This window comes from Sphingobacterium arenae (assembly GCF_014692505.1).
In the GTDB taxonomy this organism is placed as follows: domain Bacteria; phylum Bacteroidota; class Bacteroidia; order Sphingobacteriales; family Sphingobacteriaceae; genus Sphingobacterium; species Sphingobacterium arenae.
In genome coordinates this window covers 1-57,671 of sequence record NZ_JACNYK010000010.1, presented here as the reverse complement: position 1 = coordinate 57,671, position 57,671 = coordinate 1, and the positions used below count along the sequence as shown (strand labels likewise).

At 41.2% G+C, this 57,671-nt stretch carries 61 protein-coding genes and 1 pseudogene (1 of these 62 running past the window's edge); 32 read left to right on the top strand and 30 right to left on the bottom strand.

Annotation, left to right across the window (positions count from 1 at the left end; translation table 11 throughout):
* Positions 1-1,315, top strand: the 3' portion of a protein-coding gene (locus H8B17_RS20430; RefSeq protein WP_223816712.1) for an MBL fold metallo-hydrolase. The gene continues 164 nt to the left of window position 1, outside the view; only the last 1,315 of its 1,479 coding nucleotides appear in the window; its start codon lies beyond the left edge, outside the window; the stop codon is at positions 1,313-1,315.
* Positions 1,316-1,585: 270 nt separating this feature from the next.
* Here H8B17_RS20430 and H8B17_RS20425 read toward each other — a convergent pair whose 3' ends face one another.
* A complete protein-coding gene (locus H8B17_RS20425; RefSeq protein ID WP_190311093.1) occupies positions 1,586-2,107 on the bottom strand; it encodes a GNAT family N-acetyltransferase in 522 nt (173 codons plus the stop codon).
* Positions 2,108-2,622: 515 nt separating this feature from the next.
* Between H8B17_RS20425 and H8B17_RS20420 the strand changes: the two genes are divergently transcribed.
* A complete protein-coding gene (locus H8B17_RS20420) occupies positions 2,623-3,939 on the top strand; it encodes a rhamnogalacturonan acetylesterase (RefSeq protein WP_190311092.1) in 1,317 nt (438 codons plus the stop codon).
* A 52-nt stretch (positions 3,940-3,991) separates the two neighbouring features.
* Here the strand turns inward: H8B17_RS20420 and H8B17_RS20415 are convergent, their stop codons facing one another.
* Positions 3,992-4,852 (bottom strand): helix-turn-helix domain-containing protein, encoded by an 861-nt coding sequence (locus tag H8B17_RS20415; protein ID WP_223816711.1) that lies wholly within the window; start codon positions 4,850-4,852, stop codon positions 3,992-3,994.
* 296 nt (positions 4,853-5,148) lie between these two features.
* Here H8B17_RS20415 and H8B17_RS20410 point away from each other — a divergent pair, with 296 nt between their 5' ends.
* From H8B17_RS20410 to H8B17_RS20365, 10 genes are all read left to right on the top strand, one after another.
* Positions 5,149-5,568: an L-rhamnose mutarotase gene (locus tag H8B17_RS20410; protein ID WP_190311090.1), complete on the top strand. Its 420-nt coding sequence runs from the start codon at positions 5,149-5,151 to the stop codon at positions 5,566-5,568.
* A 190-nt stretch (positions 5,569-5,758) separates the two neighbouring features.
* Positions 5,759-7,393, top strand: coding sequence for an alpha-L-fucosidase (locus H8B17_RS20405; protein ID WP_190311089.1), 1,635 nt, complete (start codon positions 5,759-5,761; stop codon positions 7,391-7,393).
* 159 nt (positions 7,394-7,552) lie between these two features.
* Entirely contained in the window at positions 7,553-10,615 is a 3,063-nt protein-coding gene (locus H8B17_RS20400; protein WP_190311088.1) for a SusC/RagA family TonB-linked outer membrane protein, read from the top strand.
* Between the two features lie 19 nt (positions 10,616-10,634).
* On the top strand, positions 10,635-12,254 hold the full coding sequence (locus H8B17_RS20395; protein ID WP_190311087.1) for a RagB/SusD family nutrient uptake outer membrane protein: 1,620 nt from the start codon (positions 10,635-10,637) through the stop codon (positions 12,252-12,254).
* Between the two features lie 343 nt (positions 12,255-12,597).
* Positions 12,598-13,902, top strand: coding sequence for a spondin domain-containing protein (locus H8B17_RS20390; RefSeq protein WP_190311086.1), 1,305 nt, complete (start codon positions 12,598-12,600; stop codon positions 13,900-13,902).
* A 65-nt stretch (positions 13,903-13,967) separates the two neighbouring features.
* Positions 13,968-14,537: a carboxymuconolactone decarboxylase family protein gene (locus H8B17_RS20385; RefSeq protein WP_190311085.1), complete on the top strand. Its 570-nt coding sequence runs from the start codon at positions 13,968-13,970 to the stop codon at positions 14,535-14,537.
* 76 nt (positions 14,538-14,613) lie between these two features.
* On the top strand, positions 14,614-15,321 hold the full coding sequence (locus tag H8B17_RS20380; RefSeq protein ID WP_223816710.1) for a peroxiredoxin family protein: 708 nt from the start codon (positions 14,614-14,616) through the stop codon (positions 15,319-15,321).
* Between the two features lie 10 nt (positions 15,322-15,331).
* Entirely contained in the window at positions 15,332-15,787 is a 456-nt protein-coding gene (locus tag H8B17_RS20375; protein WP_190311083.1) for a thioredoxin family protein, read from the top strand.
* Positions 15,788-15,879: 92 nt separating this feature from the next.
* Positions 15,880-16,737, top strand: a complete 858-nt coding sequence (locus H8B17_RS20370) for a helix-turn-helix domain-containing protein (protein ID WP_190311082.1) — start codon at positions 15,880-15,882, stop codon at positions 16,735-16,737.
* Between the two features lie 11 nt (positions 16,738-16,748).
* On the top strand, positions 16,749-17,285 hold the full coding sequence (locus H8B17_RS20365; RefSeq protein WP_190311081.1) for a carboxymuconolactone decarboxylase family protein: 537 nt from the start codon (positions 16,749-16,751) through the stop codon (positions 17,283-17,285).
* 36 nt (positions 17,286-17,321) lie between these two features.
* Here H8B17_RS20365 and H8B17_RS20360 read toward each other — a convergent pair whose 3' ends face one another.
* From H8B17_RS20360 to H8B17_RS20330, 7 genes are all read right to left on the bottom strand, one after another.
* Positions 17,322-17,705 carry a hypothetical protein gene (locus H8B17_RS20360; protein WP_190311080.1) on the bottom strand — a complete coding sequence of 128 codons (384 nt, stop codon included), beginning with the start codon at positions 17,703-17,705 and terminating at the stop codon, positions 17,322-17,324.
* A gap of 151 nt (positions 17,706-17,856) precedes the next feature.
* Complete coding sequence (locus H8B17_RS20355) at positions 17,857-18,579, bottom strand: hypothetical protein (protein ID WP_190311079.1); 723 nt, start codon at positions 18,577-18,579, stop codon at positions 17,857-17,859.
* 128 nt (positions 18,580-18,707) lie between these two features.
* Positions 18,708-19,400, bottom strand: a complete 693-nt coding sequence (locus tag H8B17_RS20350; protein ID WP_190311078.1) for a hypothetical protein — start codon at positions 19,398-19,400, stop codon at positions 18,708-18,710.
* A gap of 362 nt (positions 19,401-19,762) precedes the next feature.
* Positions 19,763-20,809: an ACR3 family arsenite efflux transporter gene (arsB, locus tag H8B17_RS20345; protein ID WP_190311077.1), complete on the bottom strand. Its 1,047-nt coding sequence runs from the start codon at positions 20,807-20,809 to the stop codon at positions 19,763-19,765.
* Between the two features lie 3 nt (positions 20,810-20,812).
* Positions 20,813-21,427, bottom strand: a complete 615-nt coding sequence (locus tag H8B17_RS20340; RefSeq protein ID WP_190311076.1) for an arsenate-mycothiol transferase ArsC — start codon at positions 21,425-21,427, stop codon at positions 20,813-20,815.
* 19 nt (positions 21,428-21,446) lie between these two features.
* A complete protein-coding gene (locus H8B17_RS20335; protein WP_190311075.1) occupies positions 21,447-21,911 on the bottom strand; it encodes a DUF6428 family protein in 465 nt (154 codons plus the stop codon).
* Positions 21,912-21,984: 73 nt separating this feature from the next.
* Positions 21,985-22,317: an ArsR/SmtB family transcription factor gene (locus H8B17_RS20330; RefSeq protein ID WP_190311074.1), complete on the bottom strand. Its 333-nt coding sequence runs from the start codon at positions 22,315-22,317 to the stop codon at positions 21,985-21,987.
* A 238-nt stretch (positions 22,318-22,555) separates the two neighbouring features.
* Between H8B17_RS20330 and H8B17_RS20325 the strand changes: the two genes are divergently transcribed.
* The gene (locus H8B17_RS20325; RefSeq protein WP_190311073.1) at positions 22,556-25,000 is read left to right on the top strand and encodes a TonB-dependent receptor; all 2,445 of its coding nucleotides are present in this window, start codon (positions 22,556-22,558) and stop codon (positions 24,998-25,000) included.
* On the opposite strand, the gene H8B17_RS20320 is transcribed toward H8B17_RS20325, so the two are convergent.
* The 8 genes from H8B17_RS20320 to H8B17_RS20285 form a co-directional block, all read right to left on the bottom strand.
* Positions 24,997-25,809 carry an AraC family transcriptional regulator gene (locus tag H8B17_RS20320; RefSeq protein WP_190311072.1) on the bottom strand — a complete coding sequence of 271 codons (813 nt, stop codon included), beginning with the start codon at positions 25,807-25,809 and terminating at the stop codon, positions 24,997-24,999. The two genes, H8B17_RS20325 and H8B17_RS20320, sit on opposite strands and share 4 nt — an antisense overlap.
* A 486-nt stretch (positions 25,810-26,295) precedes the next feature.
* Positions 26,296-26,922: a response regulator transcription factor gene (locus H8B17_RS20315; RefSeq protein ID WP_190311071.1), complete on the bottom strand. Its 627-nt coding sequence runs from the start codon at positions 26,920-26,922 to the stop codon at positions 26,296-26,298.
* On the bottom strand, positions 26,912-28,957 hold the full coding sequence (locus H8B17_RS20310; protein ID WP_190311070.1) for a sensor histidine kinase: 2,046 nt from the start codon (positions 28,955-28,957) through the stop codon (positions 26,912-26,914). Before H8B17_RS20310 ends, H8B17_RS20315 begins: the two co-directional genes overlap by 11 nt.
* Before the next feature lie 83 nt (positions 28,958-29,040).
* Positions 29,041-30,240 carry a hypothetical protein gene (locus tag H8B17_RS20305; protein ID WP_190311069.1) on the bottom strand — a complete coding sequence of 400 codons (1,200 nt, stop codon included), beginning with the start codon at positions 30,238-30,240 and terminating at the stop codon, positions 29,041-29,043.
* Positions 30,241-30,337: 97 nt separating this feature from the next.
* Complete coding sequence (locus H8B17_RS20300) at positions 30,338-30,727, bottom strand: hypothetical protein (RefSeq protein WP_190311068.1); 390 nt, start codon at positions 30,725-30,727, stop codon at positions 30,338-30,340.
* 242 nt (positions 30,728-30,969) lie between these two features.
* Entirely contained in the window at positions 30,970-31,938 is a 969-nt protein-coding gene (locus H8B17_RS20295) for a TolB family protein (protein WP_190311067.1), read from the bottom strand.
* Between the two features lie 92 nt (positions 31,939-32,030).
* Complete coding sequence (locus H8B17_RS20290) at positions 32,031-34,235, bottom strand: WG repeat-containing protein (RefSeq protein ID WP_190311066.1); 2,205 nt, start codon at positions 34,233-34,235, stop codon at positions 32,031-32,033.
* Positions 34,236-34,270: 35 nt separating this feature from the next.
* Positions 34,271-34,465, bottom strand: coding sequence for a hypothetical protein (locus H8B17_RS20285; RefSeq protein ID WP_190311065.1), 195 nt, complete (start codon positions 34,463-34,465; stop codon positions 34,271-34,273).
* Between the two features lie 162 nt (positions 34,466-34,627).
* Between H8B17_RS20285 and H8B17_RS20280 the strand changes: the two genes are divergently transcribed.
* A complete protein-coding gene (locus H8B17_RS20280) occupies positions 34,628-35,554 on the top strand; it encodes a hypothetical protein (protein WP_190311064.1) in 927 nt (308 codons plus the stop codon).
* A 7-nt stretch (positions 35,555-35,561) separates the two neighbouring features.
* Complete coding sequence (locus tag H8B17_RS20275) at positions 35,562-36,215, top strand: PD-(D/E)XK nuclease family transposase (protein WP_190311063.1); 654 nt, start codon at positions 35,562-35,564, stop codon at positions 36,213-36,215.
* A gap of 773 nt (positions 36,216-36,988) precedes the next feature.
* On the opposite strand, the gene H8B17_RS20270 is transcribed toward H8B17_RS20275, so the two are convergent.
* Genes H8B17_RS20270 through H8B17_RS20260 form a run of 3 tightly spaced genes read right to left on the bottom strand, consistent with a single transcriptional unit; the run spans position 36,989 to position 38,871 of the window.
* Positions 36,989-37,972 (bottom strand): aldo/keto reductase, encoded by a 984-nt coding sequence (locus H8B17_RS20270; protein ID WP_190311062.1) that lies wholly within the window; start codon positions 37,970-37,972, stop codon positions 36,989-36,991.
* A 3-nt stretch (positions 37,973-37,975) separates the two neighbouring features.
* Entirely contained in the window at positions 37,976-38,260 is a 285-nt protein-coding gene (locus tag H8B17_RS20265) for a putative quinol monooxygenase (RefSeq protein WP_190311061.1), read from the bottom strand.
* Complete coding sequence (locus H8B17_RS20260) at positions 38,257-38,871, bottom strand: NAD(P)H-dependent oxidoreductase (protein ID WP_190311060.1); 615 nt, start codon at positions 38,869-38,871, stop codon at positions 38,257-38,259. Before H8B17_RS20260 ends, H8B17_RS20265 begins: the two co-directional genes overlap by 4 nt.
* A 163-nt stretch (positions 38,872-39,034) precedes the next feature.
* Between H8B17_RS20260 and H8B17_RS20255 the strand changes: the two genes are divergently transcribed.
* Positions 39,035-39,931 (top strand): LysR family transcriptional regulator, encoded by an 897-nt coding sequence (locus tag H8B17_RS20255; RefSeq protein ID WP_190311059.1) that lies wholly within the window; start codon positions 39,035-39,037, stop codon positions 39,929-39,931.
* A 159-nt stretch (positions 39,932-40,090) separates the two neighbouring features.
* Entirely contained in the window at positions 40,091-40,780 is a 690-nt protein-coding gene (locus H8B17_RS20250) for a response regulator (RefSeq protein WP_223816709.1), read from the top strand.
* 174 nt (positions 40,781-40,954) lie between these two features.
* Here H8B17_RS20250 and H8B17_RS20245 read toward each other — a convergent pair whose 3' ends face one another.
* Complete coding sequence (locus H8B17_RS20245; protein WP_190311058.1) at positions 40,955-41,371, bottom strand: hypothetical protein; 417 nt, start codon at positions 41,369-41,371, stop codon at positions 40,955-40,957.
* A gap of 256 nt (positions 41,372-41,627) precedes the next feature.
* Between H8B17_RS20245 and H8B17_RS20240 the strand changes: the two genes are divergently transcribed.
* Complete coding sequence (locus H8B17_RS20240) at positions 41,628-42,650, top strand: ATP-grasp domain-containing protein (protein WP_190311057.1); 1,023 nt, start codon at positions 41,628-41,630, stop codon at positions 42,648-42,650.
* Between the two features lie 125 nt (positions 42,651-42,775).
* Here the strand turns inward: H8B17_RS20240 and H8B17_RS20235 are convergent, their stop codons facing one another.
* The 6 genes and pseudogenes from H8B17_RS20235 to H8B17_RS20210 form a co-directional block, all read right to left on the bottom strand.
* Positions 42,776-43,093 carry a hypothetical protein gene (locus H8B17_RS20235; protein ID WP_223816708.1) on the bottom strand — a complete coding sequence of 106 codons (318 nt, stop codon included), beginning with the start codon at positions 43,091-43,093 and terminating at the stop codon, positions 42,776-42,778.
* Between the two features lie 19 nt (positions 43,094-43,112).
* Positions 43,113-43,295: pseudogene (locus H8B17_RS20230) on the bottom strand (DUF6428 family protein); the annotation flags it as partial.
* Positions 43,296-43,497: 202 nt separating this feature from the next.
* On the bottom strand, positions 43,498-44,034 hold the full coding sequence (locus H8B17_RS20225; protein WP_190311056.1) for a hypothetical protein: 537 nt from the start codon (positions 44,032-44,034) through the stop codon (positions 43,498-43,500).
* A gap of 333 nt (positions 44,035-44,367) precedes the next feature.
* Positions 44,368-44,664 (bottom strand): hypothetical protein, encoded by a 297-nt coding sequence (locus H8B17_RS20220; RefSeq protein WP_190311055.1) that lies wholly within the window; start codon positions 44,662-44,664, stop codon positions 44,368-44,370.
* Between the two features lie 18 nt (positions 44,665-44,682).
* Positions 44,683-44,919, bottom strand: a complete 237-nt coding sequence (locus tag H8B17_RS20215) for a hypothetical protein (RefSeq protein ID WP_190311054.1) — start codon at positions 44,917-44,919, stop codon at positions 44,683-44,685.
* A gap of 10 nt (positions 44,920-44,929) precedes the next feature.
* Entirely contained in the window at positions 44,930-46,075 is a 1,146-nt protein-coding gene (locus tag H8B17_RS20210) for a hypothetical protein (protein WP_190311053.1), read from the bottom strand.
* A 258-nt stretch (positions 46,076-46,333) separates the two neighbouring features.
* On the opposite strand from H8B17_RS20210, the gene H8B17_RS20205 reads away from it, so the two are divergent.
* The 6 genes from H8B17_RS20205 to H8B17_RS20190 all read left to right on the top strand — a co-directional run bounded on the left by H8B17_RS20205 (position 46,334) and on the right by H8B17_RS20190 (position 50,226).
* On the top strand, positions 46,334-46,744 hold the full coding sequence (locus H8B17_RS20205) for a hypothetical protein (RefSeq protein WP_190311052.1): 411 nt from the start codon (positions 46,334-46,336) through the stop codon (positions 46,742-46,744).
* 543 nt (positions 46,745-47,287) lie between these two features.
* Complete coding sequence (locus tag H8B17_RS20805) at positions 47,288-47,410, top strand: hypothetical protein (RefSeq protein WP_262891650.1); 123 nt, start codon at positions 47,288-47,290, stop codon at positions 47,408-47,410.
* 60 nt (positions 47,411-47,470) lie between these two features.
* A complete protein-coding gene (locus H8B17_RS20200; RefSeq protein ID WP_190311051.1) occupies positions 47,471-47,722 on the top strand; it encodes a hypothetical protein in 252 nt (83 codons plus the stop codon).
* A gap of 273 nt (positions 47,723-47,995) precedes the next feature.
* Positions 47,996-48,907 (top strand): Rpn family recombination-promoting nuclease/putative transposase, encoded by a 912-nt coding sequence (locus H8B17_RS20195; RefSeq protein ID WP_190311050.1) that lies wholly within the window; start codon positions 47,996-47,998, stop codon positions 48,905-48,907.
* A gap of 554 nt (positions 48,908-49,461) precedes the next feature.
* On the top strand, positions 49,462-49,584 hold the full coding sequence (locus H8B17_RS20800; RefSeq protein ID WP_262891649.1) for a hypothetical protein: 123 nt from the start codon (positions 49,462-49,464) through the stop codon (positions 49,582-49,584).
* A gap of 60 nt (positions 49,585-49,644) precedes the next feature.
* Positions 49,645-50,226, top strand: a complete 582-nt coding sequence (locus H8B17_RS20190) for a hypothetical protein (protein WP_190311049.1) — start codon at positions 49,645-49,647, stop codon at positions 50,224-50,226.
* A gap of 40 nt (positions 50,227-50,266) precedes the next feature.
* Here H8B17_RS20190 and H8B17_RS20185 read toward each other — a convergent pair whose 3' ends face one another.
* From H8B17_RS20185 to H8B17_RS20175, 3 genes are all read right to left on the bottom strand, one after another.
* Positions 50,267-50,443 (bottom strand): hypothetical protein, encoded by a 177-nt coding sequence (locus H8B17_RS20185; RefSeq protein WP_187444205.1) that lies wholly within the window; start codon positions 50,441-50,443, stop codon positions 50,267-50,269.
* A 32-nt stretch (positions 50,444-50,475) separates the two neighbouring features.
* Positions 50,476-50,922: a DUF6934 family protein gene (locus H8B17_RS20180; protein WP_190311048.1), complete on the bottom strand. Its 447-nt coding sequence runs from the start codon at positions 50,920-50,922 to the stop codon at positions 50,476-50,478.
* Positions 50,923-51,118: 196 nt separating this feature from the next.
* Complete coding sequence (locus tag H8B17_RS20175) at positions 51,119-51,445, bottom strand: hypothetical protein (RefSeq protein ID WP_190311047.1); 327 nt, start codon at positions 51,443-51,445, stop codon at positions 51,119-51,121.
* 468 nt (positions 51,446-51,913) lie between these two features.
* On the opposite strand from H8B17_RS20175, the gene H8B17_RS20170 reads away from it, so the two are divergent.
* The 8 genes from H8B17_RS20170 (at position 51,914) to H8B17_RS20140 (ending at position 57,564) form a co-directional block, all read left to right on the top strand.
* The gene (locus H8B17_RS20170) at positions 51,914-53,299 is read left to right on the top strand and encodes a serine hydrolase domain-containing protein (RefSeq protein ID WP_190311046.1); all 1,386 of its coding nucleotides are present in this window, start codon (positions 51,914-51,916) and stop codon (positions 53,297-53,299) included.
* Between the two features lies 1 nt (position 53,300).
* The gene (locus H8B17_RS20165) at positions 53,301-53,774 is read left to right on the top strand and encodes an RNA polymerase sigma factor (RefSeq protein WP_148921180.1); all 474 of its coding nucleotides are present in this window, start codon (positions 53,301-53,303) and stop codon (positions 53,772-53,774) included.
* Between the two features lie 4 nt (positions 53,775-53,778).
* A complete protein-coding gene (locus tag H8B17_RS20160) occupies positions 53,779-54,321 on the top strand; it encodes a hypothetical protein (RefSeq protein ID WP_148921179.1) in 543 nt (180 codons plus the stop codon).
* A 233-nt stretch (positions 54,322-54,554) separates the two neighbouring features.
* On the top strand, positions 54,555-54,677 hold the full coding sequence (locus H8B17_RS20795; protein ID WP_262891648.1) for a hypothetical protein: 123 nt from the start codon (positions 54,555-54,557) through the stop codon (positions 54,675-54,677).
* Positions 54,678-54,755: 78 nt separating this feature from the next.
* Positions 54,756-55,676 (top strand): hypothetical protein, encoded by a 921-nt coding sequence (locus H8B17_RS20155; RefSeq protein WP_190311045.1) that lies wholly within the window; start codon positions 54,756-54,758, stop codon positions 55,674-55,676.
* A 37-nt stretch (positions 55,677-55,713) separates the two neighbouring features.
* Positions 55,714-56,316, top strand: a complete 603-nt coding sequence (locus H8B17_RS20150) for a hypothetical protein (RefSeq protein ID WP_190311044.1) — start codon at positions 55,714-55,716, stop codon at positions 56,314-56,316.
* 3 nt (positions 56,317-56,319) lie between these two features.
* Positions 56,320-57,213 carry a hypothetical protein gene (locus H8B17_RS20145; protein WP_190311043.1) on the top strand — a complete coding sequence of 298 codons (894 nt, stop codon included), beginning with the start codon at positions 56,320-56,322 and terminating at the stop codon, positions 57,211-57,213.
* Between the two features lie 45 nt (positions 57,214-57,258).
* Entirely contained in the window at positions 57,259-57,564 is a 306-nt protein-coding gene (locus tag H8B17_RS20140) for a hypothetical protein (protein WP_190311042.1), read from the top strand.
* The last annotated feature ends 107 nt before the right edge of the window (positions 57,565-57,671 follow it).

Below are 57,671 nucleotides of genomic sequence, written 5' to 3'. Positions count from 1 at the left end.
TATTGTCATAGACCCACAACGGGATATGGATGTTTATTTGGAGATAGCCAAAAAGAACAATCTTAAAATCACCAAAGTCGCCGAAACACATATCCACGCCGATTTTTTGAGCGGTTCCCGTGAGCTGGTTGCCGTTACCGATGCAACGTTATTACTGTCTGATGAGGGCGGAACAGATTGGCAGTACGAATTTCCGCATACCGGGCTGAAAGACGGAAGCATCATCAAGGTTGGGCAGGTAGAACTGAAAGTAATGCACACACCTGGTCATACCCCCGAAAGCATTACGTTTTTGGTAAGCGACACCAAAGCCCCTGCTACAACTCAAAGAGCCATAACAGGCGATTTCATTTTTGTAGGCGATGTTGGTCGTCCTGATTTGTTAGAGAAAGCTGCCGGACAAATCGGCTCACCGGAAGTTGGTGCAAAACAGCTATATAACTCCATTCAGAAATTTTCCCAATTGCCCGATGATTTGGAAATTTGGGCCGGACACGGAGCAGGTTCATTTTGTGGCAAGAGTTTGAGCACCATACCTAACTCCACCTTAAAGGATGAAAAACTTACCAATCAAGCCTTTCATTTTAAGAATGATGAAAAAGGATTTGTAAAATACATATTGGACGGTCAGCCGACGCCCCCGAAATATTTTGCAGTAATGAAACATTTAAACAAGGTTAACCGTCCGTTACTTATTCAGGTTCCCATTCTCCCGAAACTCAATCAAACCACTTTCCAAAAAGCAATAGACAATAATTTGCTGATTATTGATACCCGCAATAAAGCTGAAGCTGCCAAAGGGCATATCCCTAACAGTCTTCATATCGAAAACAGTAAAACCCTATCCACTTGGATAGGTTCATTGGTGGATTATCAACAACAACTCGTATTGATAACCGAGGAAAAGGACACAGAAGATTTAACGCGTAAATTGATGCGTATTGGAATGGATAACATATACGGTTTTGTAACCGATTTGGATAAAATGACCGTACCATTGGAAAAATCCGAACTTGTCAGCATCGAGGAACTAAAAAAGCATCTGGATAAAAAAAACGTGCAAATCATTGATGTGCGAACAGCAGACGAGTACAACAACGGACACATTAGAGGCGCAGAAAATATCGTTTTGACTTCTTTGGAAAACAGCTTAGATAAAATAGACAAGGACAAGTCTGTAATTGTATATTGCCAAAGCGGAGTGCGTGCAGCAATGGCAACCTCTATTTTGAATCGTAATGGATTTAAAAATATTAAAACCTATTCGGGAGGTATCAACGAATGGACGGAAAAAAAGAATGAACTTGTAAAATAGAACTTAGCAGAACAGTTGGATTGATTTATCAACAAAACCGACTATTGGGAAGACCTCAAGTTGCCTTTGGAGGATTTGACTGAAAATCTAGGTTCCCTGTCAAAGTTGAAAGGCTAACATATCAATAAAGCTGCTATTAAAAGATTGCCCCTTTCTTTTTCAGAACAGACAGAGCTGGAAAATATTAAGCTACCCATCCGTCCGGTAAAAGGCGAAAAACTGACGCTACGGATCTTTCATAAGGAAGAGGGTACGCTTGCTAACGATGATTTATTTTAATTTCAGTTTCATCATTATATCGATTTGTTCATCGTCCCCCAATTTGAAAATATGCTTGTCAAATTCTACAAAGCCATTTTTTTGATAAAAACGAATGGCTCTTGGATTTTCTTCCCAAACCCCTAACCAAATGTATTGAGCATTTTTCTGTTTTGCTATTTCCATTGCCTTTTCATAAAGAACCTGTCCAACCTTTTTACCATGATAAGATTGTAACACATAAATTCGTTCGATTTCAAGAGCCTTATCTTGCTGCAATTCTGTTTGGGATTGTCCCATGTTTAGCTTTAAATAACCTATTATTTTGTTATCCAGTACTGCAAAGTGAAATTCCGAATCTTTATCGTTAAGTTCAGTAGTTAGCTTCTCTATGGAAAATCCCTCATCTAAATATTTCGCCATATTTTCCTTAGTATTTTTGGCGGAAAAAGTTTCAAAAAATGTTTGCCTACCTATTTTTTGAAGTAGGTCAATATCATTTATTGTTATCTTTTGTATCTCTATATTCTCCATATCTTTTTTAGTAAAAATACAAAAGTATTCTTTTTTGACCTAAAGTGCCTTTCTGAAACGAGCTGTTCATCGACCTTCACAAGCTCGCTTTCGGCTTTTTGTAATTCAGCAACGTATTTCGCGTACCGAGATCAAGGAGTTCCTTTCTCGATGCCTCTATTTTAGGAAGTATATTTTCAGACATGATTAAAATGGTGTGACACTAAAATAGCTAAAAAATATTTAGAAATGCGCTAAAAATCAATCTATTTCTGTGATAATTCTTTGGGTCAGATCTTATTAAGGAATGAAACGTAATACGACAATAGGTTATCACAGGTTGCTACAGGTTGCGTCTACAGTCGGATAACAATAACTTCGTAATCTTAGAACAATGAATAATTTTTTTGTTAAAATTAGAAATCGAGATAAATGAAGCATATTATTTTGACTATGATTTTCAGCCTATTGCTATTGACTAACTATACATCGAAAGTTAATTTAAAAATGTTGAATAAAACTAATCCATATTTTTTATGAAATCAAGATTCTTTTTAACAGTTACCTGTATGTTGGGTATCCTAACGGGCTACGCCCAACCGTTTCACAAAATATTCGATTTCGCTTCGACGGAGAAAAAAAATCATCATATCCCCATTTCGGAAACAATTATTTACGGTCAGGAAGGGAAGACGTACGGTTTTGATTTAAATACCGAGAAGCATGTACAAGTTAAACAAGAGCAGGGACAGCAGTCGCTCTATAGCCATAAGCCGTTTTACTTTTCCGTTGACGTTCCAGAAGGAAATTATACCGTAACGATACATTATAAGGGAATGTCCGATAGGGATTACCACAGTACCGTGCGGTCTGAATCACGGCGATTGCATATAGAGCATGTTAAGATCAAGTATAATAAAGCGGTTTCAAAATCTTTTAACGTCCATATAAAAGATGCACGCATCGATAGTACGAAATCAGTTCGATTAAAGAAACCAAGAGAAAACCGTAAATTGGATTGGGACCACAAATTGACATTAGAGTTTCAAGGTGAAAATAATATTGCTGCTATCGAGATCGAAGCGATCGAGGATGTCACGACGGTATTTTTGGCAGGGAATTCTACGGTGGTTAATCAGGAGAATGAGCCATGGGCCTCTTGGGGGCAGATGTTCCCAAGATTTTTCGATACGAATGTTGTTATCGCCAATCATGCAGAATCGGGTCTTACGTTGGGATCCTTTTTGTACCAAAATCGTCTGGAAAAAATCTTGTCTGTTGCTAAACCAGGAGATTACCTATTCATTGAGTTTGGACATAATGACCAAAAAGAAAAAGGCGAAAATGCGGGTGCTTTTAAGAACTACAGTGAAAGATTACGACTTTTTGTACAAGCATTTCGGGAAAAAGGCGGATTTCCGGTCATTGTCACTTCTACAGAGCGCCGCCGTTTCAATGAAGAAGGCGAGTTGCGGCATACCTTGGGCGACTATCCGAAAGCCGCGAAGGCCGTAGCGAAAGAATTAGATGTCCCGCTAATTGATCTCAACGCGATGACACGAGCGTTTTATCTAGCCTTAGGTGTAGTGGAGTCGAAAAAAGCTTTGGTACATTATCCCGCAAATACATTTCCAAATCAAGATCAACCGTTGCAGGATAATACCCATTTCAACACCTATGGCGCTTATGAAATCGCCAAGATGGTCGTTCAAGGTGTGAAAGACCGGAAATTGCCTTTACGTAAACACATCATCGATTTTAAAAAATACAATCCACATAATCCCAGCTCGCCGTCGGCATGGAATTGGCTGCCGAGTGTAAATAATGAAGTGGAAAAACCAGACGGTAACTAACGCATCGTTAGCTAAGCCAGTCAGGGACTACCCAAAAGTCCCTGATCCTCCATTACATTTCTAATCGCTTTCTATATCTTGTTGGGTTCTCACCGGTGAGCTTTTTAAAAAGCCTGTTGAAATAAGAGACATTTTCAAATCCCAATTGAAAAGCTAATTCTTGCACACTATAGTTCTGAAGTAGCATCATTAATTGTGCTTTTTCAATCTTTTTTTGATTAATGTATTTTCCGGGAGTACAGGTGAGCTGTTTTTTAAATAAGCGTATAAAATGATCCTTTGTAAGGAAAGACATATCTGCTAACTGATCGATTCGAATTGGAGTGTGGATGTTTGCATGTATGTATTCGAGAACTCTTGCCATGCGCTCGTCAACATCTGGTGTTTTCTGAGTAGCGAAAGCGACAAAGCGGGATATTAGCTGCTGGATAATTCCATTACTTTCCAATTCAAATGCGAGTGGTGTATGTCCCTGCATTGCAATGTTTCTGATCAACTCCGCCGAGTTGTCATAGGCATCTGGGTCATAAAATGACAGCTCTCGCCCTGGATTAATAGCGTGAAGGCGTTCGATCAAATTTAGTAGTAACGAATCCCCTTCGATTTCAATAGGGAAATTCAACTGGTCAAACACGCTCGATTTCTTTTCCAACGTCTCATAAATATGAATATAGTAAAGACAAAAGTCATCGTCACATTCATAACTATGAGGTGTGTATGAAGGTGTCAGGTAAAGATGTCCTTCTTTTAATTGATGTTTATTTCCATCCCGATTTAGCCAGGCAGTTCCTTTCGTTACGACGTGAATACGCGTAAAAGGACTGTTAATGTTTTTCCAATTCCAATCGGCATGATGTTCCGCATATCCAATATTCAGTAAAATAAAATCCAACTGATGCTTTTCTTTTCGCAAGACTCCTCCTTTTATCCTTGGTTCATCCGATAACATTCGATTCCTACCGCACTGTTTATGACTTACAATATAAAGATAGTTTTTTTCGACGGTTATAATCAATAGACAGTCTGTGATAAAGTCGATATCGTTTAACTTTTAGTCGATTCTTGCAAAGAAAATTCTTCTGTGAGCTCTTAGTTTTGATTTGTTGTAAACCTGCTATAAATTTAATTGAAGAGATTAAAACAGAGATGATTCTGGCATAGATAAACTAAAAATCGCTAACATATATCCGCTTAAACCCGTCAGTAAAAATGAATTCAACACAACATGAAAGTTATAAAACTAAAATAGGCTACACGCAAAAAAAATACAATCAACCAATAAAGAGATATTGTCAAACCCTAGATTTAATAGATGACGCACAAATTATACAAGAATATATCGATGCCCATATTGAAAGCAACCATTGGAAAGAAATCCGTGCGGGGCTCCGCAATATCGGAATACTAGAAATGGAGATATATGTGCTGGGAAACAGGCTGTTTATGATTGTAGAAACAGCATTGGACTTCGATTGGGACGTAGCCTTTTCAAAGCTAGACACACTACCCCGACAAGCCGAATGGGAGAATAAGATGTCTTTTTTCCAACGGTCAAATGGAAAATCCTCCCATGAAAAGTGGCAGTTAATGGAAAGGATATTCTATCTCTATGATTCTGGAGATGAATAAGACACAATGCATCCGATTGAAATGGAATAAGTCGATAAAGTGAAATTTTTTGTCGATAACGTGATTGAAACAGCGATAGTAATTAAATTAACTTTGTTCTTAAATAAGAAGCAACCTTTTGTAAGCCGGATGATCGCTTTATTTTAGCTGATGATCGTTCGACAGCACAATGATTAAACGTATAGTTATTATGAATAGAAGAACCATAATTAAGATGTTAGGCGCCACCATACCTGCGCTGTATCTAAGTAAGAATAGTTTTGGGATAAGTACTTGGGGAAAGGTGCCGTTTAAACCGGAATGGCAATCTTTGGAAAACTACCGTGTGCCGGATTGGTTTCGAGATGCAAAATTTGGTATCTGGGCGCATTGGGGGCCGCAGTGTCAACCTGAACGAGGAGATTGGTATGCTCGGGGCATGTATGAGGAAGGTTCTGACCAATATAAATACCATGTTGAAAAATATGGACATCCATCGGTTTTTGGATTTAAAGATGTCATCAATGAGTGGAAAGCTGAAAAATGGGACCCGGAAACCCTCATGGAACTGTATGAAAAGACAGGAGCCCAATATTTTATGACTTTGGCGAATCACCATGATAATCTAGATTTATTCGAAAGCAGTCATCATAAATGGAATAGCATTAACGTCGGTCCAAAGAAAGATATCGTTCAAGGATGGGCGAAGGCGGCAAAAAAGAGAAAACTTCGATTTGGCGTAAGCGTTCACGCAGCGCACGCCTGGACATGGTATGAAACCGCTCAACGCGCAGACAAGCAAGGGCCGCACGAAGGTGTCCCCTACGACGGAAAGTTGACCAAAGCGGATGGCAAAGGAAAGTGGTGGGAAGGATACGATCCGCAAGAATTATATGCACAGAACCACCCGTTGAGTAAAGGGAGTGAAGAGGGATACACTATACATAGCCAATGGCATTGGGATACAGACAGTGGCGTAAGTATTCCGACAGCATCATACTGTGAAAATTTCAAAGATCGAACATTAGAACTTATCGATAAATACGATCCCGATGTTGTCTATTTTGACGATACAGCTCTGCCGCTATGGCCTATTAGCAATGTTGGGCTGGAAATAGCAGCACACTATTACAATAGAAGTATGAAGCATAATAAAGGGAAAGTAGATGTAGTGATCAATGGCAAGATATTGAACGAGCAGCAGCGTAAATGTATGGTGTGGGATATCGAAAGAGGGCAAAGTAATAAAATTGAACAGCTACCTTGGCAGACATGTACCTGTATTGGCGCATGGCATTATGATCGACGTATTTATGACAATAACCACTATAAGTCTGCAAAGACTGTAGTGCATATGCTGGTAGATGTCGTGAGCAAAAATGGAAATCTGCTATTAAGCGTTCCGTTAAGAGGAGATGGATCCTTAGACGATAAGGCTAGAAACGTGGTTGAGGGAATAGCTTGTTGGATGAGTATAAATTCGGAATCTATCATAGGGACCAGACCATGGCATACTTTTGGAGAAGGACCTGCGCAACAGGATGCGCCGGAGCTACACGCGCAAGGGTTCAACGAGGGGCGAGGCAAGCCGTTCACCAGTGAAGACATAAGGTTTACAAAAAAAGGAAATGTTTTGTACGCCATTATTATGGGGAAACTCGAAAAAGAAAATGTGAAAATAGTTTCTCTAGCTCAGGGAGCTACAAACGCACAAACCGTGAAAAGAGTAAAAATATTGGGCTACGAAGGGAATCTGTCTTTTGTGCAAGATCATAATGGCCTGGTCGTAAGAATACCTAAAACAGCTCCACAAGACGATATCGGCGTTGTTTTGAAAATTTCTTGATATAAACCGCAAGACTGACATGAAAAGTACGCGCAGTATGCTGATTATCAGTTCTAAATTCTTTCCGTTGTTGATAATTTTTCTAGCACCAAATTTATCTATAGGGATATAGAGACCTGTAATAGCAGGTGCTTTTCTTAACACATAAAAGATCAAAAGATGATTGCCAATTTTAAACGATATAGCTGTATCAGATGGTACGGTATTGTTACCGTTATCCTCCTACTATTTGTGCACAACCTGTATGGACAGCAACAAAAATCAATCTCGGGTTTAGTGAAAAACGAAAAAGGAGAACCTATGGTTGCGGCAACAGTATTGATAAAGGGTACAAGTAAGTCCGTATCAACTGACCAAAATGGAGCATTCACACTTCAATACGAATTTTCAGATTCGCCGGAACACCTTTCTGTTACGTTCGCGGGTTACAAACCAGTAGAATTGGAAATCGGAGACCGAACCGTTTTTCATATAGAAATGTCACCCCTGATGGAGGGTTTGGAAGAAGTAGTTGTTATCGGCTACGGAACAGAAAAGAAAACGAATCTTACAGGAGCAGTTTCATCCGTTTCAGCAAAAGATATAGAAGATAGACCCCTTACACAAGCGTCTCAAGCACTGGCAGGTCTCGCAACAGGTGTGACAGTCTCACAGGGAGCTGGACGACCGGGTAATGATGGAGCATCCATTCAAATAAGAGGAATTGGAACATTTTCGGGAGCCGGAAATGATCCGTTGGTACTCATAGACGGTTTGGCCGCTTCCATAAATGACATTGATCCCAATAACATAAAGAGTATATCTGTGCTAAAAGACGCTGCGTCCGCATCAATCTATGGAACTCGTGCTGCGAATGGTGTTATTCTAATTGAGACCAAGAAGGGTACTAGCGGGAGACTGAAAGTGAACTATAATAATACAATAGGGGTGCAGAAAGTGACAGCACTACCTGATTTCGTGAGCTCCGTGAATTATGCCGAACTGTTTAATGAGGCAAGTATCAATATGGGGCGTGCGTTGACCTATACAGACGAAGAAATAGAGAAATTTCGCTCCGGCGTCGATAGGGATAATTATCCAGATGTTCCCCACCTTAAAAATCTGTTAACCTCAGGTTCGGGTTTTCAGACAAATCATAATTTGGGTTTTTCGGGTGGTTCCGATAAAGCTACCTATCTTTTTTCTCTTGGATATCTAAATCAAGATGGGATTGTTGCCAAAAACAATTATCAGCGCTATAACTTTATGTTAAATTTCAGTGGCGAGATACTTGATAATCTAAAACTGAATGTGAATGTAAACGGCAATACTGCTAAAACGAAGGAGCCAAAACATTTTGATGGCGATATGATGCACATGATTGGTTTTGCAGTTCGGCAAGGACCAATCTTCGCGGGCAGAAAAAGTGATGGAACCTACGGGTATCAAGACAATTATAGTCCCGAGGCGTGGCTATCCAGCGAATCTTTTGTTAACCGAGCAAACAAATTTTTCCTTGGTGGTGCGGAATTAGCGTGGGAAATAATCCCCGGACTTACCTGGAGTGGTAAAGCAGGCTATAACTATTCAAGTTACACGGATAACAGCTTCACCTCAGATTTCGTTTTCGACGAAAACAAAAGCGTTGGGCCAAACAATCTAAATGTTTCCTCAGGAGATAATTCGCTAATCACCCTACAGTCTTTGTTAGCGTTTGACAAACAGTTTGACACCCATACACTAAATCTCTTAGGGGGATATTCTGAAGAAAGGAACCGTTCAGATTGGATGTCCGCTTTTAGGGATAATTTTCCCAGTAATCTTTTGCATGAACTAAATGCCGGCGCCGCATCGAACATGCAATCCTCAGGATCCGGTGCAGAATGGGCCTTACGATCTTTCTTTGGGCGGGCAAAATATAACATTGATGATCGGTATCTCTTTGAAGCCAATGCCAGGTATGACGGTACATCCAGATTCCCCGCAACCGGCAGGTGGGGTTTTTTCCCTTCAGTGTCCGGAGCTTGGCGTATTTCCGAAGAACAATTTTTCAAAGAGAATATTCGGGGCATTGACAACCTGAAGATACGGGCATCATGGGGGAAATTGGGAAATCAGAATATAGGCAATTATCCATATCAGAATGTGCTAAGCCTGGGATACGGTTATCCTATTGGAGATGTCCTCGCGCCGGGTGCACGTCTCGTCAATCTGGCTAACGAAGCTATCACTTGGGAGACTACCACCCTCACGGACGTAGGACTTGATATGTCCATATTAAATGGCAAGCTTGATTTCGTAATAGATTATTTTGATAAATACACAGATGATATCCTTTATAATTTGACTGTTTCCAGTGTGCTGGGTCTAACTCCCTCAGAGGTCAACGCAGCAGCCGTCCGGAATCGAGGCTTTGAGATTATGGCTCGATACAATACACAGATAGGGAGGGTTGGTCTGTCGGTTAGTCCTAATTTTTCTTACACGCGTAACCGTATAGAAAAACTGGCCGGCGGTTTACAGCAGGATATCGACAAAGGGCTGTTTGTTGGAAGTTCTATAGGTGCTATATACGGATATCGGGCAGATGGACTGTTTATAAATGACGACGATATAGCGAATTATGCCGGGCAGCCATATTCAGCCGAGCCCGGATTCGTACGCTATGCCGATATCAGCGGCCCTTATGGTGTTCCAGATGGCGTTGTCGATCCCACATATGACCGCGAAATAATAGGAAATACTGCGCCTAGATATAGTTACGGAGCAACGATTAATCTCGACTACGGCGGTTTCGATTTTTCCATATTGTTACACGGTTTAGCTGGATTTTATCGTCAGATGGGCGCCTATCAAGCGTTTGCATTCTACAACGGTGGACAAATTCAAAAATGGCAAGCAGACAATAGGTGGTCGCCGGAAAACCCTGATCCTGACGCAGCGTATATAAAACTGACCAGTTTGAATATGGGTTCAGGAACAACCATGACATCAACGTTCTGGAATAGAAACGCCTCGTTCATCAGGCTGAAGAATCTACAACTTGGCTACGCGTTCCCAGAAGAGTTGACCAGAAAAATGAACGTGTCAAAACTGAGAGTGTTCTTCAGCGGCCAAAATCTATTATCATTCAACAGCTTTTATAAAGGATGGGATCCTGAAATGAATCAAGGTACAGGCGATAATACGCCGTTTTATCCGATCACTGCGGTATATACATTTGGGCTGAATATCAATTTTTAAGAGCATTTATCTAACGATCATGAAAATAAAGAACATGTACATCATTGCCAGATCATCGATACTGTTGCTGGCAGCAATTGTTACCAGCTGTAGCAAGGGATTCTTTGAAAAATATCCGCTGGATGCAGTTTCCGATAACACATTTTGGAATACAGAAAATGACGCGCTCCTCGCGTTAATGGGATGCTACAATACCGGAGCCTTTTGGAAAGGTGAAGATTTCTGGACGCCAAGGAGTTTGCTATATCTCGACTTGATGGCTGGAAACGGCTCCGAAAAGGAATTAATTCCCGACCGGGTGACCGACGGTACGCTGAATTCTGCATACGGACTGATTGCATCATACTGGGCCAATTCGTATCAAAAAATTGCAGCATGTAACAATTTTCTGGATCATATTGACCAGGTTTCTATGGATGAAACCAAAAAAGAGATTATGGTCGCCGAAGTCCGTACGCTTCGGGCCTACGAATATTTTAACCTTGCTCTCTATTATGGAGGAGTACCTTTGATAACAAATGTCCTCACCATCGAACAGGCAAATAATGTCGAGAGAGCCACAAAAGAGGAAATTTGGTCTTTTGCAGAAAAAGAACTGTCCGAAAGTTATCCTATATTACCGGTTACAAGACCTGCCGATCAAGCCGGACGGATTACCTCTGGAGCTTCTTTGGCGATATTGGGACGACTGCTTATGGCTGAAGAAAAATGGGGAGCAGCTGCCGACGCCTATAAAGCAATTATCGAGGCAGACGTCTATACGATAGATCCTGAATTTCTATCTCTTTTTCAACTAGGTAACGGTAGCGGCAAAGAAGTTATTTTGAGCTCTCAATATAAAGAAGATGTTTATGGACATGTCTTACCGCAATATCTTTATCCAGAAACATGGGGAGGTTGGCATCAGTTTTCGCCGTATAATGAACTGGTCAAAACGTTCGAATGTTTAGATGGCAAAACGATCGAACAGTCTCCGTTATACGAAATACATAATCCGTATGAAAACAGAGATCCTAGATTGGATTATACCGTATTAATTTCTGATCGGTCAGTTTTTAAAGGACAGACATATATTTCCCGCCCAGGAACATCCTCTCCTGACCGTTTCAACCGCTATAACTGGAGCGGGTATGCCATCCGAAAATTTATGGATGATTCGTTTAATGGCAATCTTATGAACTATGGCGCTAACTGGCCTCTTATTCGATATGCAGAAGTTTTACTTAGTTATCTTGAATCCAAACTTGAGGCAGGCGATATCGTTGACAGGTCCCTGTTGGATCAAACGATAAATAAGGTGCGGAGTAGATCAGCTGTGAATATGCCCCCTGTCACGACAACCGAACAAACCGAGTTGCGGAATGCTATTAGGAGAGAGCGGCGAGTAGAGTTTGCGTTCGAAGGCCTCCGGTATTTTGATATCCTCCGCTGGGGTATAGCCGGCGAGGAACTAAACCGGCAATTTACCGGGATGAAATTGACCAGCGAGCCGGCTACATATACAGATTTTGCCATTGACGAAGAAGGTTACCTTATTTACCAAAAACGCGCATTTAAAAGTGGCGTAAATGAACTTTGGCCGATACCGCTATCGGAAATACAGATCAATAGCCGCCTGCGGCAGAACCCGGGATATTAATTTTAGCTTAGGTTACCGTATGGCAAGAAATTATTTCCCTATTACTTGTCAAACTTACAATTCCTTAATAACAGCTGATTTACATCTAGTTCTCTATCTTTGTGAGATTAACTTATCATTAAATTATCTATCATCAATACCATATTATCCCGTTTATAAAAAAAGAGGACGTGCTGTACTTGCGCGATCTCGCCCAGCAGGCGACTTTTAGGCCAGTAATAGACAGGAGTATAGACATGTATTCGGGAAAAACGGTCATCAGATCGGGAAATCTGGGTATCGGTGGGAGCCTTCCGTCGGGATACCTTTGTCTTATTAAGAAATTTAAAAAGACATAACAATTATGGAACACAGAAAATCAGTTTGGTTATCCCTTGTAACACTGCCCTTCCTATTTGTCGCCTGTGATAAGGATGACAGCGACGACCAGCAAATGGGTATGTCTTCTACCATTACGGTAGAAAATGTACTTGATTCCAGGCCATTGGTACAATCGGGAACTTTTGAGAATAGCGGAGATGTTCCCGTGATCATGCCCGGCGAATCCATTTCGTTCCAATTTTCGGCAGCCAAGGGCCAGGCACTTTCATTTGCCACCATGTACGGTTGGTCAAGCGACCTTTTCTTCGCACCAGAAAACCCGGGAATTACATTGTATGAGGAAGATGGCACCCCCATTGAAGGCGATGTTTCTTCACAGATCAAGTTATGGGATAACGGTACCCGCATCAATCAAGCTCCCGGACCAAATGTTACCCGGCCTGGAATGCCTGAGGCCACGGCACAAAACATTACCGAAGTTACGGGTACAGATGCACAGGGCAACACCTATGCAGCAGCCTCCTCTTTAATGAAAGCAAGTCTGCATTACGAGGGTAATTCAACCTTTACCATAACCATAGAAAACACCTCCGGTGGTACTAGCAATGTAACCCCTTTCAGCCCCGGTGTGTGGGCTATTTCTTATATCGCGGGAGGAGATCTTTTAGATCCTACGCCATTATTTGAAGCCGGCCAACCCGCCGCAAACGGCCTTACCAACATTGCAGAAACAGGAGACAACAGTGTATTGGGTGAATATATCACTGGACAGACCGGTATTTTCACACCACTTTCTCCTATACTCGTTGTTGTTTACAACGGTATTGAAAACCCGATTTATAAAACAGGAGAAGCAGACCGTGGCGAAGGCTTGAAGGAGTTGGCCCAACAAGGCGATGCTTCGGGACTTGCCGATTACCTTAAAACCGTAGACGGTGTAAAAGAAGTGTACGTATTACATGCAGAAAATTCAACCATATTGCTACCGAAAATAGGCGAGCAAGCCGGAAGCAGCGTAACGCAACAATTGAACATTGTTGACGGTGACCGACTGGCCATTGCCACGATGTACGGCTTTTCAAATGACTGGTTCTTTGCATCGAAGGATAACGGTGTAGATGCCTCCCAAAAAGGAGATATCTCTAGCTCCATTGCTTTGTATGATAATGGAACAGCGGTGGATCAATTCCCCGGCGCAGGGATCACGCAGTTTAACCTAGCGGGTACGCCCTTGGAAGAAAGCAAAGCCATTGAAGGCGTGCCGAACCCCAACGCTTTCACCACTTTGCCGGCTATTAATGAAATTATCAAAGTGACGCTTCAATAAAAATCAATAATCAGACAACAGGAAGAGGTTGTCGCAAGGCACCTCTTCCCTTTAAAAAAAACAATATGGAACATACATTCAGTATATTAAAGAAAGAAGAAGTATCGGAGAAGAATCGGGCGCTTTTCGAAAAAATGGAGCGCTCCTTTGGCAAAGTGCCGAATCTTTATAATGTGATAGCCTATTCGGAACATGCGCTAGCGGCTTACCTGCAATTGGAAGAAAGTCCCACTTCGCTCTCCACTAAGGAGACGGAAGCTGTTAACCTAGTGGTAAGCGAGATCAATAACTGCCTTTACTGTCTCAGTGCCCACACCATAATCGCAAAATCAGCCGGTATCAGCGCAGAGATGGCATTGGAGATCAGGTCGGGCCATGTTTCATCCGACGAGAAATTAGACCGTTTGGTGAAGCTGGCGAAAGCGATAACCGAAAATCGTGGATCTATTGATGAGTCTCTATTGACGCTGTTCTTCGGAGTGGGATACACGAGGGAAAATTTGGTCGACCTGATCATGTTGATCGGTGACAGAACAATCAGCAACTTACTACATGCTGTGACACAAGTGCCAATTGACTTCCCCTTAGCAAAGGAAATTTCGGATCAAGAAACATTTAATCAGGGAAACCATTAAAAAAACAAACCGAGTGTAACGAGCTCATCTATACAATTGAGATTTAACACGCATAGATAACTATACAAAGATGAAAATGATGAGAACAATAAACCTACAGGCATTACTTTGCGTAATGATATTGACGGGGTTAATCACCATCCTGACACCCGCAATAACCATGGCTCAGGATAATATGGATAAGGAAAACAAGATGGAGATGTCATCCGGAATGAATATGGAAGAACCCATGTATAGGATACCAGAGAAGCCGGAGGACATTAGCCCCTTGCTTATCGGTGAATCGATTCCAAGGGTAACACTCAAGGATGGAAAGGGCCTGGCCTTTGATCTGAACAAGGCTGTAGCAAGCAAGCCGACCATTCTTGTTTTTTACCGGGGTGGGTGGTGCCCTTATTGCACCAAGCAACTATCCGGTCTCCAGGAATTGACGCCGGAGCTCGAAAAAATGGGCTATCAACTGTTGGCCATCAGTACGGATAGTCCGGAAGGGCTGATGGAATCAGCCAACGAGAAACAGTTTGATTATACCCTGCTCTCGGATGCCGATCTACAGGTTTCTAAAAAATTTGGACTGGCTTACAAGGCACCTAAAGGTTATTGGGAAATGCTGCCAAAAACTAGCGGCGGAATGAATAAGGAATTGCTATTGCCCGTTCCTTCGGTATTTATTCTGGATAAAGCGGGCAAAATACATTATGAATATATTAATCCTGATTTCAAACAGCGCCTCAGCCCGGAACTGCTGAAAGCGGTGGCAACAACGATCTATAATGAACTGTAAGATGATAAGCATGAACAGATACCCCGAAGCAATAGCCTATTTATTTTTTTTCCTGACATTGTGTCTAAGCAGTGAAGCCATAGGGCAAACGAAAACGGATTCCGATAGGTCAAAAGGCATCCATTTCACCGAAGGCCGATGGAAGGATATCGCTGCCAAAGCGAAGGAAAGCGGTAAGTATATTTTTGTCGATGCCTATACAACGTGGTGCGGCCCATGTAAACTTTTGAAATCAAAAACGTTTCTTGAGGAAAGGGCAGGAGCTTATTTCAATGCTCATTTCATTAACTATACGGTGGATACGGAAAAGGGTGAAGGCATTCAACTTGCGGAACAATGGGATGTAACAGCCTACCCCACCTTACTTTTCTTCAATCCGGAGGGAAAACTGCTCTTGCAGCAGGTAGGTTTTGTGAACGGAGACAAGCTTATTGAGTTTGGAAAGCAGGCGAAGGCAAAGAAATAGCTCTTATATGAATAGAGTTTTTGTGAATACGGGTAGAAAAAAGTGAATACCTTAGTACGGGAATAGATTGTAATTACATAAACCGGACGCAAATGATCAGTGAATACAATGAAAAGGGAACGCTCGGGCGTTTCATCATGCACAATAACAACCAGCTGCTTTCGGGCAGAGGCCTGCGAGACCAGGATCCGGAACCTGTCAACACCTTTGTCTACAATAGCGGTACGGCGCAACAGGTAAAAATCGACGAGGTGACCTACACGATGCCGGAAGCGAGTATCCTGCCCCTGGTGTCCAATCAGCACTTCCAGTTCGAGCGGCCCGAAGAGCTGGTGGCCTGGCAGTTTAACCGTGAGTTTTATTGTATCCTCAACCACGATAAAGAAGTAGGATGTGTGGGCTTCCTTTTCTATGGGATACGCCATCCCATGTTTATCAAACTGGAAACTGATGAAGTAAAGGAAATAGAAGACCTGTCGCGTGTATTTTCCCTTGAAATGCAGGTCAGGGATAACTTCCAAGGGGAGATGCTGCGCGTACTGCTGAAAAGGGTAATTATCAAAACAACGCGCATCGCCAAACAGCAGAGTGAAAGTTACCAGCTATTTCCGGATGAAAAAATGGATTTGGTGCGGATGTTTTCGCTGATCCTCGAAGGGAATTTCAAAAAGGAACATGAGGTAAAGTTCTATGCCGCGACACTGAATAAATCACCTAAGACGCTAAGTAATACATTTGCCCTTTTAAAGCAACCGGCTCCTTCGGTTCTCATTCGCAACCGGATTATTCTCGAGGCGAAGCGATATCTACATTATACCGACAAGTCTGCCAAAGAAATAGCCTATGAACTGGGATTTGAAAACCCCGCTCATTTCAGCCGTTTCTTCAAACAGCATACCGGAAGCAATGTTTCCGAATTCAGGGCAGTAGAACAGAATGACAAGGATTAAATGAAACAACGATGGTAGCAATAGAAACACCTAATATAGAGGTGGTAAGCCAGGCAAACAGAAATTATATTGCATATTTTGAGAAGCGGCTCGGGCATATACCGAACCTCTTTCTATTCATGATGTACTCCGAGCACGCTTTTGATACCTATTATCATTTTCAGGGCCGCAAAAACTCCCTCACCCTTAGGGAGCGGGAGGTGGTGAGTCTGGTAATGGCGCAGTGCAATGGCTCGCTCTACTGCCTCAGCGCACATACAATGATCGCCAAACTTAACGGCTTCAGCGATAATGAAATTATGCAGTTAAGGCATGGGATGGCCGGATTTGATCCCAAACTGGACGCATTGGCGCGACTTGTCAAAGCGATGACAGAAAATAGGGGCAACCACATAGCAAGTGAACTGGATTTCTTCTTTGGTATGGGATACACAGAAGAACACCTGATGGACCTCCTTCAAACGATGGGCGAAAATTATATCAGTAACCTCCTAACAAAAACATTGCAGGTACCCATCGATTTTCCGCTGGCACCGGAACTTGATTAAAGATAATGACGATGAAAACGATCAGAAATAGATGACTCATCCCCACACATAAACGCTACTGCATGAATTCGATCTGCCTGGATTTCTCCCCATCGGGTTTGTCCCCGGTTCGACAGTGGGATCACGGTCGATATGGGGCTCTGGTGTTGAAAGCTCATTAATTTCAGGTTCGGCATTCGGATTGATCTCGTCAATATCAGGATTAGGTGCTTCAAAGGGATCGATGTCTGGCTGTTCATTGGGCTGATTTTCCTCTATCTCGTCCAACTCCGGCTCCTCTCGTTCAAGTGGGTCGACATCCGGTATGTTTCCTTCACCACCACGATTTGGAGTAGCCGGATCGAACGTTGGTTCTACTACTGCGAAAGCTATGATAGGACCTTGTCCTTTTATAGCAAAAAGGTTTTGTGTATTCATCATGTTTTCATTTATTGTTGTATTAATTGAACCTATTCTGTTCCATATAGTTGCAGTGATAAATACCCCAAAAAAAAGAAAAAATACCCTTAACCAAATAATTTAAGTAGGCTACAGCTATTGTGAATACCTAGAAATACCGTACGGGTATCGGTTATAGCTGTCGTTTTTCGTATTCAATATCCCATTTGGCAAAATCTTCGTGATCTCTAACAGTAGAAACAGAAGTAATAAGACCCTGATCATTCCGGACACTTTTTGCGGTAACTACCGAGTTTCCTTGCGTCCAGCCTGTAAGCTCCCGGTTGGAACACCCAAGGTCAAGGGTGAAATATTCATCGGTAAGCTCTACAAGATAGCGGGCCGGACTAAGCCTCAAATGTTCGTGTACGCCTGCCGAAGATCCATACGAAAAGACAACCTTGTCGTCATACCATTCCAAAAGCTGATTCTGCTCATCCACCTTACATACCGCTTCTCCGTCGATCGAATAGGTTCCATTGGAAAAAGAAACAGACATTTGATCCACGATTTCATCCGTATCCCGATCGACAACCTGAATTTGGTTGATGTGACCGCTCTGATAAATGAAGTGATAAGCGGGCCCATTGCCTATAGAAGACTCGACAAGTTCCCCTATATCGTTGTATGTGTAGGTAATTAGATCTTCGCCGAAGGACTGCTCAATAATTCTGTTACGGTCATCATACCGAAACCCGATCTGTATAGAGTCCCGGTTCCAAGGAGTGTACACGGTGACCGATTTTACAAAGTATCCGGTTTGAGGATCAGGTGCGTTATCATCATCTTTGCTACAGGAAAAAAGCACACTGCTGATAATAACGGCTAAAAGGACTGTTCTGATTAAAAGTTTCATGTATTCATTTTTATTGTTGTCGTTTTTATCTGTTAAAGGTGTTTTGATAGCGTTCGGCGTATTTCCTAGGATTGCTTACCAGTAGTTATCATTTCGGTTGATGTCACCCAAAATGGTTGTGGATCATCTTATTCCTTTTTCTGATCAAAATTGAATTCGATCAGTCCGTCCTCTGAAAGGAACTGTTTTGTATAGGCCTCCAGATCCTTTGCTTTTACGGCACTTGTTTCCTGTTCAAAATCGCTGCTGTTCATTTTCTCCTTTGGTTTGGCGGTCTTGCTGATTTCGATGCTTTTTGCGATTTGATAGACGTCGTTTTCAATGCGGACCACCTTAAACCAGCCAAATCCGCCTTCGCTTCCCACGAAATCGCCCGGCACTTTATATAGCCGGTACCGGCCAAAGTAAATCTCGCCTTCGTGCACCGTTGCCAATTCGTTCATTTTTTGCTCGTAAGCGGCTTTCTGTTGCGGTAAGGTCACTGTTTCATACACCGCATAGCCTATTAACCCCAATGCAAACAAAAAGAGTATCCATCCGAAGAGGGTGATCTTCAAGCCCCCGGACAGGGGAGGAACTTTGGCCGTTTCCTGCTCTGCAAACGTTTTCATCTCACCGGTCCACTTCCGCATCGGAATGCGACCACCGCCGGGTATTTCGTAGTATTGGGGAAATACTTTTTTCGTTGTATGCACATGGAAAGCAGATCTGCTTTCCCGTTGAAACAAACCCAGTTCCATCGGGCTGTCGGGACGTACCGGGTTTTCCAGATGGGTGGCCTCTATCTGTTTGACGATGATATCTGTAATCCTAATCCACATAAATTATTTCTTTTTCGTTATATAAATTCAAATCATTTTCCAGCATATAGACTTTATCCACGATTTTTCCATCCTTGAATATTCCGATCTCCAAAAATTCAGTATCAGTGGCCAGGTACTTAAAGGCCAGATTTTTCGGAGTAGGAGGCAGTCCTAAAAAATTCTAGAAATCATAATTTCTTCCTCGGGGTAAAGTTAATAAAACTATAATCGCCATGGGACCTGAAAATGCACAGAGCACTCTTATTCGTATATACAAATTGTCTACAATAAGGTGATTCTTTCGTTTTTGGAACTATTCTTAAAATTGTTTTAAGTTTCCGTCATAGAAAGCCATGCGTTTGTGGATGAGATAAAAACGATTATTGAGCGTTAAAATTCGGATAGAATTTCTTTTTCAACCACAAACTTGCCCTTACCAGAAGTATCAATATTGGCACTTCGACAAGTGGGCCGATAACGCCCACAAATGCCTGTGGTGAATGAATACCGAATACTGCAATAGACACAGCTATGGCCAACTCAAAATTGTTTCCTGTGGCGGTAAATGCGATGGATGCGTTTTTGTCATAGGGAACATTTAGGGATTTGTTTAAAAAGAAGCTCACGAAAAACATCAGTACGAAATAGATAATTAATGGTACCGCTACCTTTAGGACATCCATCGGTAACTCCAGTATCTTATCACCTTTCAGACTGAACATCAATACAATGGTGAAGAGCAACGCATACAATGTGATAGGTGATATTTTGGATATGAATTTTCTATTGTACCATTCTATACCTTTTGACTTTACAAGTGCATAACGGCTTATAAAACCTGCGAAAAAAGGAATACCTAAGTATATCAACACGCTTTCGGTTACATCTTTCATGGATACGCTTACATTGAAATTGGCTAAGCCTAATTTGTTAGGCAATACGTTGATGAACAGCCAGACAAAGAAACTGTAACTTATTATCTGAAAGATACTGTTCAGTGCCACCAATAATGCCGTATATTCCCTGTTCCCTTTTGCCAGGTCACTCCATACGATGACCATTGCAATACATCTTGCCAAGCCAATAAGTATTAGACCTGTCATATAATCGGGTTCGTTCCGTAGGAACAGAACGGCTAAACCGAACATCAATACCGTACCGATAACCCAATTCAGCAATAAAGAAATGCCGATTACTTTGGTGTCCTTAAATGCTTTGGGCAACAGTGAATAATCAACCTTAGCCAACGGTGGGTACATCATCAGTATCAGACCTATCGCCAAAGGGATATTGGTCGTGCCCACGGATAGTGCATCGGTAGCACTGGAAATGCTCGGAAAGAAATGTCCTAACCCGATGCCTGTCGCCATCGCAAGGAATATCCATAAGGTAAGGTAGCGGTCAAGAAATTTTAGTTTCGGTTGCATCGGCTAATTTTTAATCATTGAAAAAACATAAAGCATCTCCTGTGCTATCTGCAAACTCCTTTCGGTATATACCTGTGCCTGTCCGGTCGAGCCGTCCGACATCTTGGGGTCTTCAAATGTAATGGGTATTCGCTTTTCCGCACCTGCAATGAAAGGACATCCGCCGTCTGCCTGCGAACAGGTCATAATGGCGACAAATGCCGATGCAGGATTGAAAGGACTATCGTATTTTTTTGAAAACCCAATGATAGGCAATGCATTATTGCTGTATTTTATGGCATATATAGGGTTATCGGTTTCCGCAATCTTGAAAATATTGAACCCTTGATTGGTCAATGTTTCCGCTACTTTCGGGAACAGTGCTGTTTCTTCCGTACCGCCGGAATAGCAATGCACGTTTGGGATATCGAAGTATGCACTTGCCACCTGCGCCCAGATCTGTGCTAAATGGCTTCTACGTGAATTATGGGTACAGATAAAATTGAGGTTTATATCCTCTGCGCTGTCTGCTTTTTGCTGTACAAAGTCTATCAGCGGTTGCAGTATCGTTTTGCGTTCCTCACTTACGGTCTGGACGTCTATAATCCCGTTTATGGTTTCAGTTAAATTCTTATACATGACGGTTGGCCCTTCGTGTTTAACAACATCCCGAATCAGGTGTACAGCAAGTGCTGTTCAACTCCGATAATTTTACTTTCTGTTTCTCCGCAGGAATACCGCAGGCGTCGCTTGCCAAGCAAGCGGTCTGTTTGTTCTTTAGGATGAAATGCTTGCCGTCAAAACCCAAGTCAAACTTGCCAATCGTTTCATTTTGGTATTCTACTTCTATCTCGGCATCTTCGATACCCAATTTTTCTTCGGACAGCTTGATAATGTTCAATAGCTTGGTCGGCTTTAATCTGTGCTCATAGTCGCCCGCATTCCATAACTGGAAGTTTACCGCTTTCTCTGTACGGACTACACCACCGCAGTCAATAAAATGCTTGGTAATCTGTCCTACTTCCGTAACATGGAAATGTTCGGGAACAGACGTTCCGTTCTCTAACTGAAATTCCACATTGTCCAATGTCGGTAGGATTTCTTTGATTTGTTCAAGTGTCATAAAAATAAGATAAGATTTGAATTTATATTAAATTATACATTGCAATATTACGATGATAAGGGTCAAAAAAATATTAAGAACAGCAACTGATTACTTTGACCTCTTGATTGAAAAAAGCATTGAATTCCTCTTGAATTTGCTTCCAAAGTTTTTCATCAATACAATAACATACGGATTTGCCTTCGATTGTTCCTTGAATGATACCTATACTCTTTAACTCTTTTAAGTGCTGTGAAATGGTTGCCTGTGCTAAACCCAATTCATCAACCAAATCATTACAGATACAGGCTTTCTGATTGATGATATATTGTAGAATGGCTACCCGTGCAGGATGTCCAAAAACTTTAAACAAAGAAGCCAATCTGTTCTGTTCGTCCGTAAATATTTCTGATTTTGTAAGCCCCATGATATGATTTTAATATCGCAATATTACGATAATAATTTTAAAAATCTATAAGATTTTCGATTTTTTGTCGACTGTCTTGACTTTTACAGTTGAGATATTGCCTTTTTCAGTTGTCGTTGTGCAACGTTAAGCTTTCCAAGCCGCATAAAATAGTTCATTTGAAAAAAAAGTGGTATAATTTTCATTCTAACTCCATAACCTCCTTTTCTTCCTTATTTTTGAGGAAAACTACAATTTTGTGAATAGATTTTTCATTCTATGCTGTTTCTTATTTACAGTTGAATTTGCAACTGCACAGCATTCCAGGGTTTCGGGCATTGTTAAAGATTCCTTGTCGACCACTCCCATCCCTTATGCCAGTATCGGTCTTTTAGATGACAATAATCAGGTAATCGATGGGATGATCACTGATACAGCTGGTCATTTCAGTTTTTCCGGTCTTAAAAATGGCAAATACAGCCTAACTGTGAAATTCATCGGGTATGGTCAAAAGAAAACAATCTTCGAAATTGAAGGTCAAAAAAGCATAGATCTGGGAACTATCTTTATTTCCAGTGCCAACAATAGTCTGGAACAGGTTATGGTAAAAACCGTTATTGCAGGACAGAAACATGGTAGTGATAGACGAACTTACCAAGCCAGCCAGTATAAAAATGCCATTGGGGGAACAGCATTGGATATCGTGAAGAATCTGCCTTCTGCAACCGTAGACGCCAATGGAAATATCAGCATGCGGGGCAATACCGGTGTGATTGTATTGATAAATGGAAAACCCTCTTTCTTAGATCCGGCGACCATATTGAATCAAATAGCTGCCAACGATGTTTCAGAGGTGGAATATATTACTAGTCCTACTGCTCAATTTGACCCCGATGGGAAAGGTGGTATCATTAACCTAAAGACTAAAAAATATGTGGCAAACGGGTTTACCTGGTTGCTTAACTTACAAGGTGGTCTTCCCAGTATCGACGATTATGATAATCGTGAACCCCAGAAACGATTTGGTGGCGATATTGCCTTTCAGTATAAAAAAAACAGATTGGAATTGAATGGTTCGGCAAACTATCTACGAAATGACAATGCAGGGTTTAGGGATGGTGATGTAAATACGATTATCGGGGATCGACAGACTTTTTTCCCCTCGCAAGGTGAAAGAAGTTTTGACAAATACAATTTCGGGATCCGATTGAACAGTGCTTATGAAATAACAGACAAACACTCCGTAAACTTCGGTGTACTGGCGTCGAGAAGGTTCCAGGACCGTGTGGCTGATATTCACTATACCAATAGGACAATACGCCCCTCTACAGGGGAAGAAATTTCCAGGATAAACTATTTCAACCCCAACCTTCAAAATAAACAGGGAGAATTTTATCTGCTAGATTTCTCGTATCAGTACAAAATCAATGCGGCTCATACCCTGCAATTAGGCGCCATATATGAATATGCCGATATCTACGGGTCAACAAAAAACGGAAATATTGAAAATAGGGTTGACACTGTCCAATGGACGAATAATAGGTACACTAACCCATTGCGAGGTTTGAGACTCTCTTTACAGCATAGCTGGCAATTGGAAAATGCAGCGTTATTAACAGGCTATCAATTAAGGAACGATAACCAAAAAGGTAATTTTGAATATTATACTTCCGAGAACGGAAGGAATAATTTACAATTGATCCCGGAGTTTACCGGCAAAATGAATACTTCAAACCGGGTACATGCCCTTTTTTCACAATATGATAGGGAATTTAGTAAAACAGAACTTTCTTTAGGCCTTAGATACGAATATTATCAACGGGATCTACTATTGCTGCATACCGGTCAAGAATATCCTTATTCCATTCATCAGTTATACCCTACGTTTAATTTAAAACATGATTTGGGAGCGGGTTGGTCATGGAAACTGGCTGCAGCAAGAAGAGTACAACGTAACAATAATTTTGAATTGAATCCGATCCCCGAACGGGAGCACTCCGAAACTTTGGAGCAGGGAGATCCGGAGCTACTACCGGAATTCACCACCAATGTAGAAACAGGGCTGGTCAAGAAACTTACCTCCGGAAGTCTTTTTTTGAACGCATATTACCAACATACCAAAAATCCAATCCAAAGGGTTAACGCTGTGTATGCCGATACCATCTTACACCGCGTATTTACAAACGCAGACTGGGCTTCGCGCTATGGGTTTGAGCTTGGCGGAGAGGGAAAACCACTATCTTGGTTAAGGATAAATGGCGGATTGAACCTATATAACTATAAAATTTTAGGCCAGGTATTAGATTACCGGGAAGTGAGAGCAAATCAAGATTGGGTGTACTCCATTAATGCCGGTGTCCAAGTGGATTTCCTAAAAAGCTGGAGTACAGGAATACAGGTTAATTACCTTTCAGAAAGACCGACCGTGCAAGGCATGGATTCGAAATTTGCTACCCCACATTTCAATTTAAGCAAGGGCTTCCTAAAAGGAGCTATTACGGCTCAACTGCAATGGCAATTTGTGGAACTTGGTAATTGGGGTGTAAATGAGCAACGAATCACGACATTCTCCAATGATTTCTATACGACAACTAATTACATTTATGAGAAGAATATTTTTTTAGTGAACTTAAATTTCAACCTTCATAAATTGAACCAAGTACTTAAACTTCCTAAGAGTGAATTTGGAGAAAAGGAATTCTAGGCTTCCTGCGCCTTGAATTCCCTCGGCGTAATACCGGTATACCGTTTAAAATATTTAGAGAAATTTGACTTATCAGAGAAGCCTAATTCAAAAGCTACCTCGGATATTGAATTGTTCGTATAGAAGAGCAACCTCTTGGCCTCTTTAATTATATACCCCGCCAATACTTCCGAAGCCGTTAAATTTGAATTTTTCTTGCAGGCAGCGTTCAAGTTTTGGGGGCTCGTGTTCAACTTTGTTGCATAATGCGCCACATGGTTGATGACCTTTGCATCTTCGTTGAGCAATCCACAGAATCGATGATAGATATTCTTTTGGGTAGCTGCAGCTTGTCTAGGACTGTCTATATGTTCCAAGGCTTTTGCCAAGATTACCTTGAGCAGCCCTTCCTGACATACTTTATTTTCTTCAACAGCCAATACTCCTAATAAAGCCTCCATAGTTTTGCTATCCTTAAGGTATACCGTATCAAACCGGATAATTTCATCCACCAGCCTTTTTATTTCAAAATCAAGGCTTTGGTTAATAAATATGTCTTTCACTAAAACAACAAATCCCGTTACTGGATTGACTAATTCCCAATGGTGCACATTACCCTTTCTGATCACCAATAGACAAGGCGTTTTTATTGTAGATTCCCTTCCGTCGATTACATGCTTTCCAGAAGTCGAAAATAGGAACACCAACTCCAAATAACCATTATGCTTGTGCGGTCTGGTCATATACTTGGATTGATCAAAAGCAACGACCTTTATGAGTTTTTGTGTTACCAGTTTGTCTTTCACCTCAATTTTCTTACTGTTTTTCATCGCTTTGTGATTATAACAACTAATCTACGATATTAAAATTGAAGAACTATCAAAGTCAATGAGTTTCCAAAGGACATCGAAGAAGTCAAATTTTGAAGGTATTCTTATTGTTTAAGGTTCAATTCTTGAACAAATATCGCATTCATATTATGCTGTTGAAATGTGATTTAGACGAAGTTTTCTCTTTCAACGGAAACTGGCGAGGTGTGTTCGGGAAAAACGGTCATCAGATGGGGAAATCTGGGTATCGGTGAAGGCCGTTTGTTGGGATACCTTTGTCTTATCAAGAAATCAGCAGCAATCCCGAAAAAAGAAAAGAAATTGAAACCATTGGAGCAAAAGCAGCAATCGGCTCATTAGGGGACGTTAATAAAACTATAATCGTCATGGGACCTTAAAATGCACAGAGCACTCTTATTCGTATATACAAATTGTCTACAATAAGGTGATTCTTTCGTTTTTGGAACCTTCTCGACTAAAGTTCTGCTAAATATACTTCATATCGGTAGCCCTATGGATGAGCGCTGCTACATTAGTTACTTTAAACTTTTGCAATAGATTGCGCCGATGACTTTCAACCGTAAGTGGACTTATGAAGATTTTTTCGCCTATTTCTACAGAGCTAAGTCCAGATGCCAATAGGGCAAGCACTTCTTTTTCCCTGCGGGTGATAACCGGCAGATCGCCTGTGTCCCGGCTTTTTAAGATGTCTTCGATACCTTGACTAAGTACCGTTTCGCCTTCAATAGCGTTCTTGATACCCTGTATGAGTTCGTCCGCTGCTGCATTTTTGAGAAAATACCCATTTGCACCGACATCTAACATCCGTTGGATAATGCTCCATTCGTTGATATTGCTGATCGCAATCACGACAGTGTCTTCGTGAAGCTGCTTGATAGCGGCACAGACATCGACACCGTTCTGGTCTGGTAGATTGATGTCAAGCAGTACAACGTCCACCGCATTATTTTGTAAATACCCCAGCATAGAGGTTGCATCTGTAAATTTACCGATAAACTGTATTCCCGCTACATCATGCAGCATATACTCAAACCCCTGTAGCACTACGGGATGGTCATCCACGATAATAAGTTTAATCTGTTCATTCTCCATTATAAAGGTATTTGGGTATTTGAATATTAACAGTTGTACCTTCCCCCGGATGTGAAACGGTTTCGATATCTCCATTTAATAAGGAAATCCGGTTCCGGATATTGATCAGTCCCAGTCCCTTTTTCCGATTTTCTTCTCTTTGATCCATCCCTTTACCATTGTCTTCCACGGTAACAAACAGCCAGTTGTCCAACTCACTGCATTGCAGAATGATCTTCGTAGCATTGGCGTGTTTGATTGCATTCGTCAGCAGCTCCTGGACGACACGGTACACGGTCACCCGTAATTGGTCCGGATAATTGTCTTTGATACCCAGATTTTGGAATACCACCTGCACCATTGGTGTACCCATGTACCGGCAGAGGTCCGATAAAGCAGGCGCCAAACCACCGAACCGCAGGGATTCAGGCATCATATCGTGGGCAATTCGCCGCAGTTCATCTACCGAATAATCCAGTTGGCCGACAACATCGTTAATGGCATTCTTCTCGCCCACCTGAGCCTCACCAGCTCTTGCGACAATCGATGATAACTTTAGTTTAACACCCGCCAGAAGCCCACCCAATCCATCGTGGAGGTCTTTGGCCATACGACTTCTTTCTGCCTCCTGCCCTTGAAGCATAGCGTCGTACTGGCTCAGACGTTCTTGTTGGCGCATGCTACGTAGTTCTTCTTTGTATAGCAAATCGTTCTGTATAAGTAATTTTTTGTTTTTTGCATTTATTTTCCACCAGAAATAGGCGACAAATACCGCCAGGGCCAGTCCGGCCGCTAACGAAAGCTCCCACCAGCGGCTTTTGGCTATCGCAAGTTCCTGTTGTTTATTTTTTGTTTCGAGCCGGAGGATACGGTTCTCCTTTTCAGCAGCGTTATATTGCTTTTCTAAGTTTAAAACTTTTGTGGCCAAATCCTTTTGATAGATCGAGTCCATGATCGTTGACGCTGTATCCAATTGCTCATAGGCCGATTTGTAATTCCTCAAGTGGTATTCTAACTGTGCCATTTCATAATGGTGTAAAGCTATGCTTCTAAGCATGTGGAAAGGTCGGTACTGGTTTGATAGTTCGAGGTAATGTTTGGCCAAGGCATAGTCGCCGCGTTCTTTGTACAATAGATGAAGTTCGAAGTTGAGATCCATCAGCATATATTGATTCCCTAACTGCTGGGCAGCGGTAACTCCTTTACGATAGCTTTGCAGGGCTTTTTGATAATCCTTTATATGTCTGAAATAGGTTAGCTTAGTACGATAAAAGGCGGGGATAGCGGTTGAATGCGGAATGATCTTTACGAAGCGCTGGGCACTATCTATGTGTATTTTTGCCCGTACGTAATCCCGCAAAAGCACGGCATTTTTAGCGCTATTACTAAATATTTCCAGTTTATGTTCGGCCTGTCCAGGTAGGTTTCGTAATGTATGCAATGCTTTTTGGTAGTAATCAGCGGCACCGGCATAGTCTTGTACGTCAGCAAGTTGTGTAGCCGCATTTTGAAATTGGTAAGCGACCTGGGCACTGTCACCCGCGTGGCGGGCATAAGGCAAAGTTTTGGTCAGAATGGTATTCATAAACTCCTTACCCTTATCCTCGGATTGGATAAGGACGCCGTAATTGTTCCACAATTTTGCCCGGTACCGATAGCTTTTCTGTGACTGGTCTGTTGCCAACAAGGAATCCGCATGAAGGAATACTCTTTTTGCTTGCTGCTGGTCATACTCCATTAAGATATTGGCACGATAAAGCTGATACAACCCCTGTTGAAAAGCAATTGGAGATTTTCCCATCTGTTGGCGGGCTGCTTCCAGATATTTATACGCTTTTGCAGTATCGCGGTCACTCCAAAAGATGCTGACCCCTAAAAGTCCCTCTATTTTCAGTTCTGTTGTAGGGGCTTTAAGGGCACTATTCAATAAACTGTCGGAATACTGCTGAACAGCATCCTGCGCTTGGGAAATACGAAAACCGAATGCACAGAATGCAACTAACCAAGCTATGAATAGTTTGAAAAATCTTTTGTGATTCGTGTCTTTATTTTCCATTGTCCATTTCCTACAAACCGTGTTAAAACGATCAATTGCATTCTTACTGGTGCGGAAGCATACCACCTGATTGACTACCCTTTTTATCTCGGTAATCGCACACCTGTCTCACCATGATAATGAAGCGACTCACTATCCGGACGGAACAGAACGTGGATATCAACATGGTTTTGTTTATAGTCAGGGGGGATACGGCCGTCCCGCGTTCCCCAACGGGTATCTCTTCGAACCCCGATGTAGAAGATGTCTTCAATATTATGGTCAGTTGAAACATCATCCAGTACTTTCTGCAACAGTTCAAAGCTAACCGAGTCGACGGTGAACAACCGGTCGGGTTCGGAGGTCGTTAATGACAGGATACCTTCTTCCACAGAATTCCCGCGAATGATCGCATGCTCGATATAACCGGGCTTATCGGGAGCTTCGACTCTTACATTGGTATAGTCTTTGTAAAAAAGCAAGGATTCGACCCGCCGATCGGCAATATACGCCATGGCTTTAGCATAAGCTTTTCTGAATGCTTCCGCATTAAAATTACCTTTGTACTGAAAAACCAGCTTCTGTGGAAAATAGATTACGCTCAAGCGTAGCCAATCCACATTGCCCGTAACCATAAAAGGTGAAATAAAGCCGAAACCAAACAACGCGAAAATCAGCACCATGTTTACCGAACGTGTCAGTAGGTTCAATTTACGCCCAATCAAGGGTAAAAATGAACTTTTTCTCCGTTCAGGATAGATTTTAGTCGCCTGAAATGCAGGGTCGTCTATTAAAAGCTCTCCCGCCGGTTGTGCAAGGGACATCCTTCCATAGCCAGGGTTGTGGGAATCTTCAAAAAACGTGACAACATGCTGCTCTTGCAGCTGTTCAATTTGTTCGGCTGTCATAAACTGGCGTATCGTTGTCTGAAAGGGTGGCTTAAACTTCGGAAATACCGTCATTTTTATGACTAACAGATCCCGTTTCTCCATTAATCGGACACCGCCATGATCAACGCTGTCTATACGTGCGGGAAAGGCGTTCTTCCCATCAGACGCCAGGTCAGATGTGGCCGTTTGGGCTTTACGGTCCGTATATCCAATAAATCCCCAGACAAATAACCAGGCCAACCCAATACTACCCGGAATGAATACAAAAAGCAACCAGGCCGATATAAACCCCAGCATCTCGGCGGTAAAAAAACCGATAACAAGCCCCAGGGCGGGCCATAGCAATACTTTATAAATAAAAATGCCAAACCGCTCCAGCCTATACGGTATGGCCCAGTTCCTTAATTTTGTCATCCGTAGCTAAAGATACGTTTTTTGTATCATATGGGTTTGATGGTGTAACCCATAGCTAATTGTTGTTGGGCTTGTGAAGATCCAAAAATCCATCACATCATTTAAAGCTTACCACGAAAAAAAACAGGACAAGCAGGATGATCGGCAGGAATAAAAATACCATTTGAGTGGTTCGCACCGTGCGGTAAAGCGGGCCTAACAGTTCTTGGGTATAGGAGGTTACCACCAACACGATGATGGCGATCACCATCCAGATAACCGTAGCGGTAATTAGACCGTTCATGTTCATAAAGCCGTCCGTGCTGATATCAAAAACCTCCATAACGGGTTCGTACAATAACAAACTTCCTATCCAGTTGATATGGAAGCACAGGATACAGGCTAATATTTTACGTATCGTGGATACGTTTTTACCCTTTCGCTGCTGTTTGCCAACAACATTGAAAAGTATGATAAAACCAACCAATGAAATAATCCAACCTGCCATACTATTATATTTTACTAACTGATGGTTTAAAATAATATATCTCCGATCCTTAAAAAATTAAGGAATACCCAATCGGTATTTCATGTACCATTCGACATATATAAATACCAAAATGAGAATAATGATTGCCATAACAATGGCTTGCCAATATACTTTTTTGTCAAATTCAAAGGTTTCGGGATGGATAGAAAATTCCGAATAAACATTGGGTGCGATGCAGAGTAACGAAGCAGGATCGCATATCATTCCACCCAAAATGTAGGACCATCAACCGCTGGAAGGATTTCTTCTCCCTCGGGTTGTATGACGATTACCTCTTCGTCATCATCCATATCATACACCTGACCATCGTTCGGGATAATGGCGAGGTTCCAGTAAAAGAATGTAGGGCCAATTTTTTTTGCTATCAGCAGGTGTTTCCCATCAGGGGAGAAATCAGCATGGATCTCTCCGCCGCTGCTTTCCGTGACCTGCCGCAAATCACTGCCATCCGCATCCATCACGTATATATGGTTGCTCACCATCAATGCAAGTTGTGTGCCCTGCTTGTTTACCCGTAGGTTGCCCCATTGGGTGTAGGACATTTCTTTTAGCAAGGTCAAGCTTGTATAGGGCGGGTCGGACCGGAAGATATACCGGCCATCTAACGTAAACACAATACGGTTGCCGGGAAGCCACAGCACTTCGTCGTTAATTCCAAGAGATATAGGTCCCGTATCGGTGTTCACCGCCTCCAAGTGGGTAAGTATGTTCCCGTCTAGATCGGTGATGACGATACCATTATCCAACGTCGGGCTATACAACACTTTTTTATTATCGGGCGAGAGCAAAGCCTGTACTTTAGTATCCGTACCCCTCGGCGAATCATAATCAAATTCATCGGCAATTGTTCCATCCGAATTACGTACCAACGTGATTTTGGCAACATCAAATACACCAGCTTCCCGTTCGCTGGTCAGCCTGAACTGTCCGTCGCGGCCCATATCCCAAGAATTGAAGCCGTAGGTGTTGAACGTGAAATAAGTGCTCTGTCGGTTTGTACGCAGATCCAGCTGATATACATCTCCGGTAAAGGTATATATCAGTTTACCGGGCAGATTCTCGATCCCGTCATTTTCGTTGTCGCGATCGGCTCCATCATTCTTGCTGCACGACCAAATGCCCAGCACGGCAATCAGGACGAGTGTTATGGTTTGTAATTTCGTTATCATACTTCAGTTTTTCTTACTACAATCGATGTAAACAAAGTTAGCTGGTCGTTTCATACCAGGCAATCCACGAAAACAAGGAAAAATGAACATCTTTAACTACTAAAATCAATCCACCCACGCTTTCTCCGCTCTACTTCTTCGTTTCGTTTGTTCAGCTCAGCTTCGGTAGGTATAACTTCTTTTCCTTCGGTATTGATATAATATTCACGACCGTCTTTTTTTACCTTAGCAATCCCGATGGCAAAATTTTCTATATACTCAAATTGAACAGGGATGACCAATTGAAACTGTTCGTTGATATATCCACCTTTTTGATCCACCGCCACCCATGCCAACCCATCGTAAAAATGTCCAACACCGTCGAACTCCGGTTCGTACAGTATATTAAATTCAAAATCCATAAAACCCAGCTTGCCGTTTTGCCGGTAGGCAATATAATTTCTGCGCCCGTACAATCCTATATAGCTAAAATCGGTAGGTCGTAGTAAACGACCTTCTCTGTCGTAAATATCTATACCGTCCGCTTTTTTGGCATAGATACGACCACAGGCGTAGTCGAATAATATCTGGGCATAATTCACTGGAATGATTTCTTGTCCGTACCGGTTAATGACACCCTTCTTCTTATTCTGTGTGACCTCGGTCAGCATCGGATATCGAAAATAATGGGCATCATCATATATCATCGGAATGCGTATGCGAAATTGTTCGTCGGCATATCCCCAGCGATCATTCTTTTTTAGCTTCATCCGGTCATTGTAGAAAGAGCCTATGTCGTCAAATGCTAACGGTAATAATTCCGTCAGTGTCGTATCAATCAACCCTTCTTTTCCGTCTCGGCGAACTGCTGCCAGTTCTTTTCGATCGCCTTCTAAAGGTTTGATGGACTGATAAAGAAAATCGTTGATCGGTTCCCCTGTTTCTGAAGAGATGAAATCCCCATAACTATTGAACAACAATGGTCCAAACCTTTTTAAGTCCGAATACCCTTTCTCATTCACCAATACGTTTTTCTGTATGTTAAAGAGGTGTTCCCTCACGATACCGTAACTCTTCTTTCCAACGACAGCTATTCCGTACCGATTAATATCTCCGGCACCTCCGTCGAATTGCGGGGCAATCGCTTCGTTTCCATCTCGGTCTATATACCCGTAAATGTTTCCGTAATAGTCACTCGTATCTTTTATGCTAACCGCAGCATAGCCGTTTGAAAAAGGATATACCTTATTGTACTTGTTGAATCGTTTGATTTCCCGAAACTGGTAATCCATCAGGATTGTAGCACTGTCTTTTCGTATCCATATCCGACCTTCGGCGGCACTAATCGGAGCTTGATGGGTAAAGGGAAGCGCAACTTCTCCGTTCCTGTCCAGAAAGCCCCAGTTTCCGTTTTTTTTAGCCACCATCAGGCCATTATCCCAGATTTCGCCCAAATAAGCACATGTTACGGGAATGATTACTTTTCCCTGCCGGTCGAAAAGCCCGTAAAGGCTATTTTTTTTTGCGCGGATATATTGTCCCTCCTGCAGGTCGATGGTAGCATACAGGGCGTCCAGTAGCAGATTCCCCTTTGCATCCGCCAAGCCAAAGATATTCACCCGATCTGCTGCCGGATTATATACCCCGAGTCGATAAAAATCGTTTTCCCAGGGGGCTATTTCATCATAGCTGTTGGGTAATATAAAATTGCCCAGTGTATCGATGATGCCGAACTGGAAGTCTTTCCGGACGATCGCTACCCCATTTCTGAAAGCATGTGCTTCCTGATAAATAGCGGGGATGACAATCTCTCCTTGTGTATTGATATACCCTTTTTTTAATCCGATAGCAACTGCTGCCCGATTTTCACTGAAAGGTTCAGCCCAGTCAAACTGCGGCTTGATGACTGTTTTGCCTTTACGGTTGATATAACCCCATTTGCCTTTTATTTCTACTGGAGCCAATCCTTTAGAAAACGAATAGGCATGCGGTGCTTTTATTCTTCGCAATAATTTGCCCTGAGCGTTGATATAACGATATCCACGGTCATCCTGCGCCAGCGCCATCCCGTCGGCAAAGTCCGTTGCCCATGTAAAAGTCGGCTTTATAACCTGCTTTCTATCTGCCGAGATATAGCCCCACAGGCTGTCCTGCCTCACCAAACCCCAACCATTTAGGTTCTCACCCACATAATCGTAATAGGGCATGCCGCTTTGTTGGGTAACGAGGTTCTTAGGGCCAAAGCAGGAAGTCAGCAGGCTGCTGGCGATGAGTACGATCGCAAAGAAGCGGTAATAGAAGATATGTTTTTCCCTCATGGTATTACATATATAAAAATACAACAACGATTTTTTTATTTTTCCCTAAACTCTTTCAAGGTTGGCGGATGCAGGTAAAAGGAAATAAACTCATCGTTTTCCTGTTGCGACACCCACCCATCCGCATAGGGATACAATGCTTCCTGCGGTGTAACATCGACTGGCAATCCCGTCTGCGCACAGGCACTGCTGCTAAGCATAATACCTAGGTAAAATATACATTTTGTCATCGATTCAAACTTTCAATTAAGAGGTTTTCCCTCTGATACAAATTTCTCCAAAATAAGAGCTTCAACCTATCCACGAAAACCGCTATTTTTCGATTCCGGCTTTGATATCGTTGGACGATGGACTACATTTGATAGATTCAAACCTGTATTAAACTTTGGAAGATGAGGTGTAAGAATGGTTTTCTGCTCTTGATAATGACCGTGGCGTATAGTCTGCCAATGATACTTTTAGCTCAATCAAAGGGTGGTTTGGATATAAATTTTACTCATATCTATAATGCAGATAAAACAGAAACCTTCGGCGTGCAAAGGGAATATACCCATGTGGGTAAAACCTATCAGGTGGGCCGGATGTTGCTTAAAGATTTTCAATACGGTCCGTTGACGCTGCGCGTGATTGAAAAGGACACCATTACGGATATCCTGGCTCCGATGGATGAATATCCCGATCTAGAGATGTCCCGTGCAGAATCGATCCAACTACATGGACGTCCGTCTTTCTTTGTTATCGACCGCTACCGGGTGTATCTCGTTGATCTGGAAAATGAAAAGATCTCCGTGCGTATACAGCCCGGTCTGGGGGTAGCATATGGCGATGATTCCATCAGTGGAACCGTGGGTGGATTTCAATTTTTCGATGGAGACAATTATTTGTTGGGTATAGCGGTCAGCTATGGGATTTTCTGTTTCAATATCTCCGACCTTGATCATCCAAAAGAACTCCTTCGTTATACTTCGGATTTCAGCGATCATGGACAACCCTATTTTTTCTTGGAGAAAAATGCCGACGGCTCCTACAATGGTATTGTTTCACAAAGCGATACAACTAAAAAATCAAACCATGTTTCCGGTTTTTATACAGCAACCAAGCAAGCAAGATACCTGTTTCGGGGTGTCCATTTAACGGTGTCGGAAGAGTCTTATGCCGATCCAGCAGACTACGAAATCGGTCATCCGGAACCCTTTTTGTTGCTTTACGAAAAAGAGGGAAACGGCGGAAAAACACCTTGGGTTATAGATCTTAAAAAAGGAATAGTCATCAAAGGCGAGGCGACAAAGCGCTTTATAGAGAAGCATCCGAAGCTATGAGAAAATTATGGAGAACCTGACAATTCGAAATAGTAGCAGACATGAGATCAGCGCAGTTAGAAGTTCACGTCTTATCCATACGTTGGTGCCGCGTGGTCATAAGGGCAATACCTATGAACTTTCCGAGGTTTATTTCATCGGTATCCTTGATTTTGCATTGGACAGCGCGGCCAGTGATCAGTACTATTACGATGTAGTGCTTTACGACCGGGAGCACAAAGTCCAGTTTTATAACAAGTTGGGCTACAAGCTTCTCAGCCTGCCTAATTTCCGTAAAGAAGAATCTGAAATCAAGACCTTTATGGATATGTGGCTATATGTTTTCAAGCACATGTCACAGTTGAGAGAAATACCAAAATTTTTGGATAAACGTGTATTTGGTCTTATCTTTGATATCGGAGAGGTATCAAATCTAAAGGTAGAAGATATGAAAGCATACGAATGGAGCTTAAAGGATAAGCGTGATGCGGAGAGCATCCGTCTTACGGCTGTTAGGCAAGGTTTGCAGGAAGGTTTACATAAAGGTCGATTAGAAGAACGTACCAAAGCCAAAGCTGAAAAACTTAAGTCTGCGTTGAATTTAAAAAAGAGAGGCCTTCCAATAAAAGATATAGCCGAAGATTTAGGGCTTACTGTTGAAGAAATCGAAAAACTGAAATAGCTTTTTCAACAATATTTTATGAGCAGGCGCTTTCTTATAAAGGAAGTGCCTGTTTTAATTTACATCTTGAAGTATACAAACCACCTGATCGATATGATGAATCTTGACGACGCTCTTGTACGCTATGATTCATAGTGTACGTTTATCCTTTACGAATGTTTCTTTTAACACTTCTAAAATACTTCCGGTATAATAACTGTCCAGCTGATATAAGCCATTTGATTCAGTAAACAGAAAATACAGAGGATATCAGGAATTCTATAATTTACATTGTAAAACCCCAATCTTTTATATAAATAATAAAAACTTAATAGCAATAATAGGATAACCAGCAATTCTAAAACTGCAAGACCTATGGTGAGGGGATTAAAAAAAAATAAAGCGATCGTCATTATATATATCGTTAGCCTTATTAAACCTAAATTACGTTTCAAAATATTCTAATATGAGGTGAATACCATTTATGGAGATAATTCATCTGACGCAAATTGTCGTTGTGCAAAATTAGGGTATAGGAAGGTGTTTGGCAAAAAAAGCTGTGTTATCGTTATGTTTAGTTTTTATTATGTTCTCCTGTTACTTTTTTCTTACGCTTCCCGGTCTTTCATTTCTACAAATATTAATGTGCCTTCGTAGTAAAGTAAGGAATAATAGCTGTAACTCCCGAGATGATCACCTCGGGAGTTTTGTTAAACCCCGTACCACTTTTCGAATTCGCTAAGCGAGATGGCGTAGGTTGCAATTGTTTTTGAAAGTAGACGGTCCATTGTTGTTTATATTTTTGCTAATTCTTTATTGATAAAGATCATCTCCTCTGTAGAAATATGGATGTCCATTGCTTTTGCATTGGCTATAGCCTGTTCGGCATTTCTAGCACCAGCTAGTACAACGGTGATCGCTGGTTGCAGGCTTGTCCAGCGTAAAACCAATTGAGATAAGGAAGCTCCTTTTTGCTCAGCAATAGGCATGATCGCGTCTAAGAAAGTTTCTACTTTTTTCAGGTCAAATTGCTGGAAGTAACCATTTCTATGATCATTTTCTTTCAATTTACCATCTTTGAAGTATTTTCCGGTCAATAGACCTCTTTCCATTGGACTGTACACAATGATTCCCAAATTATTTTCTAGCGCATAAGGTGCCAGGTCTTTTTCTAAACTTCGATTCAACATACTGTAACTAACCTGATTACTGGCAATGTTTGCCGTTTGTCTAGCTTCTTTGACTTGATCGACACTGTAATTGCTCACTCCAGCAGCGCGGATCTTACCTTGCTGGATTAGGATTTCCAGCGCCTCCATGGTTTCGCTGATCGGCGTAGTGCTATCAGGCCAATGTATCTGTAAAAGATCGATGTAGTCTGTCTGTAAGCGTTTTAAGCTTTCTTCCACCTCTTTGATCACGCTGGCTTTTGAGGAGTATTTATAAACGGGCAATACTTTGCCATCGTCTTCCGCATCAAAGAAGAAGTCTCCTTTGCCTTGATTGCTACCATCCCATACCAGTCCAAATTTGGTAAGGAGCTGGATTTTGCTTCTGTCGTATCCTTTAATAGCTTCTCCGATCATTTCTTCGCTCAGTCCAAAACCATAAAAAGGTGCGGTATCTAAAGTTGTTACACCGTTATCAATCGATGCTCTTACCGATTCAATAGAATCTTTTTGTTCGTTTCCACCCCACATATTGCCACCGATAGCAAATGCACCGTAAGTAATAACCGACAACTGTAAATCTGTATTTCCTAATTTTCTGTATTCCATTTTTTAAATTTTGTCTGTTAAATAAATCTGTGGATTTTCTTGTAATTTTTCTTGCGCCAACTCGCCGAAGGCCAAAATATAAGGCTGTTTATTATGTTTATCTAATCCCTCTTGGTCTTTCCATATTTCGTAGAATATAAAGGTATTCTCATCGTCCTGCCCTTGATGTAGATCATACTGTATACATGCCTTTTCTTCGCGGGTCTTGGTGACCATGTGCTGTAAAGCTTTTGATACCTCTTCACGGTATTCCACTTTGGCTTTGATAATAGCTGTTATATAGATCATACGTTTTGTTTTTCTTCGATTAATATTTGGTCTAAATGTTTAACATATTCCAGATGGTAATTGTTTATGCGTTCTGCTGTCGCATTCTTTTCCAGGTCGTGAAAATGGAAGCCATCGATACGTTCCAATCCGGCAAATTGGTTCATCTTGTGAAAACCGAATAATATACCATCATCTACTGATGTCTGATCGAAAAATTCGCCCGGTAGAGTGAAGGCAGTTTCGGGGGCGTTCCATGTGGAGTTGACCATATATTTTTTGCCGTGCATCAATCCTCCTGTCCCGTAGTTGATTGCTGGGTTTTTGCGGCTTCGGCCGTCGCTGGCATAGATACCATTCTGATGACCGGCAGTAAACACTTCGTCAATATATTTTTTTAGACGATTAGGTACCTGAAACCACCAGATAGGCGTGTTATATATGATCATATCTGCCCATTTAAAATTTTCTACCTCTTGTATCGGATCAAACTCATTATTTGTTGAGGTGACCCGCACTTCGAATCCCGATTGTTCTAAAGTCTCTTTTGTCCAACCGGTAAGTGTATTGTTAAATGCGCCCCCAGAGTGCGCAAATGTTTGACCGCCGTTGATGATAAATATCTTGTTCATGTTATTATTTTCATTATTGATAGTGCAAATTTCTATCATTATTATGTGTTATTAAAATAACTTAAATTATAGTTCTGTATAATAAAAATGATAGCTTGAGGGGTTGTTATTTGTTTATATATATGATATATTTTATACCTTTGTATCATTAATATGATATAATATGCGTTGGAACTTAGAATGGCTACGTACATTTAAGGCAATTTATGAGACGGGCACGTTATCCGCAGCTGCGCAGGAGTTGTTTGTTTCGCAACCGGGTGTCAGTCTGCATCTTAACTCGCTGGAGGCATTCACGGGCTATAAGCTATTTGATCGGTCGGCACGGAAGATGGTGCCAACGGAAAAGGGAAAGATCCTATATAACTATGTATTGGATCCTTTGAAGAAAATGGAAAGTGCAGAGCAGCATTTTCATAAGCGTGCCAAGGATGAACGCGTGACTATCAGTGTAGGGATGTGTTTTGAGACCTTTCAGTATACGCTGGAAGAACATATAGCAAATTTACCTTTTAACCTGATCATCAATTTTGGTGAGTACCCTAAAATGCAGCACGATCTGGATAATGGACTTTTGGATTTGATCGTGACGCCCAAGAAAGGGACGCAGCAAAATCTACTTTATAGACCCTTTTCCAAAGAACGTATCGTACTAATTGCCGGGGCAAATACAGATACCGTTGAGATTGAAAAATTGTTGGCCGAAAATAGGACGAAAGAAGTGGCCAATTTGTTAAAGGAGCAACTCTGGTATAGTACTGCTGCGGATATGGAGCATCTTAAAAACTTTTGGCTGAAGCATTTTGGGGAGCACCCTGATTTTAGTCCCAACTATATTGTGCCCAACATCAGCTCTATAGTCCGTTGTTTGAGTGATGGAACCGGCTTTTCTGTCGTACCAGACTTTTTATGTACCGATGCGTTAGCTACGAATCAGATTAAGTTGGTCTGGGATGGAAAACATCCCTTGGAAAATACGTTGTATTTCGGCACCCGTAAAAAAACAATCTATCAAAAAGAAATAGAACAATTGGAGGCTTTGCTGGAAGATAAGTGGTGAAAATCAATATAGTGAAATATCGCCTATTTTAGCATTACATGATATTGATAGCTGAAAGAGTTAATGGTATTTTAAAAGGTGAGTTTGAGTTTACAAACAATGAAGGGGGGCTAGTTGTTGATAACTGTATCTTACTATGACAAAACTTATAAAAACAGTATGTTGCGGGAAACGATTGGAAAAACGAAAATATTATTAGCAGAGAACCATTTAGTGGTCAGAGACGGAATAAAGTTACTATTGGATAATGAAGATAATCTTGAAGTGGTGGCCGATGTATGCTGTGGTCGGGAGATATTGGATTTGATAGCCGCAGGTGTGGAAGCGGATATTCTTATTACAGACTTAAATATGGATAATGGTGGTTTTCGGTTCATTAAAGACATCCATGAAAAGAACACTGGGATATATGTGATCATACTAACAATGCTGTATGACGAACATTATGTCGCGCAGAGCTTCCGGAATGGTGCGAGAGGATATCTCGTCAAAAATGTGAATGCAGAGGAAATGCTTTTCTGCATCAATCATGTGGCAAAAGGAGGTCGGTATCTGTGTGAAGAGCTTACGATGAAGCTGGTGGATAAACTCATCCATCAAGAGGATGCCCGGGCATTTAGAATGGATCCGACGGAATTATTACTTACTACACGCGAGATGGAAGTATTGACGTTATTAGCCGATGGATTGACAAACCTAGAAATTTCTGAAAAGCTGTTCCTCAGCAAGCGTACAGTAGAAGGGCATAGGCAAAGTTTGATTGACAAGACGAAATCAAAAAATACGCCAGCATTGATCAAATTTGCTATTCAAAATGGATTGCTGCAGTATTCCCCTTTATCCGAATAGACGAGATTGTGACAATGATTCAAAAAAATGCATCCTTTTGAACGAAATGACGAAATAGAGGTTACCTATATAATATGAAGATTACCGTTTTTCGCGCTCTACAGCCAGAACAGCTCTACGATGCGGAAAGGACGGAAAGGCATTGTTGTCCTGACATTTCGTTTCTCCTTGTTTTTAGATGAATTGTGAATGATCTCTCCCCATAGGATTTGTTCCCGGCTCTACTACGGGATCACGATCGATATTGGGCTCCGGTGTTGAAAGCTCATTAATTTCGGGCTCTGCATCCGGATTAATCTCGTCGATATCGGGATTAGGCGCTTCAAGGGGATCGATGTCTGGCTGTTCATTGGGCTGGTTTTCCTCTATCTCGTCCAACTCCGGCTCCTCTCGTTCAAGTGGGTCGACATCCGGTTGTTCCGGAGGTAGATTTTCAACGCGCTCTCCACCATCTGGTAGATTTTCTTCGTCCGGTATGTTTCCTTCACCACCACGATTTGGAGTGGCCGGATCGGACGTTGGTTCTACTACCGCGAAAGCTATGATAGGACCTTGTCCTTTTATAGCAAAAAGGTTTTTTGTTTTCATCATGTTTCATTTATTGATGTATTAATTGAACCTATTCTGTTCCATATAGTTGCAGTGATAAATACCCAAAAAACAGAATAAATACCCTTAACCAATAACAGGTCCTTCGAATTTGATTAGCTGATAGGTAGAGAGATCTATAGAGATTCCGTCGCCATGAACTATTCGAGGGGGCAGTTGTTCAATCGATATAAACATAGATTATTATGGCAGATAAATTTAAGAATACATAATTTACAAACTTATATAGGATATTTCGATGGTAATTTCATTTTTAATCAACGATGTTCACACAGAAGAACTGAACTGCACCACATCACTGTTGGCGTATGAAGTTTGGTCCCTCGGATCCGAAGTATGGTATATCGGTATGTCTGATTTCCGCATGGGAACTTTAGGAACGATAGAGGTAGGCGCAAGGGTATTAAAGCCAGATGTGCAGCTGGAAAATCCCATCGACCTTATCACACACCTTCGGCAGCAAAATTTGACATACCAGCCAGCCGAAGCTCTTGATATTCTTTGGATCCGGTTTGATCCAACCTTGGAGATGCAACCGCGACCATGGGCACCAAATTTTGCACTACAGTTTGCCGAACGGATAAAAAGATCTGGAAAACTTGTCGTCAATGACCCGCAGACGCTAGCCTTCCACAGTAACAAGATCTATTTACAGGACTTCTCCGAAGATGTAAGGCCGCCGGCCGTCGTGACCAGAGACTATGCGGACGTTGTCAACTTTATGTCGGATCATCCAAAAATAATACTGAAACCGGTACAGGGGTCAACCGGAAAAAATGTATTCTATGCGGACGCTTCACATATCATGAACTTACGGCAAATTGTCGATGTACTGGCTATGGATGGATATTTTGTCGTACAGCAATATCTTCCCAAAGCTCAACAAGGAGACCTTCGGGTTTATCTGTTGGATGGTGAGCCGATTGAAATAGATGGACAGTATGCAATCTTGCATCGGTGTCCTGCTCCCGATACCATAAGGAGTAATATACATCAGGGGGGAGAGGGAACGGCTGGAGTGATGACCCCGGCAGTCGCTCAAGTTATTGAAAAGGTTAAAGAAAAACTGGCTTTTGATGGAATGTATTTTGTGGGACTTGATCTGGTAGGAACGGAGCTATTGGAAATCAATGTGAACTGCGCAGGTGGTCTGGCAATTACCAACGAGGTATGCCAGCGCAATTTTGCTCCCGCTATCATAGATCATTTAATACAAAAGTGGAAAAGACGTAAAAAAAATAATCCTGTGTTATGTCCCTAGGCCAGGGTTAAGGTATACGTTCTTCGGCGTAGATGCCAAATCGAGAAAAGACCAGGAAGCATTTTACCGCGCACGGTACCTTCTTTTTGCAGTCTCCACCTCAGGTAATTCATTTGACTTATTCGTTAAAAATGAGAGCAGGATGCTTTCAATTGACGAACGTGATGATGATGAAAGTACAACAGTGCTGTTTCTTCCGTACCGCCGGAATAGCAATGCACGTTTGGGATATCGAAGTATGCACTTGCCACCTGCGCCCAGATCTGTGCTAAATGGCTTCTACGTGAATTATGGGTACAGATAAAATTGAGGTTTATATCCTCTGCGCTGTCTGCTTTTTGCTGTACAAAGTCTATCAGCGGTTGCAGTATCGTTTTGCGTTCCTCACTTACGGTCTGGACGTCTATAATCCCGTTTATGGTTTCAGTTAAATTCTTATACATGACGGTTGGCCCTTCGTGTTTAACAACATCCCGAATCAGGTGTACAGCAAGTGCTGTTCAACTCCGATAATTTTACTTTCTGTTTCTCCGCAGGAATACCGCAGGCATCGCTTGCCAAGCAAGCCGTCTGTTTGTTCTTTAGGATGAAATGCTTGCCGTCAAAACCCAAGTCAAACTTGCCAATCGTTTCTCCTTGGTATTTTTTCACATAATCCTCTACTATATCGGGAATTGTAACGGCAAATTCAGTTTTTAATCTGTCTAAGTGATGGGTATTATCAGACAGCCCAAAAGGGAACGGTTCATCGCCTTTCCAAAATTTCTTGATTTCAGCCAATGCTCTTTCTATTGTCATTCGTTCTGTATTTTCGTTTGACCGTCATGCCTGTTGCACATACTGTTGTTTATTTTTTGATCGGGATATCGTGTTTTTCCGCATAAGGTATGGCGTAGCTGTCCAATCGGTCAAACCGGGCCTGCATTTCTCCATCGTATTTTCCAAACAGGTTATCTATGGCAGTCATAATGTCTTCAGATGGCCTTTCGTCATCGATCATCGCTGCGATGTCAAGGTATTCGGTTTCAAAAATTCCCTTTGCATAGCGGAACACTTCCAGAGAGGCATGGATAAGCTCTTTATTATCTCCTTTTGCCGACAACGTTTCAACCTTTTTTAAGTTTTCATCAATGGTTGCGATAACATATTGTTGAACGTACGCTACCGAAGTACCCTTTGTTGCTGTGTCATCTTCATATACGGTGATATTGTCCGTTGTTTTCCTTTCCATCAGCTCGTTGAAGAACCTCGGCGAATAGTAGGTTGTAACATTATTCGTATTCAGCCAGGTCTGTGCGACTACTTTTTTGGGAGAAGGTCCGCAGGAAACCACACCGGTTAAAGCGGTTAATAACAGGAATTTTATGTAATATATTTTTTTCATTAAAATAACTTATTTATTGATTTGTCAATGAGTTTTCCGTCTGTGATTTTAAGCAGATACGGAAAGCTCTTTCTGTCTTCGATGCTGTAAAAGCGCTTTTGAAATAAAGCGTTGGTCATAGTCCGATTTTGGTGTCTTACTATCAAGATATATTACTTTAATGTCTGGGGAAAGTATGGGCAAAGTATTATTTTCAATAAAGTCTTTGCTATTGGTCCTGTTGTTGTAGCAGAAAAAGTTTGTACCATCAATTGTCCGCAAATAGTCGTTGTTATCATTTCGCTTCTCCCGTCCTTTAAAGTACCTTATAACAGTAAAATGTACGTGTCCAACCTATCTCATGTCCAGGTTCAACTTTGGGGTAAGGGAATTAAACAAATTTTCGGGTGCCAGTAAAACCCAGGCTATGGGGGCCAAAACAAGTACCCAGATGATGATTGATAAAACCGTGCTTCCGGAATGCGCTTTCAGGAATGTGATTAAAAGAAGAAGGGCCGAATAGTATAAGAACAGCGAACCGATGGGATAGGCAATAAAGGAAATCAAGGTTTGTAGTGAAAGGGCAATAACCCCGGAAATAAAGAGCAATGCCATAATTACAATGATGCTTATTTTTAATGTCTTGTACATATATCCAATTTTATCGTTTTATTCATTTGCGGTAAGCCGTTGCATTTCCCCGTTTTTGTAGTAAAAGGGCTGGAAATATCCATCGACAAACTTTACCACAGCCATATGGATATCCACCGCTACAGGTTGCGGTCGGTCGATAACGTGATTGTGGTCGCTACCGTTGGCTTTCCGGCATCCAGCTAATGATAGCAAGGCAAGGTTTGCCAACAATATACCTTTGCAATAGCGTGGTTTCCCTGTCAATACGCCCATCTTCAAAATTTTAGAATTTCCTTACTTTGATGTACCTTAAAATGCCGTGTACCTGATCTTTTGCACCGCTGTCCGTTTCCGGGTGACGGTAATGTATTTCCAGATATTGGCTATCTTTGAAATAAGTCTTCGCCGTGCCGTTTACATAACCTTCCGAAGTCCCTTCCTCATAGAAAATGTACTGATTATGATATTGGTAGCTATCCATTCCGCGGTTTTCTTTGTTGAAATCCTCTTCGCTTAGCGTTGTTTTCCCTAACGCTGTATAGAGTTCCACCATCCCCTTGGGAGACTGGTAGGAAAAGTAATGGTCACCCTTTGTGGCAGTGTTGCTTTGGACGAATGGCGTATCCCCTGTTTTGAGATGGACGTCGTTCAGCATGTAGTCACCTAAATAGATTCCCGTGAAGGGATCGATCCAGAAGCTTGTCGATCCATCGACCGTTTGCAACTGTTCCACCGAAGCATTCTCCCACTCGGGGATATTTAAGTTCAATTTTTCGCTTACCTCTTTCAGTTTATTGAGCGTTGCCAGCGTATCTGTTCCAAGCAAAGGTATCACCGTCTCAAAAACCAGCTGTCCCTGCTGGTAAAACCCCAACAGGTAACGGTTAAAATTTGCAGAGACCCAGTAAATACCTGTTTTATAGCGACTTTTTCTTGCCAATACAGAAGTTTCGTGCAGCGATGCGCTATGTGTGTCCGTGGCGGCATCCAATCCACCGAAAAAGGTGTTGCCCGTTTCGACATAACTGTTGCCGAGAAAAACCTCTTCATAGTTATAAAGTAACGTGGCGCTGACAAACAGATCTCCCCAAACGGCATCCTTGAACAGGACCTCGGTTTGTTGGTAGATAGCCGTATCGCTAGGCGTACCATCCGTACGAAGTTCTTCCATGGCATTGTAATATCGCCCTATAAAGGGGAATACCTGTTTTGCATTTGTCAATACGACTTTATCTTCCTCCTGCAGTTTTAGCTCATTGTCAAAAGGGGCTTGCCGGAGCCAGCTATCCAGGTGCTTCCCCGTGAGTTCGGCCACCTGATCGTCCCACATGAATGTTCTTGTGTTTTTGTTGTCACAAGATAGGGCAAACAGCCCGATACCGCCGACGATGACCAATGCGATGATACCCATAATTTTCTTTGCCGTCATGATAATCTATTAATTATAAATGTTCTTCCAACCGTTGTCATTTACCTACATCCTTTTTACGTCTTGTTCGCGATAAATATTTCTGTTCCAATAATGCGATCATGGGAAGTGGCTGGAATTTTCTGCTGGATGTTTTAGATTGCTAAGACAAAATACGCGAAAAAACCTTAAAGTCCAATAATTTAACACGCAACAAAGTGTCTATCAGTACAATTCCTGCATATACAAAGTGTCTACATTGCCAGATCACATAGGGCTATGGCGATCTTTTTTGCCATTGAGTTCCAATGGTACGCTGCCGATGAACATAAAAAAAGTGTCGCGAATATGGGAATCGCGAGAAACAAAAAATGGGTAAAAAAAATAGGTGAAAGGAGTTTGAAGAACAAAAGCATTTTTGTGTTTGTCGGTGTGAAACGATGGATGTCAATAAACTTGCGTATTCTGTTGCCCTGTACGGTGCAACCAAAACCAAGAAAATATTGGCGCCGGTTCTTTCTAAAACCCCGCATCGCAGAAATGCCAAAACGGTCCAATATGCCCACTGATTACCTTCACAACCACAAGCAATTTGCGGATTTGTTGCGTATTATCGAGGACGAAACAGAGATACAGGCCGGACTGGTAGAAAAGGACTATTGGATTATGCATACCTGCCCACAAAGCTAAAAGATTTCCAAAATTAGACTTTGAAATTCCCATAGCCGAAAATCAAGCGTTTCTGCTTCATGATACAGAATTGCGAAAATCCTTTAAGAATAGGCACCAAAGTTCGGCCGCTCTTTACGATAAAGGTCAACCCGAATTTGACCTGTTCATAGATAGAATAGGAGAGTATGTCGAAAAGCTTTAGAGAGATTTTTTTTCTGATTCCAAAAAGCACAAACTATAATCACTTTTTCGATAACGATAATTCATAGACAATATTTCCATTCCTATCCTTCTTTTTAGTAAGGTCCAATACCCAATTCTTTATCCGTTCTTCCGATATGTTATCAACAGCTTTTTCGAATTCGATAAGTAAAACTTCCGCCCAAACCCCCACTTTTCTTCCGTTCAGCCTTTTTCCGCGGGGACGAAACTGCTGTTTTTCTACTGTTCAACATTTTTTTTGGAATTCTCCATTCACATACAGCATATTTGCTAGGTGATCACACAGCCATCTATCTAGGATCGATAGGTGCTTTTTATAAACCAAAACATAAATTGAACATGGAACAATTTATTCATGAAATCCAAAACCTAGCAGCGGTAGCCTCGAATGTACTCGAAGCAAACGAAGGTCTTGCATTACTGTCTGCTAGCAAGGAAAAATGTAATCTTTATTATTTTTAAATCAAGTTAATCCCAAATCAAGGGTGATCCGGACACCCTTTTTAACTAACTAGATCAAACATGAAAAGTGAACTAAATACAATACCGGCAATACCTACGGCAAAAAATGATCACATCCGCTGGAACCACAGTGTCAAACTAGCCTTGATGCTGTACCGCTGGAAATTGGTAGACAGCTACGAATCCATATTGCAGATCATAAACATCCATCAAAAATATCTTCAACAGGAAACATTTCAGCCCGACCATACCTTTCTGCCACAACTGGAAGAACAGCTGCCTAAGGCGGACGGACCGCGTATATGGTCATGATTCCATATTGGACTCTTTAAATATTGGTTAGTGTGCTTAACTAAAATTTGTTATGTAGTGATGTTTTGCGAAACAATTCTTATTCTCCCGTTCCATAAACAAACCTCGTATCTCCATTCTATCTTCCATAAGCGTTATAGTTTTACCTTTCGGAATCTTCGGCGTTAGCCGTTTATAAACGCTTATACCCGTTTATAAACGTTTAAAAATCGGCTAATGCTCTTCTCATTTTCGATGTTTGTTTCATCAATGATATATTAATTAAAACCTTTTATGATGATGAAACAGAAAAAACTGCAGCAGAACATTGACATTTTGAGTGATTTTGGCTGGAAGTGGTATTTCGGCGAAGAGAACAAAATCAACCTCATCAACTTTTTGAACAGCCTGCTGGAAGGAGAGCACGTGGTGAAGGATCTCCACTATATCAATGTTGAAGAAGGAGGCGAAGATTCGGGCAAGCGGAAGGTGGTCTTTGATCTCCGTTGTGTGGGCGAGGACGGAGAACATTTTCTAGTGGAAATGCAGCTACAGAACCAGAATTTCTTTTTCGACCGCGCTGTTACCTACACCTCTCGTACGATCAGCCGTTTGGCAAAGAAAGGGCGGGAGGGCAATAGCTATGAACTTCCTTCGGTTTATTTTGTTGCTGTACTGCGCTTCCGGTTGGACAAGACCAATCTGGAGAAATATTATTACAGCGCGAAGATTGTGGACGAATTCGATAACGAGGTGCTATATCCGAAACTGAGTTACAAGATGCTGGTCCTCCCTAATTTCAATAAGCCGCGGGAGGCGCTGCCAACGCTCCTGGATCAATGGATGTACCTGATGAAGCATTGCCATGAGATGAACCAGTTGGTTAACTATTTGGATAAAAGAATATTCTCACGTATCTTTGAGATAGGAGAACTGGCCAATCTAACGCCAGCGGAGAAGATGGCATATATATCTAGCTTAGACAGGAAACGGGATTACAACAATACGTTGGCTTTTGCAAAGCAAGAGGCTAAGGCTGAAGGATTGCAACAAGGTAAAGCTGAAGGTGTGGAGCAAAAAAGCTATGAAGTGGTGCGAAACCTGCTCATAGCCAACCAATTTACTGTCGCTGAAATTGCAGGTTTTGCTACCGTGACAGAAGAATTTGTAGAAGAAGTCCGTGCTGGCTTGTCTGATAAAAAATAATTACGCAGATAAAAAACTGAAATAGCAATTCGGCGATAAAATATATTGAATAGGCACTTTCTGATAAAGGAGATGCCTGTTTTAATTTCGGCCTGGAAGCTTATTTTCCCGTCCTATAAACAAACCTCGCATTCCTATCCTTCTCCTTCTCTAGCTTCGGAAGTCCCTTAGTACCATTGCAGGCCTTAAGCGCATTCGCTAAAAACAACGGTCGAACCACTCCGGTCAATTGTGCTTTGCAATCATTAAAAATCTGCAAAGCATTCTTAACGACATCAAATAACGAACACTAATGTTATCCAATACCCAATTCCGTATCCGTTCTTCTGATACGATATCAATAGGTTTTTCGAATTCGATAAGTAAAACTTCCGCCCAAACCCCCACTTTTCTTCCGTTCAGCCTTTTTTCGCGGAGCCGAAACTGCCGTTTTTCTACTGTTCAACATTTTTTTTGGAATTCTCTATCCACATACAGCATATTTGCTAGGTGATCACACAGCAATCTATCCAGGATCGATAGGTGCTTTTTATAAACCAAAACATACATTGAACATGGAACAATTTATTCATGAAATCCAAAACATAGCAGCGGTAGCCTCGAATGTACTCGATGCAAACGAAGGTCTTGCATTACTGTCTGCCAGTAAGGAAAAATGTAATCTTTATTACCTTTAAATCAAGTTAATTCTACGATAAGGGTGATCCGGACACCCTTTTAACTAACTAAAACCAACTATGAACAGCACCCCAAATACTTTACCGGCAACACCTGCGGCAAAAGATGACCATATCTTCTGGAACCAGAGTGTCAAACTAGCTTCGATGCTATACCATTGGAAATTAGTGGACAGCTATGAATCCATATTGACGCTCATCAACATCCATCAACAATATCTTCAACAGGCAACGTTTAAGCCCGATCGTATCTTTCTGCCACCACTGGAGGAACAGCTACCCAAGGTGGACGGTCCCCGGATATGGGCATGCTTCCATATTGGGCCTTATGCGTTGATGGCGCGTGCACTTATCCGGCGCGGACATGGTATTGCCATCTTGCTGAAAGACGAGGTGTTCGAAGAGCAATATCCCATGTATATGCAGAAGTTCAAAAGAAGTTTCGGACGGGAGCCGAAAGCAAGCGAACTGCAGTTTGTACGCTCAAGCGGCTCAAGATCCCTTATACAGCTAAAACAACTGTTAAAAAAAGGCTACCACGTTATCTGCTATGTCGATGGGGAAGAAGGCGGAGAGAAAGGATGGACACAGATCCATGTACATAACTTCGGTATGGTCAGAAAACGACAAAAGCCATTCTAATTCGTGAACGGCTTTTCCTTTAATTTTTTAATAAATTATTTTATCCAACAAGGCTAGAATTCTTATTTTTCTTGTCAAGGAGTTCTTGGGGAAAACCGTGTTTCTCTAAGAAAACTTTCGACTTATTTGCTTTTTTAACAAAATATGGGTCGTTTCCATAATCACTCACTGTATTTTGGATACTGTCCCTGTTTTTTTTATTTTCAAGATTTTTCATATCAAACCTCCTGTTATATACAAAGATAACTATTATTTGCGTGAGACCAAAAAAGCCTCATAATTTACTTTTGTTTCGAAAAGTTGCCACTTTCCGTTCGTATACCCGTACACGTGCAGTATTTCCTGTATTTCATCAATATTTCCGGATATCCCCATTTGGTATAGCCTAGTTCTTGCAGGTGTGCTACCTTGGGCATATACCATCACATCTGGAAAATGTTCGGTAAATACCAATACTATACGTGCAATCGTCGTTAGAATTTTCTCCCTATCCCCATTATTCGATTTTGATAAATCGCTGATAATACCAGTTTCGGTATCAAGATCTCCGAAACCAAGGTTAAAGTAAGTTATTCCGTTTGCATTCTGAGGACTGAAACGGACAATTTTTTTGATTTTACCTTTTGGTCCCACACTTTCGAATTCGAAGTCAAGATGACTATGGTTTGTCTTAAATTGGTAATGTCCTAAATTCATAATCAGTTAGTTGTTGAACAAATATAGTAATCTTATGACAGCAAAAATAATTAAAGTCAAAATAAATTGTATTTTTATATCTGTCAAAAAACGTAGATAACCAATCATTATAAAACGTAGATAATAACATGCTGGAAGCAATTTTTGGGCTTATCGGCGTATTCGTCGGTTCTGCCATTTCATGGTTTCAAACTTCTTAGAACAACAAATTATTTAAAATTGACTCGAATTCCTCTCTAGGCTTGAGCGTACCATTTTGTTGTGCATTTTTTAACGAAAGACCTACAATTTCCTTCATGGCGTTAACCATATCTCGTTCTTCATTTAATTGAGCCATGCCTTTAAGCGATTTGGAGTACAGTCTCAACGCACAGATGGATTTGGCGAATAGAAAGTTGGCAGTATACGAATCAGTTTCCGCCCCATTTATCAGCCTAAAGCAACTAAGAACAGGTCCCCATGCATTTTGAACTGCTCCAGCTCCAATAAGTATAGCTATTTTATTTTGTTGAATTGCCATCATGATGAAAGTGATTAACTATTGATAACTATAGCGGTTTCAAAAAGTCCCCGTCTTTTGTTATTTTCTGACTTTCTATGGCATAATTAATAGATTCTAATATTGATCTCCGCATATCCTCCGTTACTCTCGAATAACCGAAGATTTTCGCGATTAAAGGAACAGCACTTTCGGATTGTATTGCTATCGAATTCTCTACCACTTTAGCAATGGCAAGATTCATTTCTTCGGGAGCAAGGTAAATTAGTTTTCGTGAATTAGGATTCAGATAGCTTCTATCGCGAATAGTGGCAGTATCATTTTCGGGATACCATAAGAAGTCATCTTTTCTAATGACTAATCCATTATCGACAGCATATGACGTTGCATTTGTGATTGTCGCACGAATGCAAGTTAGGATAAAATAAAAAAATCGGGTTGATCTGTAAGTTTTTGGAGATTTCGACTACCTATAATACAAAAAAAGAAAATATGAAAGGATATATAAAACTTCTTTTTGTTGGCTTTTTAAGCGTCTCACAGTATTGCATGGCTCAAATCGTTGATGATACTAATATCAAATTGTTAAAAGAGTATTTAACAATTCAACAGAAAAGAATTGGTTTTAATGGTGTAGTATTAATTGCTAAAAATGATACAATTCTTTTTAATGAAGCTTTTGGCAAATCCTCTTACGAAAACAACACTTCCCTCACTATTGATTCTAAATTCAAAATAGCCTCAATAACGAAGTCTTTCACTGCGATGCTAACTGCTTTGGCGGTAAAAGAAGGAAAGCTGAATTTTGAAGATTCGCTTGCAATGTTCTATCCTGAATTAAAAGATTCATCATGGCGGAAGATAACCATTGAACAAATGCGTTCGCATAGTTCAGGAATCCCTCATAACGAAGGAATAGCTGACTATTGGTCTTCGACGTCATTCTTACCTTTGAATAATCAACAGGCTCTTGATGAGATTTTTAAAATGAAATTAATGTTTGTTCCTGGCACAGACGTCAAATATTCAAGTCCAGGTTATTTTTTGCTGGCGTCTATATTGGAAAATACATACAAGAAGAGCTATACGAATTTACTCGAGGAAAAGATTACAACTCCTTTAGGCATGGGCGAAACAGGAATCTTCAACACTAAAGCAATTATAACTAACATGTCTTATTCATACCATCTTTTGGGAGACAGTTTGATCGTAGCCCCCTACCGGGATTTCTCTTTAATGAAAGGTTCAGGAGATATGTATTCAAATGCACATGACCTGTTTAAGTGGTTAAAAAGTTTCGGAGGTATTATGTGGGCAAAGGAAATTAGAGAGCAAATTTTTACCTCTTATACAAAAGGTCTAAATAATAATGATCATGGCTACGGATACGGCTGGTTTATTCGTCCCGCTAATGATCACCATAAATTAGCATATTACGTTAGAGGTGGAACCTTTGGTTGTTCCGCAATTTCTGCTTGGTATCCTACTGAAGAAATGGCAATCATTATTCTAAGTAATATATCAACATTACCCGTAAATGAACTTTGGAGTGACTTGGAAAAAATCATATTCAATCAATCATTTAAATTGCCCGAAATAAAAAGGGATTTAAAAATAAGTTTCGATCAATTAGAGAACCTAAAAGGAAGTTATATTTCCAGTAATGGTGATGCTAAACTACTCATCATATCGGAAAATGAAAATTTGTACGCAAAACTTGGAAATAATCCGATATTCCAAATTTATAGCGATTCATTTTTAGGGTTTTACGGAAAAAAAGTAAACGTAAAATTTACGTTCCAGCAAAATACCGAAGGTCAAATAATCGGTCTTGTGGCAGAAGGTAGAGGTCAAGTTCTTATCTTTAATAAAGAATAATATGGATGAATCACAATTTTTACTTCTTATTAAAGAGCATCAGGGAATAATTTACAAGATATGTCAACTGTATCGTGATGTAAAAGAGGATCGTGAAGATCTTTTTCAGGAGATTACTTTTCAACTTTGGAAATCACGTCAAACCTTTAAGAGCGACTCAAAAATAAGCACATGGGTATATCGCATTGCCTTGAATACTGCTATAGCTGCTTTTCGTAAAAAAAGACATGCAGTGGAATATCTTCCTCATTTGCCGGATTTTCCAGAAGAAACACCCAACGACGATATGGTTTTAAGGCAAGAGCGCCTATTTGCGGCGTTAAAACAACTTAACGACAGCGATAAGGCCATAGTAACTCTCTATCTTGAAGATTTGAGCTACCAACAAATTGCAGACATAATTGGTATTAGCGAAACCTATGTAGGCGTTAAGTTAAATAGGATAAAGGCAAAAATTCAAAAAATAATATTTTAATAAAATGGAGTTCAACGAATTAAAATCAACTTGGGACGCTGTAAAAACTCCCACTATTTCAGCTATCGAATTTCAAAATATGCTCTCGGAGAATAAGCATCCCGTCTTGAAAGCTTTAAGAAAACAATTTGCTATTGAAATAGCAGGATGGTTCATTTTTTTAGCCTTCTATTATTCTATGCTTGATGGTGCCGAAAAGCCATTGTGGATCAATCTGTTGCTTGTTTTTTCAATTCTATTGCCTTTTGTCCATAACTTAATGGGCTATCGTTTGTCAAAGAACCTTGTATATGGTAGCAATATCTATGAATCGTTAAAAAATTTCCTATCCAAAGTTAAAGCTTACGCCATAGTTTCTATAATTTCAAGACAAATCTATTTAATGGGACTTCTGATATTTTTAACATATGGAACCAACATAGATTCTAATAAATATCTCTCCTTAATTATTATTATCTCATTTTTTCTGCTTCAGCTTGTTGTTTTGTTCAATATTTGGAAAAAACGACTGAAAAGTCTTGAAAATACAATAGCGACGTTTTGTTGATATCCAAAAGAAAGTTGTATTAAGAAGCGCCTGTTTTAATTTACTTCTTTCCGCCCAAACCCCCACTTTTCTTCCGTTCAGCCTTTTTCCACGGGGACGAAACTGCTGTTTTTCTACTGTTCAACATTTTTTTTGGAATTCTGGAGCCACATACAGCATATTTGCTGCGTGATCACACAGCTATCTATCCAGGATCGATAGGTGCTTTTTATAAACCAAAACATAAATTGAACATGGAACAATTTATTCATGAAATCCAAAACATAGCAGCGGTAGCCTCGAATGTACTCGATGCAAACGAATGCCTTGCATTACTGTCTGCCAGCAAGGAAAAATGTAATCTGTATTACCTTTAAATCAAGTTAATTCCAAATCAAGGGTGATCCGGACACCCTTTTAACGAACTGAACCCAAATATTTTACCGGCAACACCTATGGCAAAAAATGATCACATCCGCTGGAACCAAAGTGTCAAACTAGCCTTGATGCTATACCGCTGGAAATTGGTAGACAGCTACGAATCCATATTGCAGATCGTCAACATCCATCAAAAATATCTTCAACAGGAAACCTTTCAGCCCGACCATACCTTTCTGCCACAACTGGAAGAACAGCTGCCTAAGGTGGACGGTCCTCGGATATGGGCCTGCTTCCATATTGGGCCTTATGCGTTGATGGCGCGAGCACTTATCCGATGCGGATATGGTATTGCCGTACTGCTTAAAGACGACGTATTCGAAGCGCAATATCCGATGTATAGGCAGCAGTTCAAAAGAAGTTTCGGGCGGGAGCCGAATGCGAGCGAACTGCAGTTTGTAAGGTCCAGCGGTTCAAAATCCCTTATACAGCTAAAACAACTGTTGAAAAAAGGCTACCACGTTATCTGTTATGTCGATGGGGAAGAAGGAGGCAGCCGAGAGAAAGGATGGACGCAGGTCCGATTACGAAATACCACCTTGGGTGTACGCATGGGAATGGCCATATTAAGTCATTTGAGCAGTGTATCAATACGTCCGGTTGTTCTTACAACGGAAGGTGAAAAACTAACGCTACGGAGCAGGGGAGACCTATACGTAAACAACCGGGAGCAATATCAAGCCACTATGCAATACTGTTACCAAATACTGGAAGAACTCTCTGCCAAGGAAATCCTGCAGTGGGAAAGTATTCCCAGACTATTCGATAAAACCGTTTCACCCCGGATCGAAACCTCGGAGACCCCAATATGGTTACCTGTATACGCAAAAGACAAAAATATGCTTTTGAATATTGTCTCGGGGAAATATGCAGAAGTACCGGCGGAACAGTTTGAAAAAATGGATGCGTTGAGGCAAGAATTCCTTAAGCAATTTTAATTTACATAAATTTATATCGCAATAAGAACCTTATACTATGAGTCAGACTGATTTAAATCGAAAATTCTCAGAGATAGTCCAGTCCTTCCACAACAAATGCGAAGAACAACATCATGCGATCGAAAATAAGAAAGAAAGGGAGCGGAAGAAAGAGCAGGAACAAGCTAAACGGAAGGAAGATGTCATCAAAAAATTTGATGATACGATCCTGAAAGATCTTCAGACATTTTTCACAGAAATCAAATCGGCATTTTCTTCACCCTATCTGGAACTCGTGTTGGATACCCATGGTCAACATGAGTACTTTTATATTCATGACGATGATCATATTCCGGCTTTTGCCGTCCTTGCGGTAGATGCTAAATCGAAGGATGATGACGATGTTTTTAACTGTGCATGCTACCTGTTTTTTGTGGCATCCAGCAGGGATGACTCATTTGAATTATCGCTTAATAACAAAAGCCGCGAGTTTTTATGTTTCGGTGAACACGAAGATGATGAGCGCACCACGCTGCAAACCTATTCTTTTGACGATTATAATTTTGAAGAAATTCGGGGGCACATTGAAAAATACCTAACCGAAGAGTTATCATATCTTCAGAAAAATTTTAATGTACGTAAAGCGGAGTGGGAGGACTAGTATATGGGTTTATTTGATGATTTCTATTATGACGACTCTGCCTCGATGACATCGGCGGAAGCTGTTAAACTCCTTACGGCGCTGGCTGAAGAAATACCGGAGATCCTTAAAGAAATTGCTCCCGATGGCTGGGCTAAAAGTGCTTATAGACGTCTCATATACCGGTTCAATCGTAAATCGGACGTAGTAAACCGTCGGAGGAATTTGGCTATTTTCCATTATCATATCCATAAGAGCCAACATCCCGGCACGCCTTTTAATGCTGATGACTACCTAGAAAAAAAAGATTTGGGAGCGTTATTTCCAGATAGTATACACTACGAAGCCACCATCTTATTTATACTCTGTATTATAACAAAAGGTCTGAGCCGCGAGCGAACCATGCTATATAAGCCCGATCGCAGTCCACGTGTATTGGATATTTATGATATTAACCAAGCCTTACCCATTGTCCTGGCAGAGAAAAATCTCTGGCCGAAGGAAAAGATAGACAATTTCTTCCTTTTAGACATACACGATGTTTATATGGATGTTGATACCACACCTTTTTACACGGGAGCTTTCCGGGCTTTAAAAAAGCTGGACTACGACTGGGAGTACTTCGATTTCGAATTTGCGACAATTATTGGCAATATAGAGGAGTACCACCAGTTGAAGTGGTCGCCGACAGCAATAAACGATAAAGGTAAGACAGCCTCACAAGTTTTAAAAGAGATCGTCGACACGTTAAAAGACCTCAGTTTGGCGCGTTTAGAACCTTTGGACGAGAAGGCGATCTGTAACGCATTCAATCGTAAGCAACCAAGTAATGCCGTTTTAGCTTATTTAACCGTCTTCGGAGAGTTGCCTTATAAATATCCGTTGCAAGTTGCGGATTATAAGAATCTTGATGATTAACCATTTCACGGCATCTAGATTTAGTATGAATTTTTAAAAAAAACAATGATGTTCAAATTTTTCAGAAACAACAACAAAGCTACCCCTAGAAAGGAAGACCTAAACAGGGAAGCAGTTCAAAAGCGGGGAATGGAACTAGCTAAGATTACCGAGAAGCGACATGCGGCCGGCTTTCCACAGCAGGTGAAATCGGAGGAAGATTTAACGGCCGTGATGTATGTATTTACCGACCAGTGGGATTATGCGGTATTGAAGATAGGTCTCGATGTTCCTGTTTTGGACGACGGCAGCCTGCGGCCTAGCTTAAGAAAGAAAGGTTTTCTTCCGCTCAATTGTACGTCTTCAAACTAAATTAGACACATTAGGATGGAACCTTAAGGAGACTTTCGAGTTATAAATTTATTAATTTTTGTTGATTATACAATTGTCTTCTTTTATTCAGAGAATCGATTTTTACC

Bases quoted from the DNA above. Each gene is read 5' to 3' on its own strand.
- H8B17_RS20255 (WP_190311059.1), top strand. From the start codon at position 39,035: ATGCGTTGGAACTTAGAATGGCTACGTACATTTAAGGCAATTTATGAG.
- H8B17_RS20320 (WP_190311072.1), bottom strand. From the start codon at position 25,809: ATGAAAAACAGTAAGAAAATTGAGGTGAAAGACAAACTGGTAACACAA.
- H8B17_RS20165 (WP_148921180.1), top strand. From the start codon at position 53,301: ATGGATGAATCACAATTTTTACTTCTTATTAAAGAGCATCAGGGAATA.
- arsB (WP_190311077.1), bottom strand. From the start codon at position 20,809: ATGCAACCGAAACTAAAATTTCTTGACCGCTACCTTACCTTATGGATA.
- H8B17_RS20155 (WP_190311045.1), top strand. From the start codon at position 54,756: ATGGCAAAAAATGATCACATCCGCTGGAACCAAAGTGTCAAACTAGCC.
- H8B17_RS20145 (WP_190311043.1), top strand. From the start codon at position 56,320: ATGGGTTTATTTGATGATTTCTATTATGACGACTCTGCCTCGATGACA.
- H8B17_RS20225 (WP_190311056.1), bottom strand. From the start codon at position 44,034: ATGAAAAAAATATATTACATAAAATTCCTGTTATTAACCGCTTTAACC.
- H8B17_RS20300 (WP_190311068.1), bottom strand. From the start codon at position 30,727: ATGGCAGGTTGGATTATTTCATTGGTTGGTTTTATCATACTTTTCAAT.
- H8B17_RS20315 (WP_190311071.1), bottom strand. From the start codon at position 26,922: ATGGAGAATGAACAGATTAAACTTATTATCGTGGATGACCATCCCGTA.
- H8B17_RS20410 (WP_190311090.1), top strand. From the start codon at position 5,149: ATGAATTCAACACAACATGAAAGTTATAAAACTAAAATAGGCTACACG.
- H8B17_RS20140 (WP_190311042.1), top strand. From the start codon at position 57,259: ATGATGTTCAAATTTTTCAGAAACAACAACAAAGCTACCCCTAGAAAG.
- H8B17_RS20385 (WP_190311085.1), top strand. From the start codon at position 13,968: ATGGAACATACATTCAGTATATTAAAGAAAGAAGAAGTATCGGAGAAG.
- H8B17_RS20310 (WP_190311070.1), bottom strand. From the start codon at position 28,957: ATGGAAAATAAAGACACGAATCACAAAAGATTTTTCAAACTATTCATA.
- H8B17_RS20220 (WP_190311055.1), bottom strand. From the start codon at position 44,664: ATGTACAAGACATTAAAAATAAGCATCATTGTAATTATGGCATTGCTC.
- H8B17_RS20235 (WP_223816708.1), bottom strand. From the start codon at position 43,093: ATGTATAAGAATTTAACTGAAACCATAAACGGGATTATAGACGTCCAG.
- H8B17_RS20180 (WP_190311048.1), bottom strand. From the start codon at position 50,922: ATGAATTTAGGACATTACCAATTTAAGACAAACCATAGTCATCTTGAC.
- H8B17_RS20350 (WP_190311078.1), bottom strand. From the start codon at position 19,400: ATGTGGATTAGGATTACAGATATCATCGTCAAACAGATAGAGGCCACC.
- H8B17_RS20200 (WP_190311051.1), top strand. From the start codon at position 47,471: ATGAAAAGTGAACTAAATACAATACCGGCAATACCTACGGCAAAAAAT.
- H8B17_RS20150 (WP_190311044.1), top strand. From the start codon at position 55,714: ATGAGTCAGACTGATTTAAATCGAAAATTCTCAGAGATAGTCCAGTCC.
- H8B17_RS20330 (WP_190311074.1), bottom strand. From the start codon at position 22,317: ATGGGGCTTACAAAATCAGAAATATTTACGGACGAACAGAACAGATTG.
- H8B17_RS20250 (WP_223816709.1), top strand. From the start codon at position 40,091: ATGTTGCGGGAAACGATTGGAAAAACGAAAATATTATTAGCAGAGAAC.
- H8B17_RS20270 (WP_190311062.1), bottom strand. From the start codon at position 37,972: ATGGAATACAGAAAATTAGGAAATACAGATTTACAGTTGTCGGTTATT.
- H8B17_RS20290 (WP_190311066.1), bottom strand. From the start codon at position 34,235: ATGAGGGAAAAACATATCTTCTATTACCGCTTCTTTGCGATCGTACTC.
- H8B17_RS20365 (WP_190311081.1), top strand. From the start codon at position 16,749: ATGGTAGCAATAGAAACACCTAATATAGAGGTGGTAAGCCAGGCAAAC.
- H8B17_RS20185 (WP_187444205.1), bottom strand. From the start codon at position 50,443: ATGAAAAATCTTGAAAATAAAAAAAACAGGGACAGTATCCAAAATACA.
- H8B17_RS20260 (WP_190311060.1), bottom strand. From the start codon at position 38,871: ATGAACAAGATATTTATCATCAACGGCGGTCAAACATTTGCGCACTCT.
- H8B17_RS20390 (WP_190311086.1), top strand. From the start codon at position 12,598: ATGGAACACAGAAAATCAGTTTGGTTATCCCTTGTAACACTGCCCTTC.
- H8B17_RS20195 (WP_190311050.1), top strand. From the start codon at position 47,996: ATGATGATGAAACAGAAAAAACTGCAGCAGAACATTGACATTTTGAGT.
- H8B17_RS20800 (WP_262891649.1), top strand. From the start codon at position 49,462: ATGGAACAATTTATTCATGAAATCCAAAACATAGCAGCGGTAGCCTCG.
- H8B17_RS20205 (WP_190311052.1), top strand. From the start codon at position 46,334: ATGGCGATCTTTTTTGCCATTGAGTTCCAATGGTACGCTGCCGATGAA.
- H8B17_RS20425 (WP_190311093.1), bottom strand. From the start codon at position 2,107: ATGGAGAATATAGAGATACAAAAGATAACAATAAATGATATTGACCTA.
- H8B17_RS20805 (WP_262891650.1), top strand. From the start codon at position 47,288: ATGGAACAATTTATTCATGAAATCCAAAACCTAGCAGCGGTAGCCTCG.
- H8B17_RS20370 (WP_190311082.1), top strand. From the start codon at position 15,880: ATGATCAGTGAATACAATGAAAAGGGAACGCTCGGGCGTTTCATCATG.
- H8B17_RS20340 (WP_190311076.1), bottom strand. From the start codon at position 21,427: ATGTATAAGAATTTAACTGAAACCATAAACGGGATTATAGACGTCCAG.
- H8B17_RS20210 (WP_190311053.1), bottom strand. From the start codon at position 46,075: ATGACGGCAAAGAAAATTATGGGTATCATCGCATTGGTCATCGTCGGC.
- H8B17_RS20335 (WP_190311075.1), bottom strand. From the start codon at position 21,911: ATGACACTTGAACAAATCAAAGAAATCCTACCGACATTGGACAATGTG.
- H8B17_RS20405 (WP_190311089.1), top strand. From the start codon at position 5,759: ATGAATAGAAGAACCATAATTAAGATGTTAGGCGCCACCATACCTGCG.
- H8B17_RS20375 (WP_190311083.1), top strand. From the start codon at position 15,332: ATGAACAGATACCCCGAAGCAATAGCCTATTTATTTTTTTTCCTGACA.
- H8B17_RS20245 (WP_190311058.1), bottom strand. From the start codon at position 41,371: ATGATGAAAACAAAAAACCTTTTTGCTATAAAAGGACAAGGTCCTATC.
- H8B17_RS20215 (WP_190311054.1), bottom strand. From the start codon at position 44,919: ATGGGCGTATTGACAGGGAAACCACGCTATTGCAAAGGTATATTGTTG.
- H8B17_RS20360 (WP_190311080.1), bottom strand. From the start codon at position 17,705: ATGATGAATACACAAAACCTTTTTGCTATAAAAGGACAAGGTCCTATC.
- H8B17_RS20275 (WP_190311063.1), top strand. From the start codon at position 35,562: ATGGAGAACCTGACAATTCGAAATAGTAGCAGACATGAGATCAGCGCA.
- H8B17_RS20305 (WP_190311069.1), bottom strand. From the start codon at position 30,240: ATGACAAAATTAAGGAACTGGGCCATACCGTATAGGCTGGAGCGGTTT.
- H8B17_RS20285 (WP_190311065.1), bottom strand. From the start codon at position 34,465: ATGACAAAATGTATATTTTACCTAGGTATTATGCTTAGCAGCAGTGCC.
- H8B17_RS20170 (WP_190311046.1), top strand. From the start codon at position 51,914: ATGAAAGGATATATAAAACTTCTTTTTGTTGGCTTTTTAAGCGTCTCA.
- H8B17_RS20265 (WP_190311061.1), bottom strand. From the start codon at position 38,260: ATGATCTATATAACAGCTATTATCAAAGCCAAAGTGGAATACCGTGAA.
- H8B17_RS20400 (WP_190311088.1), top strand. From the start codon at position 7,553: ATGATTGCCAATTTTAAACGATATAGCTGTATCAGATGGTACGGTATT.
- H8B17_RS20175 (WP_190311047.1), bottom strand. From the start codon at position 51,445: ATGATGGCAATTCAACAAAATAAAATAGCTATACTTATTGGAGCTGGA.
- H8B17_RS20190 (WP_190311049.1), top strand. From the start codon at position 49,645: ATGAACAGCACCCCAAATACTTTACCGGCAACACCTGCGGCAAAAGAT.
- H8B17_RS20240 (WP_190311057.1), top strand. From the start codon at position 41,628: ATGGTAATTTCATTTTTAATCAACGATGTTCACACAGAAGAACTGAAC.
- H8B17_RS20355 (WP_190311079.1), bottom strand. From the start codon at position 18,579: ATGAAACTTTTAATCAGAACAGTCCTTTTAGCCGTTATTATCAGCAGT.
- H8B17_RS20395 (WP_190311087.1), top strand. From the start codon at position 10,635: ATGAAAATAAAGAACATGTACATCATTGCCAGATCATCGATACTGTTG.
- H8B17_RS20280 (WP_190311064.1), top strand. From the start codon at position 34,628: ATGAGGTGTAAGAATGGTTTTCTGCTCTTGATAATGACCGTGGCGTAT.
- H8B17_RS20160 (WP_148921179.1), top strand. From the start codon at position 53,779: ATGGAGTTCAACGAATTAAAATCAACTTGGGACGCTGTAAAAACTCCC.
- H8B17_RS20380 (WP_223816710.1), top strand. From the start codon at position 14,614: ATGATGAGAACAATAAACCTACAGGCATTACTTTGCGTAATGATATTG.
- H8B17_RS20295 (WP_190311067.1), bottom strand. From the start codon at position 31,938: ATGATAACGAAATTACAAACCATAACACTCGTCCTGATTGCCGTGCTG.
- H8B17_RS20795 (WP_262891648.1), top strand. From the start codon at position 54,555: ATGGAACAATTTATTCATGAAATCCAAAACATAGCAGCGGTAGCCTCG.
- H8B17_RS20420 (WP_190311092.1), top strand. From the start codon at position 2,623: ATGAAATCAAGATTCTTTTTAACAGTTACCTGTATGTTGGGTATCCTA.